Here is a 56,638-nt window from a genome sequence, read left to right as displayed (position 1 = left end):
GCCTTGAGGATCACGCCGTGGCTGCCGCGAATCCGGCCCAGGGTGTCGACCATCTGCGCCGTGGAGCCGGCCTCCCAGAGATGGAAGCGGGCCCGCAGCATCGCGGGGGCGAAGGCCGGCAATTCGGCTTCGACGGCGGCGCGGAAGGCGTCGGAGAACCGCCGCGGGGTCTGCATGACGACGTCGACGAGGTAGCGGCGACCGTTCAACCGCAGCTGGGCGCGCTGCTTGTCCAGGTCCGCGATCGCCTGCTGGACCTCGGCGATGGTGGTTTCCCGGACCCCGGGCCGGCGGTTGAGCACGCGGTCGACGGTCGCTTCACTCAGACCGCTCTGCTGGGCGATCTCCCGGATCTTGTACCGATGCGCCATCGACGTGCCCCTGTTTCTCCCGGCGAACAGACGCGAACTCGAGTGATTCTCCCGGCGTGTCACTCGAGTTCATGTCTGTTCGCGGGCTGTGGTGAGGTGTTTTTGATGGGTTTTTGCCGTTGATTGCGGTGTCGATCACAGCAAGACTAACCGGCATGGTCACGTCCCTGCACCCCGCGGCATGGCTCGGCGACGCCGACTGCGATCTCGACGAGTTCCGGGCGCAGGTCGAGCAGCAGACCGATCCCGCCGACTACCCACACGCCCGCGAGGTGCGCAGCAATGTCCTCGTGTACTCGACGGATGTCACCTCCGACGATCGGCGCGCACTGCAGGCCGAAGTGATCCGCGCTCTGACCGACGGTCCGGGGGTGGTGGTGTTCGCCGGGGCTTTCACTCATGAGGTGGTGACACGGGCCAACGACGCGTTCTTCGCCATCGTCGAGCAGGAGCGCCGCGGCGACCGCACCGCAGGGGATCACTTCGGTGTGCCCGGCGCCAACGACCGCATCTGGAATGCGGCGCAGAAGCTGGCGCTGCGCGATCCGCGGACATATGCCGAGTACTACGCCAATGACACGCTGGCGCTGGTGTGCCAGGCGTGGCTGGGCCCCCGCTACCAGGTCACCTCACAGGTCAACATCGTCAATCCCGGTGGTGCAGCCCAGGTTCCGCACCGGGACTATCACCTCGGCTTCGTTCCCGTCGAGCACCTGGAGCAGTACCCGGCCCACCTGCACCGCATGTCGCCGGTGCTGACCCTGCAAGGCGCCGTCGCGCACTGCGACATGCCTGTGGCCAGCGGCCCGACGATGCTGCTGCCGTTCTCGCAGCGCTTCGCCGGCGGCTACCTCGCGTTCCATCGCCCCGAGTTCATCGACTACTTCGCCCAGCACCACGTGCAGATTCCGCTACAGACCGGCGACGCGGTGTTCTTCAACCCCGCCCTCTATCACGGTGCGGGAGCGAACATCTCGGACGACATCCGCCGCATCGCCAACCTGCTGCAAATCAGCTCGCCGTTCGGGCGCGCCATGGAGGCGGTCGACCGCGCCGCGATGGTGCGCGCCGTGTACCCGCAACTCCGCCAGATGCGCGCCGCCGGCCGATCCGCACACGAGGTGCGCAACGTCGTGATCGCCACGGCCGAGGGCTACGCCTTCCCGACCAACCTCGACCGCGATCCCCCGGTCGGGGCACTGGCGCCCCGCAGCCAGGTCGACATCGTCCTCGACGCCCTGCACGACGACCTCACCGACGAACAGCTCGAGACCGCGCTGAACGACTACCACGATCGGAGAATGCCATGACCACCCTGGGTCTGATCGGCCTCGGCCGCATCGGCGCCTTCCACGCCGAGACCTTGACGAACCTGCCGACTGTCGACCGTCTCGTCGTCACCGACGAGCGGCCGCATGTCGTCGCCGAAGTCGCCACCAAATACGGTGCCACACCCGCGGATTCGGTCGCCGACCTGCTGGCGTCAGGGGTGGACGGCGTCGTCGTCGCGGCGGCGACTCCGGCGCACGCCGAGCTGGCGCTGGCCGCCGTCGAGAAGGGCCTGCCGACGTTCTGCGAAAAGCCGATCGCATCGACGGCGACCGAGAGCGCCCGCGTGGCCGACATCATCGCGCGCTCCGGGGTACCGGTCCAGGTGGGCTACCAACGGCGCTTCGACGCCGCGTTCGCCGCGGTCAAGCACTCTGTCGACACCGGTTCCCTGGGACTGCTGCACACGGTTCGCAGCACCACGATGGACCCCGCTCCCCCGCCCATGGACTACATCCGCGGATCCGGCGGCATCTTCCGGGACTGTGCCGTCCACGATTTCGACGCGATCCGCTGGGTCACCGGCCAGGAGGTCGTCGAGGTCTACGCCACCGGAAGCGTCCAGGGCGATCCACTGTTCGCGGAGTGCGGCGACGTCGACACCGCGGTGATCACCGTGCGTTTCGACGGTGGCGCCCTCGGCGTGGTCTCCGCAGCCCGCTACAACGGTCGTGGATATGACTGCCGTCTCGAGGTGCACGGTTTCGAGGACACGATGGTCGCCGGCTGGGATGACGGCGTCCCGGTCGTCAACGGCGACCCCGGCACCGCGTTCCCGACCGGTCAGCCACACCACTTCTTCATGGACCGATTCACCCAGGCGTTCCGGGCCGAGCTCGGCGCGTTCGTCGACGTCGTCGGTGGCGCCCCGATCCGAGGCGCAACCGTCGCGGACGCGGTCGAGGTCGCATGGATCGCCGAGGCCGCCACCGAATCCCTGAGGCGAGGCGCCCCGGTCACCATCGACTCGATCAAAAAGGAGGCACGGCAATGAAACTCGCGGGAGCTCCGATTTCGTGGGGAGTGTGTGAGGTACCCGGTTGGGGGTATCAGCTCCCCCCGGACCGGGTGCTGGCGGAGATGGCCGGTGTCGGGCTCACCGCGACCGAACTCGGCCCTGAGGGCTTCCTCCCTTCGGACACCGCGGGGCTGGTTGCGACGCTCGAACGTTTCGGGCTGCAGTGCGTGGGCGGGTTCGTGCCCGTGGTGCTGTTCGACGAGACCCACGATCCGGTGGACGATCTCTGCGGACCCCTCGAGTCCCTGGTGGCCGGCGGGGCGGGCGTGGTCGTTCTCGCCGCAGCCACGGGTGCCGACGGCTACGACAGCCGTCCGGAGTTGACGCAGCGGCAGTGGGAGACACTGCTGACCAACCTGGACCGGCTCGCCGAGGTGGTCGCCGAACGCGGATTGACCGCGGTGCTGCATCCTCACGTCGGCACCATGGTGGAGAACCGCGCCGAAGTCGATCGCGTGCTCGCCGGCTCGCGGATCCCGTTGTGTCTGGACACCGGACATCTGCTCATCGGCGGTACGGATCCGCTACAGCTGGCGCGGGAGGTGCCCGAGCGCATCCAGCACACCCATTTGAAGGACGTGAACGCCGCGTTGGCGGCGCGGGTGCAGTCCGGCGAGCTGACCTACACCGACGCAGTCGCCGCCGGCATGTACGTGCCGCTGGGTCAGGGCGACGTCGACATCGCCGGGATCGTGACGGCGTTGCAGGACAGCGGGTTCGACGGGTGGTACGTGATGGAACAAGACACCATCCTGACCGGGGCACCCGAGGGCGACGGACCATTGGCCGACGTCCGTGCGAGCGTGGCCTTCGTGACGGAAGTCGTCGCGGGCGTCACGGCGTGAGCCTGCGGATCGGCGTTCTCGGCGCATCGCGCATCGCCGAGAACGCGATCGTCGGACCGGCCCGCGAACTGGGCCACCGTCTGGTCGCGGTCGCGGCCCGAGACCCGTTGCGCGCGCGCATCTTCGCCGAGAAGTACGGCGTCGAGCGGGTGCTCACGTCCTATCAGGAAGTGGTCGACGACCCCGAAGTGGACGTCATCTACAACCCGTTGGCGAATGCCCTGCACGCGCCGTGGAACCTGGCCGCAGTGGATGCGGGCAAGCCGGTGCTCACCGAGAAGCCGTTCGCCCGGGACCGTGCCGAGGCGGCCCGCGTCGCGGCGGCCGCAGAGGCGGCGGGCGTCACGGTCATGGAGGGCTTCCACTACCTGTTCCACCCGGTGATGCGCCGTGCACTCGAGCTGGCCCACGACGGGACCCTCGGTGAGCTCAGGCGCATCGAGGTCGCCATGGGGATGCCCGAGCCGGCGGCGAACGATCCGCGGTGGTCACTGGACATGGCCGGCGGAGCACTGATGGACCTGGGGTGCTACGCGCTGCACATCATGCGCCGCTTCGGATCACCGCAGGTGGTGTCCGCGACCGCGGTGCAGCGCACTCCCGGCGTCGATGAACGATTCGACGCCGAGTTCGTGTTCGATTCGGGCACAACGGGATTCACGCGGAACTCGATGGTCGACGACGAGTACTCGTTCACCCTGCGGGTGATCGGGTCACGCGGAGACGTGCTGGTGCACGATTTCATCAACCCGCGCCGCGACGACCGCCTCACGATCACCACCGAGCGCGGAGAAACCGTGGAGCACCTGGGCACTCGAGCGTCGTACACCTACCAACTGGAGGCGTTCGCGGCCCATGTCGAACGGGGAGACGCCCTGCCGGTGGATCTCGCCGACGCGGTGGCGAACATGGCCCTGATCGACGAGGCCTACCGCGCCGCGGGTATGTCTCCGCGCTGAGCAGCGTTCGTCAGTCGCGGGCGGGCTGACCTGCGCCCGCTGCGCGCCTTTCATGCCAGCGCAGCCGCAACATCAGCAGGCCGCGGTGCGCGCGCCATCCCGCCGACAGCGGATCACGCCACGCCGGAGTACCCACCGGTGCCTCGAGTTCCCTGTCCATGAGCTCCATTGTGCCGTGACGAGGCGGCTCGGGCTCGCCGCGGCGAGCAGCGAAACGGTGTCGATCGTGTGAATGTTGATAAAGCGCTAGGTGGCTCAGTGCCCGTCGTAGAACCGCTCCGCCAGCCCGGTCAGGGTGGATTCGATGCCTTGGGCGTTCTTGTTGTGGTAGCCCATCAACTCGATGGCGATCGGCAGCTTGGCGGTGGAGTAGTCGAACGTCTCGGTCACCTTGGTCATTCCCGGCCCGACGGCGGCGAGTTCCCAGCGCCAGCGGTGACCGAGCGGGTGCTGCCATTCGACGAGCTGGTCGTCCTCGACGGCGGTGGCCCGGGACGTGATCGCATAGGGCACGCCGAACTGCTTCATCCCGACGGTGAACTTGTCGCCCTCCTGCAGCCGGTGCGGCCCCTTCACCTGGGTGTCGCGCACGGTGCCCGATCCGTCGATCTCGTGATGGCGGTGCGGGTCGACCAGCAACGCGAAGATCTCTGCCGCGGGCGCGCTGACCTGCACACTGCGGCTCACGGTGTGGCGGCCGGCATCTTCTTTCTTGACCGGTGTCGTGGTAGCCATGAGCCGTTCATACCCGTCAGCTCCGCCGGTCAATCGACCGGCGGAGCATCGGGTCGCCCGCGTCAGCCCTTCGCGCCGCGCAGCTCGTGGGACAACGCCTCGAGTTCGTCGCCGCCCGCCATCTCCTGGGTCAGGTGCTCGAGCGTGATGTCCTGGTAGGTGCAGTCGAGCTTCTGACGACCGCGGTTGAGAAGGACGAAATGGTCCCCCACCATGTGGGCGTGGTGCGGGTTGTGCGTGATGAACACCACGCCGAACCCGGCCTCCTTGGCGGCGGTGATGTATTTGAGCACCACCCCGGACTGCTTGACCCCCAGCGCCGCGGTGGGCTCGTCGAGGATCAGCACCCGCGCGCCGAAGAACACGGCCCGGGCGATCGCCACGCACTGGCGCTGGCCGCCCGACAGCGAGCCGATGGGTACGTCGACGTCCGGCAGGTCGATACCCATCTTCGACAGCTCGGTCAGTGTGGTGGCCCGCATCGCGTTGGCGTCCAAGGTGAACGGAAACGACGTGCGCCGCAGTTCCTGGCCGAGGAAGAAGTTGCGCCACACCGGCATCAGCGGCACGACGGCCAGGTTCTGGTACACCGTGGCGATGCCCTTGCCCAGCGCCTCGGCCGGCGAGCTGAACTTCGTCGGCTCACCGTCGACGAGCAGCTCACCCTCGGTCTGCTGGTGCAGCCCGGCGATGATCTTGATCAAGGTCGATTTGCCTGCGCCGTTGTCGCCGAGGATTCCGGTCACCTCGCCGGCGTGCACCCGCAGACAGATGTCTTTGAGCGCGGTGATGTTGCCGTAGGACTTGCCGACGTTGCGCAGCTCGACCAGCGGCACCTTGCCGCCGGACGGGGTGTCACTGCTGGGCTTTTCCATCGAGATCGTCATCTGGTCACTTCTTTGCGGCGTAGTTGCGGAAGGCGTTGTTGGCGATCACCGCGAACAGCAGCATCGCGCCCAGGAAGAACTTGAACCAGTCCGGATCCCAACCGGCGTACACGATGCCCTGGTTCGTCATGCCGAAGATGAACGCGCCGATCGCGGCGCCGACGGCCGTGCCGTAGCCGCCGGTGAGCAGGCAGCCACCGATGACCGCGGCGATGATGTAGAAGAACTCGTTGCCGATGCCCTGGCCGGACTGCACGGTGTTGAACGCGAACAGCAGGTGCATGCCGACGAACCAGGCGCAGAAGCCGACGAACATGAACAGGCCGATCTTGACTTTGGTGACCGGAACGCCCACGGCGCGCGCGCTGTCGGCGTCACCGCCGACGGCGAAGATCCAGTTGCCGATCCGCGTCTTGAACAGGACCCAGGTCGCGATCGCGGTGAAGACGAGCCACCACACCACGGTGATGCGGATGCTGACACCGAACAGCGTGAACGACGAGGCGAACACTTTCTGCGCCGAGTCGAAGCCGGCCATGTCGCTGACGCTCTGCGTGGCCACCTGTCCGGCGACCAGCTTCGTGACGGCCAGGTTGATGCCGGCCAACATGAAGAAGGTGCTCAGGGTGATCAGGAAGCTGGGGATCTTCGTCCGCATCACCAGCCAGCCGTTGAAGAAGCCGACGACCAGCGCGAGGATCAGAGCCAGAGCCGCACCCACCCACAGATTGAGGTGCAGGTTGTAGGCCAGCATCGACGCGGCAAGCGAGCTGAACGTGACCGCGACACCCGACGACAGGTCGAACTCACCGCCGATCATCAGCAGCGCGACACCGCAGGCCATGATGCCGATGGTCGAGCTGGCGTAGAGCACGGTGGCCAGGGACGCCGCCTCGCGGAACGGTCCGGCGACGACCAGGAAGAAGACGAAGATCCCGATCGCGCCGATGCCGGCGCCCATCTCTGGCCGAATCAGGATGCGCTGCATCCGATTTCGTTCCTTGACGCGTTCGTCGCGCACCACCGTGTGGCCGCCGACGTCGAGCGCCTCCTTCGTGGTCATCGGGTCCCGCCCTTCGCATAATCGGCCACCGCGTCGATGTTCGACTTGTCGATGAACGCGGGCCCGGTCAGCGTCGGCTGCCCGCCGCCGATCACGTTGCCGTTGGTCAGGTACAGCCACAGCGAGTCGACGGCGAGGTAGCCCTGCAGGTAGGGCTGCTGGTCGATGGCCCACTGGACGGTGCCGTCCTGAATCGCCCCGACGAGGGCGGCGTTGGTGTCGAAGGTGCCGATCTTGGCCTTGCTGCCGGCGTTTCCTGCCGACTGCACCGCGGTCAGCGCGAACGGGGCGCCCAGGGTGACGACGTAGTCGACGGCCGGGTCCTGCTGCAGCTTGGCGGTGATGGTCGACTCGACCGACGGCATGTCCTTGCCGTTGACGTTGAGTGTCTCGGTGGCAGGGAACTTGTCCTTGACGCCGGCGCAGCGGGATTCCAGCCCGACGTGACCCTGCTCCTGGATCACGCAGATCGCCTTCGTGGCACCGTCGGCCGTCAGGCGCTCACCCACGGCCTGGCCAGCGATGAACTCGTCCTGGCCGAAGAACTCCTTGACGCCCATGCCCTTCCAGGCGTCCGCGCCGGCGTTGAAGGCCACCACCGGAATGCCCTTGCCCTCAGCGGCCTTGACCGCGGCCTGCATGGCGTCGGGTTTGGCCAGCGTCACCGCGATGCCGTCGACGCCACTGTCCACCGCGTTCTGCACGAGGTTGGCCTGGCCCGGCGCTTCCGGATCATTGGAGTAGCGCAGCTCGATGTTGTCCTTCTTGGCAGCGGTTTCCGCGCCCTTGCGGATCAGATCCCAGAACGAGTCGCCCGGCACCTCATGGGTGATCATCGCGATGGTCTTGCGCGGGGTGTCGACGGTGCCCCCGCCGCCACCGCCCTCGCCCGAGCTGGCGGGCTTTCCGCCCGTCGACGAGCACGCCACGAGTCCGATCGCCAGAACGCCGGTCCCGGCGAGCGTCGCGAGCCGCTTGAACGTCATCACATCTCCTTGTCATCCAGGTCTCCCGGCGCCGGGCGTCTCGAAGTGCCGCGCGCCACGCCACTGGATTGATGTAATACGGCTCACAGCCGAAAGTCAACACTTTGTCCTGACATTAGGACTGCATGTCATAGTGTGGGCACTCCTGCCCCACGACGAAAGGCCGCCGCGATGGGTTTCCAGCTGTCGGTATGTGCGGAGATGGTGTTCCGCGATCACCCGATCATCGAGCGCGTCAAGCGGATTCACGAGCGCGGCTTCGCCGTGGAGATCTGGAGCTGGCACGACAAGGACCTCGCCGCGCTGGCTCGCACCGGGGCGACGTTCACCTCGATGACCGGCTATCTGCAGGGCGATCTCATCGACCCGGCGAGCTGCGACGACGTCGTGCGCACGGCACGGCAGAGCATCGATGCCGCGGCGACTCTCGGCGTCACGCGGCTGAACGTGCACACCGCCGAACTGGTCGACGGGCAGGCGGCACGTCCTCGCGGACGGGCCACGGGACAGATGTGGCTGACCGCTGCGCGCACTCTGCAGCGCCTCGGCGAGCTCGGCGCCGCTGCGGGCGTGACGTTCGTGGTGGAGAACCTGAACACCATCGTCGACCACCCTGGCGTGCCCCTGGCGCGCGCCAAAGACGTTCTCGCGCTGGTCGACGACGTGGCCCACCCCAACGTGAAGATGATGCTCGACCTGTATCACGCCCAGATCGGCGAGGGGAATCTGATCGAATTGCTGCGCCGCTGTGGTGACGCGATCGGCGAGATCCAGGTGGCCGACGTGCCGGGACGCCGCGAGCCGGGCACCGGCGAGATCAACTACCCGGCCGTGGCCCGGACGCTACGGGACATGGGGTACACCGGAACCATCGGCATGGAAGCGTGGGCGTCAGGCGCCGGCGACGCGGGCAGCGAGGCGGCCCTCGAGGCCTTCCGTACCGCGTTCGCCTGACGGCTCAGCGGTCGACGACGGTGGTGTCGAAGTAGTAGCGCGACGCCCGATAGCCGTGATTGCCGAACTCGACCGCGGCGCCGGAATCGTCGAATGCGGTGCGCGCCATCGTCAACAGCGGCGCATTCGGTTTCTCGTCCAGCAAGTGCGCCTCGGCGCGGGTGGCACCGCGGGCGCCGATTCGCTGGCGCGCCAACCGGATGTGCACGCCGCGCGCCCGCAACGACTGATACAGCCCGCTCTTCTCCAGTTCCTCGGCGTCGGGGGCGATGTCGACGGGCAGGTAGTTGGTCATCACGGCCAGCGGCTCGCCGTTCGCGCACCGCAGCCGGTGGATCGAGACGACCTCGCGGTCATGCGTGAGGTTCAGTTCGCGTGCGACGTCCTCGTCCGGGGGCCCGACGCGGTAGTCCAACAACGTGGTGCTCGGCTCCTGTCCGGCGCGCGCGAGATCGTCGAACAGACTGGTCAATTCGACGCGGCGATGAACGGGATTCTGAACCACCTGGGTGCCGACGCCGCGTTTGCGGACGAGCAGACCCTTGTCGACGAGTTCCTGGATGGCCCGCCGCGTCGTCGGCCGCGACAGCGCCAGCCGCTTGGCCAACGCGAGCTCGTTCTCGAAGCGGTCCCCCGGAGCGAGTTCGCCGTCGCGGATCGCAGCCTCGATTGCCTGCGCGAGCTGGTAGTAGAGGGGCACAGGACTCGACCTGTCGAGCTCCACGGTCAGCGGCACGTCGACTCCGATCTCGAGTTTGCCGGATGCCGGAAGCCTAACATCGAATGCCACAAAGATAGAATGTCAGGACAAAGTATTGACTTTCTGTAGTGAGCCGGGGCACAGTCGAAGCCAGCCACCCACACCCTCGTCGGAGTGACTTGATGACTTCTTCCTACGACGTCCTCGCCATCGGGCGCAGCGGCGTCGACGTGTACCCACTGCAGACCGGCGTCGGCCTCGAGGACGTCGAGACCTTCGGCAAGTTCCTCGGTGGTAGCGCGGCCAACGTCGCCGTCGCCGCGGCCCGGCTCGGCAACCGCACCGCGCTGATCTCCGGAGCGGGCGATGATCCGTTCGGCCGGTTCGTGCGCGCCGAACTCGAACGCCTGGGTGTCGACAACCGCTTCGTCGCCACCCACGACCGATTCCCGACCCCGGTCACCTTCTGTGAGATCTTCCCGCCCGACGATTTCCCGCTGTACTTCTACCGAAAGCCGAGCGCACCCGATCTGCAGATCACCGTCGACGACATCGACGTCGACGCCGTGCGCGCAGCCCGCCTGTTCTGGGCGACCGTGACCGGCCTGTCCGAAGAGCCGAGCAGGAGTGCACATTTCGCTGCCCTCGCGGCACGCGACCGCAAACCGCTGACGGTGCTCGACCTCGACTACCGGCCGATGTTCTGGGACTCCCCCGCCGCTGCCTCCGAGCAGGTCCGAGCGGCGCTGAGGCACGTCACCGTCGCCGTCGGCAACCGCGAGGAATGCGAGATCGCCGTCGGCGAATCCAATCCCCACAAAGCGGCCGACGCCCTGCTCGATCTGGGGGTGGAACTCGCGATCGTCAAGCAGGGCCCCCGCGGTGTCCTCGGGAAGAGCCGCCGGACATCGGTGACCGTGCCGCCCAACGAAGTCGACGTCGTCAACGGCCTCGGTGCCGGCGACGCCTTCGGCGGAAGTCTGTGCCACGGGTTGCTGCACGACTGGCCGTTGGAGAAGACGTTGCGCTACGCGAACGCGGCCGGCGCCATCGTCGCCGGCCGGCTCGAGTGCTCGACCGCGATGCCGACGGCCGCCGAGGTCGCCGACCTGGCCGAACAGACAGCTACGGAGGCCGTCAATGTCTGACACCGCGGTGTGCGCCGACTATTCGGCGATCACAGAAGTGCGTGCCACCGACCCGGGTGCGGTCGCACGGGCCTGGCAGAGCCGGGCCACCCGGCCCACGGTGCGCGGCAACGGCCGCCTGATGATCGTGGCGGCCGACCATCCGGCCCGCGGCGCGCTGGCTGTCGGGTCCCGCCCGACCGCGATGAACAGCCGCACCGATCTGCTCGACCGCCTGCGCGCGGCGCTGGCCGACCCGGGCGTGGACGGGGTGCTGGCCACGGCCGACATCCTCGATGACCTCCTGCTGCTGGGCGCGCTCGAGGACAAGGTCGTGTTCAGCTCGTTCAACCGCGGCGGACTGGCCGGCTCGTCGTTCGAACTCGACGACCGGATGACCGGCGCCACTGCGGCGTCCACCGCGGCCGCGCGGATGAACGGCGGAAAGATGCTGTGCCGCATCGATCTCGACGATCCGGGCACCGTCGCGACATTGGCCGCCTGCGCGCAGGCGGTCGACGAGCTCGCCGCCCACGGCCTGATCGCGATGCTCGAGCCGTTCATGTCGTCGCGGGTCGACGGCAAGGTCCGCAACGACCTGTCGCCGGACGCGGTGATCAAATCGGTGCACATCGGCCAGGGGCTGGGCTCGACGTCGGCCTACACGTGGATGAAGCTGCCCGTCGTCGACGAGATGGACCGGGTGATGGAGTCGACCACCATGCCCACCCTGCTGCTGGGCGGGGACCCGACGGATCCCGACGAAGCATTCGCGAGTTGGGAGAAGGCGCTGGCCCTACCCTCGGTGCGCGGCCTGATCGTCGGGCGCACCCTGCTCTACCCGCCCGACGACGATGTCAGCTCGGCCGTCGCGACCGCGGTGGCGATGGTCCGATGAACTCCACGCTCTACATCCCCGCGGGCAGCGCCGAGGCACCGTTCACCGTCGCGATCACGCCCGAGGACGCCGGCTGGGCCGAATCCTCCCTGCACGTGGTCGATCTCGGCGACGGCACCGAGGTGTCACTGACCACCGACGGCACCGAGGTGATGATCCTGCCGCTCGCCGGCGCCGCGACCGTCGACTGCGACGGTGAGGTGTTCCCACTGTCGCCGCGGGTCTCGGTGTTCGACGGCCCCGCCGACATGGTCTACCTCGGTGTCGGGCGGCAGTACACGCTCGCGGGCCGCGGCCGCATCGCGATCTGCGGGGCGCGGGCATCGACGTCGTTCCCCAACCGGCGGGTGGCCGCCGCCGACGTGCCGGTCGAGCTGCGGGGCGCGGGCAACTGCAGCCGGCAGGTGCACAATTTCGGCACCGCAACGGCATTCGAGGCCGATTCGCTGATCGCGTGCGAGGTGATCACCCCCGGCGGCAACTGGTCGAGCTACCCGGCACACAAACACGACGAGAACACCGATGTCGAGACCCAGCTCGAGGAGATCTACTACTTCGAGATCGACGACAGTCCCGCCGGCACAACGGGTTTCGGATACCACCGGGTGTACGGAACCCCGCAGCGCCCCATCGAGGTGCTCGAGGAGGTCCGCACCGGTGACGTCGTTCTGGTTCCGCACGGTTACCACGGGCCGTCGATCGCCGCGCCGGGCCACCACATGTACTACCTCAACGTGATGGCCGGCTCCGGCCCGAACCGGGCCTGGCTGATCTGCGATGACCCCGCCCACACCTGGCTGCGTGCCAGTTGGGAGCACCAGCAGATCGATCCCCGTCTTCCGTTCACCCCGAGCAGAGGAGAGTGACCGTGGTCTCCACCGCGCCCAAGTCGGCAGACAAACTCGCCGACACCGAGCCGACCGTGCGCCTGACCGTCGCCCAGGCGACGGTGCGCTTCCTGGCCAACCAGTACGTCGAGCGAGATGGGCAGCGGCACAAGTTCTTCGCCGGGTGCCTGGGAATCTTCGGCCACGGCAACGTCGCCGGTGTCGGTCAGGCGCTGCTGCAGGACGAGATCGACGCCCACGAGCGCGGGGCCGAACCCGGGCTGAAGTACGTGCTCGGCCGCAACGAACAGGCCATGGTCCACACCGCTGTCGCCTACGCCCGTCAGCAGGACCGGTTGCAGACTTGGGCCGTCACGGCCAGCATCGGCCCGGGATCGACGAACATGCTGACCGGCGCCGCCCTGGCCACCATCAACCGGCTGCCCGTCCTGCTGCTGCCGTCCGACACGTTCGCCACCCGCGTGAGTTCGCCTGTGCTGCAGGAGTTGGAGCTGCCCGCCAGCGGCGACGTGACGGTCAACGACGCGTTCAAGCCGCTCTCCCGCTACTTCGACCGGGTGTGGCGCCCCGAACAACTGCCTTCGGCGCTGCTCGGCGCGATGCGGGTGCTCACCGATCCCGCCGAGACGGGCGCCGCGACGGTGTCGCTGCCGCAGGACGTACAGGCCGAGGCTCACGACTGGCCGGAATCGCTGTTCGCCGAGCGCACCTGGCACATCGCCCGCCCACTGCCCGAACGTTCGGTGATCGCCCGGGCCGCCGATGTGATCCGCTCGGCACGCACGCCTCTGATCGTGGCCGGCGGCGGGGTCATCTACTCGGGCGCAAACGATGCGCTGGCTGCGTTCGCCGCGCAGACCGGCATCCCGGTGTGTGAAAGCCAGGCGGGTAAGGGATCTCTGCTCCACGAACATCCGCAATCGGTGGGTGCCGTCGGCTCCACCGGCACGACCGCGGCCAACGCACTGGCCGCCGACGCGGATGTCGTCATCGGGATCGGCACGCGCTACAGCGATTTCACCTCGGCATCACGCACCGCCTTCAACAACCCCGATGTGCGGTTCGTCAACATCAACGTCACGTCTTTCGACGCCGTCAAGCAGGGTGGCATCAGCGTGGTCGCTGACGCGCGAGAGGCGCTCGAGGCGCTGGCCGATGCGGCCGGCACGTACACCGTCGACGACGAGTATCGCTCCCGCACAACCGAATTGATGGCGGAGTGGAACGACACGGTGTCGCAGGCCTATCGCACCTCCGACGACGTCGCGCTGAACCAGAACCAGGTCATCGGGCTGGTGAACACACTGTCGGATGCGCGTGACGTCGTCGTGTGCGCGGCCGGCTCGATGCCCGGGGACCTGCACAAGCTGTGGCGGATGCGCGACCGCAAGGGCTACCACGTCGAGTACGGCTACTCCTGCATGGGATACGAGATCGCCGGCGGTATCGGGGTACGGATGGCCGCACCTGATCGCGACGTGTTCGTCATGGTCGGCGACGGCTCCTATCTGATGATGGCCACCGAGATCGTCACCGCCGTCCAAGAGGGCGTGAAGATCATCCCCGTCCTCGTGCAGAACCACGGTTTCGCCTCCATCGGCGGGCTCTCCGAGTCATTGGGTTCGCAACGCTTCGGCACGGCCTACCGCTACCGCGGACAGGACGGCCGGCTCGACGGCGACACCCTGCCCGTCGATCTCGCCGCGAACGCGGCGAGCCTGGGCGCCGACGTCATCAGGGTGGCGACCGCCGCCGAGTTCACCGATGCCGTCAAGGTGGCCAAGGCCGCCGATCGCATCACCGTGATCCACGTCGAGACCGACCCGCGGGTCTACGCTCCCGACAGCCACTCCTGGTGGGACGTGCCGGTCAGCGAGGTGTCGTCGCTGGAGTCCACGCAGCAGGCCTACCAGCGTTACGCGGAGTGGAAGAAGGTCCAGCGGCCGCTGATCACCCCCTCCTGATCCCCGCCACCGGAACGTCACGGAGTCGATCGTCGGGAGTGGGTACCCGGGCGCCATGAGACGTCTGTGGTGTGTGCTCGCGCTGATCTGTGTCGTGACGGCCTGTGAGAGCAGACCGGTCGATCAGGCCGCGCCGTCCACCACGCCATCGGCGCCGAGCAGCACGCCCACCACGACCGGATTGATTCCTCCCGGTGCACCCACCGAGGGCACCCGGCCCCCCACGGGCAGCCTGCCGCCCGCGGCCGAACCTCAGCGCGCCCCCGCACCCCGGCAACCTCCCCCGGGCCGGCAGATCCGTGTCGGATCAGCACCGGAGGGCGTCGTCGTCGACGCCGTCACCCGGACCGTGGCCGTCGCCGCGCGCGAGCCCAACGAGCTGGTGCTGATGAATGCCGACACCGGCGAGATCACGGGGCGCACTCCACTGCCGGGTGTGGTCAGACACCTGCAGCTGGCGAAACCGGGCGGTCCCGTTCTGGTTCCGGTGGAGAGCGCGAACGCGCTGGTGCGCGTCGAGCTCCCCGGCGGCCGCGCCGAGACGCAGATCGTCACCGGGACCGTGCCGCACGACGCGTCGGAGGCGCCCGACGGCACGGTGTTCGTCGCCAACGAACTGGGCGGTACCGTGACCGCGCTGCGCGGCGACGACATCGTGAAGGTGTTCACCGACAGCGTTCAGCCGGCCGGCTTGGCTCCCGTGGGCGATCGGATGGGTTTGCTCGATGTCCGCAAGAACGACCTGACGATCTACGACACCGCGAACCTGACCATCGTGGGCTCGACACCCGCCGGGGACGGTCCCACCCACCTCGTCGCCGACAAGCACGGCCGGATGATCGCCGCGGACACCCGCGGTGATGCGGTTCGCGTCTTCGACACCTCGCCCAGACAGCTCGCCGAGATCGCCCAACCCGGCGGCCCCTACGGCATCACCTACGACCCGACGCGCGACCTGCTGTGGGTCGCCTCGTCGGGCACCAACGAAGTCGTCGGCTATGACATGACCGACCCCATGCCGCGCGAAGTGAAACGCATTGCCACGGTGCAGAACCCGTACACCGTCGGCGTGGACGCGACCACCGGCCGGTTGTTCGTGGCCGGGGTGACCGCCGGGGTCGTGCAGATCATCGACCCCGGCTGAGCCACCCGTGCCGAGTGCGCGATTTCATCCGCGGCACGCCGCGGAGGGCGGATGAGACCACACACTCGCGAAGCCCGTCAGAGGATGTAGAGCATCTCCTGATAGGTCGGCAGGGGCCACAGGTCGTCGGCCACCACACCTTCGAGCGTGTCTGCGGCCGCGCGCACGGCATCCATCGCGGGCAGCAGCACCTTCTGGGCGTGCGTGGCCTCGTCGAGCGCCGACTCCGCCGAGTGATCCGCCAGCCCTGCCTTCAGCGAGGCCAACGCCGCCGTCAGCTCGGCGATCGGAGCCGACACCGCCTCCAGCAGCGTGGTGTCGGCAGCCACGCCGGCCGCCTTGAGCGTGGCGACGTTCTGCGCCAACTCCGTCTGGTAGCGCACCGCGGCGGGGAGAATGACCGTCGTGCCGAGCTCGAGCGCGAGCTTGGCCTCGACCCCCACCGTCAGCGCGTACTGCTCGAGGCGAACCTCGTAGCGGCTGTGCAACTCTCGTTCGTTGAACACCCCGTAGCGCTCGAACACCTCGACGGCCTCGGGCTTGATCAACTCCGGGATCGCGTCGAGCGTCGTCTTCAGATTCGGCAGCCCGCGCTCGGCGGCCTCGATCTGCCAGTTCTCCGAGTAGCCGTCACCGTTGAACACCACCGCGCCGTGCTCGGTGATGATCTCGGTCAGCAGTTTCTGCACCGCCTGGTCGAAGTCCTCGCCCGCCCCCACGGCGGTCTCCAACACCGTCGCCATGTAATCCAACGAGTCAGCCATGATCGTGTTCAGGATGATCATCGGCACGTTGATGGTCTGCCCCGATCCCGGCGCACGGAACTCGAACCTGTTGCCGGTGAACGCAAATGGGCTCGTGCGGTTGCGGTCACCCGGATCGGTGGGCAGCTCGGGGAGGGTGTCGACACCGATGATCATCGACCCCTTGCCCTTCGACGACGTCGCCGCGCCCTTGGCGATCTGCTCGAACACGTCGGCCAGCTGCGCGCCTAGGAAGATCGAGATGATCGCCGGCGGAGCCTCGTTGGCGCCGAGCCGATGGTCGTTGGTCGCCGAGGCCACCGAGACGCGCAACAGTCCGGCGAACTTGTGCACGGCGCGGATCACCGCGGCACAGAACACCAGGAACTGCGCGTTCTCGTGCGGGGTGTCGCCGGGCACCAGCAGGCTGCCGAACTGCGCGTTGCCCATCGAGAAGTTGACGTGCTTCCCCGAGCCGTTGACGCCGGCGAAGGGCTTCTCATGGAAGAGGCACTCCATGCCGTGCTTCTTGGCGACGTTGCGGAAGATCGTCATCAGCAGCTGCTGATGGTCGGCCGCGATGTTGGCGCGCTCGAACATCGGCGCGATCTCGAACTGGCCCGGCGCGACCTCGTTGTGCCGGGTCTTGGCCGGGATACCGAGCTTGAACAGCTCGCGTTCGGTGTCCATCATGAAGCCGAGCACCCGCTCGGGCACCGAGCCGAAGTAGTGGTCGTCGAACTCCTGGCCCTTGGGCGGCTTGGCGCCGAACAGTGTGCGGCCGGCGTTGATCAGGTCGGGGCGGGCCAGGAAGAAGTGCCTGTCGACGAGGAAGTACTCCTGTTCGGGACCGCAGAACGAGACGATGTTGTCGAAGTTCTTGTGGCCGAACAGCTTCAGGATGCGCTCGGCTTGCGTTCCCATCGCCTGCTGGCTCCGCAGCAGCGGGGTCTTGTAGTCCAGCGCCTCCCCGGTCATCGACACGAACACCGTCGGAATGCACAGCGTGTTGCCGTTGGGGTTCTCGAGGATGTAGGCCGGGCTGGTCACGTCCCATCCGGTGTAGCCGCGCGCCTCGAACGTGCTGCGCAACCCACCCGACGGGAAGCTCGATGCGTCGGGCTCACCCTGGATCAGCGTCTTGCCCGCGAACTCGGCCAGCGTCTGGCCGTCGGAGACGGGTTCGAGGAAGCTGTCGTGCTTCTCGGCGGTCAGCCCGGTCATCGGATAGAAGACGTGCGCATAGTGGGTCGCGCCCTTCGACAGCGCCCAGTCCTTCATCGCCGAGGCCACCGAGTCGGCCACGGCCGGGTCGAGTTTGGCGCCCTTCTCGATGGTGGCGACGACGGACTTGTACACCGACTTGGGCAACCGCAGCTGCATCTCGGCCTTGGTGAACACGTTGGACCCGAACACCTCGCCGGGCGCCTCGGCGGGGTCGAAGCTGATGGCCGGCGGGACGTAGGCTTCGACGTTGTTGATGGCCTGCAGGCGTACCGAGTTACCGCTCAATGGACTTCCTTATCCGCTGCGTCGTCCGCTTCTTTTTCACAGACGATTGACCGGCCAACAGTAGGAACATCCGATGCCGATCCTGTTACGCGAACGTCAAGGTCGCAAGACGCGGGTTACAGGCGGCCGTCGTGGCCGTCGTCGCGCGAACAGACCACAATGGGACAGATGTCGCGACGAGAGGTGAATCCGTGGGCCGAGTGACCTCCCGTCGGCGAGCCCACCATGTGACTGCCGAGGGCGCCACGGCTCGACCCGAGACGTTGGCCGTCGAGGAACCGCTGGAGATCCGCGTCGACGGGCGGCCCCTCACGGTCACGATGCGTACGCCCGGCTCCGACGTCGAGCTGGCGCAGGGTTTCCTGCTCACCGAGGGTGTGGTGTCGGGTCGGGAAGACATCGCCGCCGTGCGCTACTGCCGCGGCGCCGACGAGGACGGTGTGAACACCTACAACGTCTTGGACGTGACGCTGGCGCCCGGGGTCGCGCCGCCGGAGGTGGACCCGACGCGGAACTTCTACACGACGTCGTCGTGCGGCGTGTGCGGCAAGGCGTCCCTCGACGCGGTGCGTTTGGTCAGCAAGCACGCCCCGGGCGACGACCCGGTGGCCGTCGAGACCGACGTCCTGGCGGACATGCCCGCGGAGTTGCGCCGTCGGCAGAAGGTGTTCGCCGCCACCGGCGGACTCCACGGCGCCGGCCTGTTCGACCCTGACGGGCAGCCGCTGGTCGTGCGGGAGGACATCGGCAGGCACAACGCGGTCGACAAGGTGATCGGCTGGGCCCTGGAACAGCACCGCATACCGCTGGGCGGCACGGTGCTGCTGGTGAGTGGCCGGGCGTCGTTCGAGCTCACGCAGAAGGCGGTGATGGCCGGGATCCCGATGCTCGCCGCCGTCTCCGCGCCGTCGTCACTGGCGGTGGACCTGGCCGCACAGTCAGGGGTGACCCTGGTGGCCTTCCTGCGGGGCGAATCGATGAACGTCTACACCCGCCCGGACCGCGTCCTCAACTGACCTCGAGTGTGCATCGCGATCCGCCCTGACCGGCGAGTCGCGGATGAATCGGCACACTCGGCGGCCAGCGCAAAGCGGCTAGGCGGTCTTGTCGCGGCGCTCGTTGCGCTGCGGCTTGCGGGGCACGATCGTCGGCAGGACGTTGTCCTCGACGGTCTCCTTGGTGACGACCACCTTGGCGACGTCGTCGCGGCTGGGGATGTCGTACATCACCGGCAGCAGGACCTCCTCCATGATGGCGCGCAGGCCGCGGGCTCCGGTGCCCCGGTGGATGGCCTGGTCGGCGATCGCCTCGAGGGCGTCCTCGGCGAACTCCAGCTCCACACCGTCCATCTCGAACAACCGGGTGTACTGCTTGACCAGGGCGTTCTTCGGCTGCGACAGGATCGACACGAGCGATTCCTTGTCCAGATTGGTCACCGAGGCGACCACCGGCAGACGGCCGATGAACTCCGGGATCAAGCCGAACTTGATCAGGTCCTCGGGCATGACCTCGGCGAAGTGATCCTGGGTGTCGATCTCGGCCTTCGAATGCACCTCGGCGCCGAAGCCCAGACCACGCTTGCCGACGCGATCGGAGACGATCTTCTCCAGCCCGGCGAAGGCACCGGCGACGATGAAGAGCACGTTCGTCGTGTCGATCTGGATGAACTCCTGGTGCGGGTGCTTGCGCCCGCCCTGCGGCGGCACCGACGCCTGCGTTCCCTCGAGGATCTTCAGCAACGCCTGCTGCACGCCCTCACCGGAGACGTCGCGGGTGATCGACGGGTTCTCGCTCTTGCGGGCGATCTTGTCGACCTCGTCGATGTAGATGATGCCGGTCTCGGCGCGCTTGACGTCGTAGTCGGCGGCCTGGATCAGCTTGAGCAGGATGTTCTCGACGTCCTCGCCGACATAGCCGGCTTCGGTCAGCGCTGTGGCGTCGGCGATCGCGAACGGCACGTTGAGCATCTTGGCCAGCGTCTGCGCGAGGTAGGTCTTGCCACAGCCGGTCGGGCCCAGCATGAGGATGTTGGACTTCGCGAGCTCGACGGGCTCGGAGCGCGAATCGCGGCTCTTCTCCCCCGCCTGGATGCGCTTGTAGTGGTTGTAGACCGCGACGGCGAGGGTGCGCTTCGCGGTGTCCTGACCGATGACGTAGCTCTCCAGGAAGTCCCGGATCTCCGCAGGTTTGGGCAGCTCGTCGAGCTTGACGTCGTCAGCGTCGGCCAGCTCTTCCTCGATGATCTCGTTGCACAGATCGATGCACTCGTCGCAGATGTAGACGCCCGGTCCTGCAATGAGCTTCTTCACCTGCTTCTGGCTCTTGCCGCAGAACGAGCACTTCAGCAAGTCACCGCCGTCTCCAATGCGTGCCATGGTGCAGGGGTCCTACTTCCTCTTGCTGTTGCACATCGATCGATTCGGTGGGTCGCACCGCAACGTTTCCGACGCTACCCGCATCTTCCGGCCCAGTGCGACCGATGAGCCCGAATAGCGCCGCTGATATTCACGTGTAGTTGCGACAACATATCGCCTGACCGTCCGGCGATGGCCGTGGAACGCACCACCGTGTCTCTGGCGTGTCGCCGCTGTTACTGGACCGAGAGTACCTACCCGCGCAGAGCAGGTTCGGTGCACCGCCTGAGACGTCGGCGTCGGCGTCAGCGACCGGGTCCCAGCGGGCCCGGTCCGACGGGTCCGGGGCCGACCGGGCCGGGCCCGACGGGCCCCACCACGCCGCCCACCCCGACGGGGCCGACGGGCCCCACGACGGGGTTCGGCGGGTTGACGTAGACGTTGACAGCGACGCACTGGGCGATCGCGGCGTCCCAGTACGTCCCTGCCGGACACACCGGATCCTGCGCGTGCGCGACGGCCGGAGCGAGGGCGGCGGCCGCGCCCGCAGCCGCCACAGCCAGCAGCAGAGTCTTCCCCATGACCAACCCCCTCGATATTGACGGACACGTAGATCACAGCCTGGCACGGCCGAGGTCACCGCGTGGTCTTTTGCTCGCCGTAGCCTTCTGCAGATGACCAGCCTCACGGACGCGGTCGCGCTGGCCCGAGAAGAGAACGGCCTCGCTGTCGTCTCGACGCTGCGCGCCGATCTCACGATCCAGGCGTCGCTGATCAACGCCGGCGCGCTGCCCCACCCGGCTTCAGGCGACCTGGTCCTGGCCTATGTCACCTACGGACGGGTCAAGCTGGCCAACCTGCGGGCCCGACCGCAGACCGCGGTCACCTTCCGGAAGGGTTGGCAGTGGGCGACCGTCGAAGGCAGGGCCGAACTGGCGGGTCCCGACGACGCGCAGCCGTGGCTGGACTCCGAGCAGCTGCTCACGCAACTGCTCCGCGACATCTTCACCGCCGCCGGCGGCACCCACGATGACTGGGACGCCTACGACGCGACGATGCGCGAGCAGCGGCGCACTGCCGTGCTGGTGACCCCGACGCGGGTCTACAGCAACGGCTGACCGTCAGGCGTTCTGCGCCGACAGCTTGCGGTACTGCAGCACCGTGTCGATGATGCCGTAATCCTTGGCCGCCTCGGCGGTGAGGATCTTGTCGCGGTCGGTGTCCTTGCGGATCACGTCAGCCGGCTTGCCCGTGTGCCGCGACAGCGTCTCCTCCATCAGCGTGCGCATCCGCTCGATCTCCGCGGCCTGGATCTCCAGATCGGAGAACTGACCCTGGATGACACCGCCGAGCGCGGGCTGATGGATCAGCACGCGCGCGTTCGGCAGCGCCAGACGCTTGCCGGGAGTACCCGCGGCCAACAGCACCGCCGCCGCCGAGGCGGCCTGCCCCAGGCACACCGTCTGGATGTCGGCGCGCACGTACTGCATGGTGTCGTAGATCGCCATCAGGCTGGTGAACGAACCACCGGGCGAGTTGATGTACATCGTGATGTCGCGATCCGGGTCGAGCGACTCGAGCACCAGGAGCTGGGCCATGATGTCGTTCGCCGACGCGTCGTCGACCTGTACGCCGAGGAAGATGATGCGTTCCTCGAACAGTTTGTTGTACGGGTTGGACTCCTTGACGCCGAAGCTGGAGTGCTCGATGAACGACGGCAGGATGTAGCGGGCCTGCGGCTGCACTCGGGGGTCCAGGGACGGGTGAACGGCCGCCGGGTGACGAGAAGTGTTGTCGGTCATTTGTCGAGTCCTGCTCCTGGTCCGTCGCCGTTGAGGGTGACGCTGGTGATGATGTGGTCGACGAAGCCGTATTCGAGTGCTTCCTGCGCGGTGAACCACCGGTCACGGTCCGAATCGGCCTCGATGCGCTCGATGCTCTGCCCGGTGAACTCGGCGTTCAGGCGGAACATCTCCTTCTTGATGCTGGCGAACTGCTCGGCCTGGATCGCGATGTCCGCGGCGCCGCCGGTGATGCCGCCGAGCGGCTGGTGCATCAGGATGCGGGCGTGCGGCAGGGCGTACCGCTTGCCCTTGGTGCCTGCGGCGAGCAAGAACTCGCCCATGGAGGCGGCCATGCCCATCGCGTAGGTCGCGACGTCGCAGGGGGCCAGCACCATCGTGTCGTAGATCGCCATCCCGGCGCTGATCGAGCCGCCGGGTGAGTTGATGTAGAGGTGGATGTCCTTGGTGGGATCCTCGGCCGACAGCAGCAGGATCTGGGCGCACAGCCGGTTGGCGATGTCATCGTCGACCTGGGAGCCCAGGAAGATGATGCGCTCGGCCAGCAGCCGCTCATACACCGAGTCGACAAGGTTGAGGCCCGAGGAGGCGCCACGCATGTCAGTCACGACTGGATACCTGCTTTCTTCTGTGTACTTCCGACGCGGTGACCGGTCTTACGGATGACACTAACCAACCCGCGCCGCTGGGGAGTCCCCAGACGCCGCGCGTTCGCTCAGAGCATCACTTGGTGTCGTCGTCCCCGGACGCTTCAGTGGCGCCGGTCTCGTCAGCGGTCTCGGTCTCGTCAGCGGCCTCGGTCTCGTCAGTGGTCTCGGTTTCGCCGTCCGCGACGGCCGCGTCACCGGAGGGCCCGAAGAACTCGGTGGTGTCGATCTCGGTGCCGTCGGTGTCGGTCACGGTCGCGCCGTGCACGACGGCCGCGACGGTCAGCCCACGACGCACATCGGCGAACATCGCCGGCAGCTGGTTGTTCTGCTGCAGCATCTGGATCAGCTGCTGCGGCTCGATGCCGTACTGACGCGACATCAGCACCAGCCGCTCGGTGATGTCGTTCTGCCCCACCTGGATGTCGAGCTTGTCGGCGATCGCATCCATCAGCAGCTGGGTCTTGATGGCCTTCTCCGCGTTGGTGCGGTTCTCGGTGTCGAACTCCTCGCGGCTGCTGCCCTGTTCGGCGAGCGTCTCGGCGAACTTCGACTCATCGTGGTCGAGGCCATGGATGGCGTTGTGCAGGGTGTCGTCGACCTGGGCCTGCACGACGGCCTCGGGCAGCGGCACCTCGACCTGGGTGAGCAGCTCCTCGATGGTCTTGTCGCGGATGGCCTCGGCCTGCTGCACACGCTTGACGCGGGCGACCTTCTCGCGCAGGTCGGCCTTCAGCTCGTCGATGGTGTCGAATTCACTTGCCAGCTGGGCGAATTCGTCGTCCAGCTCGGGCAGCTCGCGCACCTTGACCGATTTCACGGTGACGGTGACCTCGGCCTCCTTGTCGGCGTGCTCACCGGCGACCAGGGTCGTGGTGAACGTCTTCGACTCGCCCTCCTTGAGCCCGACGATCGCCTCATCGAGGCCGTCGATGAGCTGGCCGGAGCCGACCTCGTGCGACAACCCCTCGGTGGCGGCCTCCGGCACGTCCTCACCGTCGACGGTGGCCGACAGGTCGATGGAGACGAAGTCGCCGTTTTTAGCGGCACGCTCGACGCCGGTCAGGGTGCCGAAGCGCTTCTGCAGCGAATCGAGCTCGGCCTCGACGTCGGAGTCCTCGACGCTGATCGGGTCGACGGTGACCTTGAGCGTGCTCAGGTCGGGCAGCTCGATCTCGGGACGGATGTCCACCTCGGCGGTGAACACCAGCTCGTCGTTGTCCTCGAGCTTGGTGACCTCGATCTCGGGCTGGCCGATGGGCTGCAACGACTCGGACGTGATGGCCTCGCTGTAGCGGGTGGGCAGCGCGTCGTTGACGACCTGCTCGAGCACCGCGCCGCGGCCGACGCGCGCCTCGAGCAGCTTGCGGGGCGCCTTGCCCGGGCGGAAACCGGGCAGCCGGACCTGCTTGGCCAGCTGCTTGAAGGCGTTGTCGATCTCTGGCTCGAGTTCGGTGAAGGGCACCTCCACGTTGATGCGCACCCGGGTCGGGCTCAGCTTCTCGACGGTGCTCTTCACTTCGGTACTCCTCTATTGCTTTTCGTCTGATGGGTCGAACTGGTCGGGGTGACAGGATTTGAACCTGCGGCCTTCCGCTCCCAAAGCGGATGCGCTACCAAGCTGCGCTACACCCCGGTCGTCGCTGCCGCCTCACGCTCACGCGCAGCGTCAGACCACCGGCGATCCTACGTCCTGACCTGAGCAAAGCCACATCCAGATGGCGATTGGATTCTCGGGGGGCGGGGCCGGTATCCTCTGGCGGTACTGCAGCGGCGCTGCAGTGACACGCGGGCGTAGCTCAATGGTAGAGCCTCAGTCTTCCAAACTGATTACGCGGGTTCGATTCCCGTCGCCCGCTCCAGGCAGCTCAGAACCAGCTCAGAATCCGAAATACACCGCGGCCATGTCGTCGTCGCCGTGTCCGGCGGTGCTCGCGCCGTCGAACACCGCGCGGACGCCGTCGATGAGCGCCGTCGACACCCCGGACTCGGCGAGCGCGGAACGGATCAGCCCGGTGTCCTTGCGCACCCCGTCGACGCTGAACTGCGGTGCATAGGAGTCCTCGATGATGGCGGAGCCCTTCATCTGCAGGTAGGCGGAGTTCGCCGCCGACCCGTCGAGCGCCTCCAGCACCTGCCGCTGATCCACGCCGAGGCCCTTCGCCAACGCCATCGACTGCGCGGTCGCCGCCGCGATCGAGGCGATCCACGCGTTACACGCCAGCTTCAGCTTGGACCCCGCGCCCGGTTCCTCGCCGACCCAGATCGTCTTGGACCCGACCGCGTCGAAGGCCGGCTGCACCCGCTCGCGCAGGGCGGGGTCACCGGAGGCCAGCATGACGAGCTTGCCCTGCTCGGCGGGCGCCTTCGTGCCCAGCACCGGGCAGTCGAGGAACGCCACACCATGCGTGGCGGCCAGCGACGCGGTCTGCGCCGCACCCTCCACGCCCACCGTCGCGCACTGCACGAACACGGCGCCGTCGCCGAGGTGCGGCAGAACGGTCGCCATCACCGACACCGTCGACTCCGTGTCGAACAGCATCGAGAACACGACGTCGGCGTCGGCGACGGCCGCCACCGGGTCCAACGCGACCACCGCGCCGTCGTCGGCCAGCGGCTCCGATCGCGCCGGCGTGCGATTCCACACCGTCACGTCGAAGCCCTCGCGCAGCAGTGACTGCGCCATTCCGGCACCCATGGCACCTGTTCCCAACACCGCGATCCGCATGGTCGCCATTGTGCGTCATACGAATTGCGGACCGCTGCGGGTCACGATCTGCTCGACGTCCTGACGAGCTGGCACGCTGGGAAGAGGTAGCACCACCCGACACCACGAGGTCCTTCTATGGCAACCACTATCGGCAGGATCGGCGACCAGTCATCGATACGACGCCTGACCGACGGCGAGGTGACCTTCACCTACGTGGTGGACGGTTCCCTGTGGCTGGCGGCCGACGTGTTCCTGCCCGCGATTCCGCGGTCCTACTGGGAGGAGCACCCAGCGGAGATCGGTCCTGACGGTCGCATCGCCATGTCCGCGGGCGGACTGCTGGTCGAGTTCGCCGACACCACACTGCTGATCGATGCGGGCATGGGTGACGTCCGGACCGAGAACGAAACCGGACGCACCGACTGCGGCGCATTCCTGGCCACCTTGGCGTCAGTGGGCGTCCGCCCGGAGGACATCGACGTGTTCGCCCTGACCCACCTTCACGTCGACCATGCCGGATGGGCCTTCGTCGACGGCGAGGACGGCCGCAGGGTTCCCACGTTCCCCAACGCGCACTACGTGGTCGCCGACCTCGAACTCCAGCCGTTCCAGCGCGGCGAGCGCCCTATGGGAGCATGCGATCACGACTCGATCGTCGCGCCGATGGAACGTCTTTCGACACTGCGGCGCGTGACCGACGGCGAGGAGATCCTGCCGGGCGTCACCGCGCTGATCACCCCAGGCCACAGCGCCGGACACACGTCCTACGTCATCACCTCACCGTCGGGTCGGCGGATGGTCGCCTTCGGCGATGCCTTTCACACTCCGGCGCAACTGCGCCACCCCGCATGGGGCTCTGCTCCCGACACTGAACCCGATCGGGTACCGGAGGCACGCGCTCGCCTTCTCGAGGAACTCTGCCGACCCGAAACCGCAACGTTCGCAATCCATTTCGGAGATCAACCGTTCGGCCGTGTAGTCCGCGACGGCAGTGGCGCCGCGGCCTGGGAGCCCATCGACACCGAGGCGATCGGCGCACCACCGCGGTGAGGGCGAGAGGCCGATAGCGGCTTCGCCTGCGGGTGAGGCGGCGCGTGTCGGGAAGAATGGGTCCATGGAGCAGGCCCAGTTCGCCGATTTCCTGCGCCTTCGGCGTCAGGCACTCACCCCGGAAGACGTCGGGTTGCCGACAGGATTGCGCCGACGCACCACCGGTCTGCGCCGCGAAGAAGTCGCGGCACTGGCGATGATCTCGACCGACTACTACAGCAGGATGGAGCAGCGGCGCGGTTCTGCGCCCTCCGCGGAGGTGGTGTCCGCCCTGGCCGAAGCGCTCAGACTCTCGCCCGATGAACGAGACCACCTGTTCCGGCTGGCCGGTCACAACGCGCCGGCCCGCACGCCGGTCACCGACGATGTCAGTCCTGCGATGATGCGCATACTCGACCGCCTGCAGGACACCCCGGCACAGGTGATGTCTACTCTCGGCGAAACGTTGGTGCAGACCCCGGCCGCGCGCGCCCTGCTCGGTGACGAGACCCGGCACCAGGGAATGGCGCGAAGCGTGCTGTACCGCTGGTTCACCGACGAGCAGAGCCGTCGGATCTATCCGGACGGAGACCACTCGGCGATCGGTCGATCGTATGTCGCCGCCGCGCGGTTGGGTTATGTGCGAGACGGACCCGGCTCACGCGCTGCCCGCATCGTCGAGCATCTGCTCGGCTGCAGCCCGGAATTCGCCGCCCGCTGGGAGCAGCACGATGTCCAGCTGCCCCACGAGCTGTCCAAGCGGGTGGTGCACCCGCTGCTGGGAGTGCTCGACCTCCACTGCCAAGTGCTGCATGACGTCGAGCGGCTGCACACGTTGCTGGTGTTCACTGCAGAGCCGGGAACCGCCAGCCACGCCAAACTCGCCGCGCTGGGGGCCGACCCGGTGGCGCACTCGCGTGCCGACGAACTGGATGCGTGAACCCGCTTTGACGAATTCCCACGGGGGGACGGATCGTCCCTGGACAGCTTCGCCCTGAACGCTCCGCCGCGTCCGTGACACCGTCGACGGAGCAACCAACACGAGGAGTACGAGATGGCGGCAGAGTCAGGGCGCACGGTGGTTCCCGACATGGCGGGCCGGCTGGTCGTGATCACCGGGGGCAGCGACGGTATCGGTTTCGCGCTGGCTGATCGGCTGGCAGCCGCGGGCGCCGAGCTGATCCTGCCGGTGCGCAATGCCGACAAGGGTCGGCGCGCCCTCGAGCGGATCCGCATCAACACTCCGACCGCGCGCGTCAGTCTGAAGTCGCTGGACCTCTCGTCATTGCAGTCGATCGCCGACCTGGCCGGTGAACTGACCACCGAGGGACGGCCCGTTCACGTGCTGATCAACAATGCCGGTGTCATGAGCCCGCCCAGCCGGCAGACCACCACCGATGGCTTCGAATTGCAATGGGGCAGCAACCATCTCGGACACTTTGCCCTCACCGCGCGGATCCTCCCCCTGTTGATCGCCGGGAAGGCCCGGGTCACCACGCAGACCAGCATCTCCGCGAGATTCAATGCGATCAACTGGGCGGACCCCAATTTCGATCGGACCTACTCGGAGTCGAAGGCGTACAGCCAGTCAAAGATCGCCAACTTGATGTTCGCGCTGGAGCTGCACCGTCGCAGCCGGGCGAATGGGTGGAACATCACCAGCAACGCGTCACACCCGGGCGTCACACCGACCAATCTCCTTGCGGCTCAACCGGGCCTCGGCCGGGAACGGGACACGACCGGTCTGCGCATGGTGAGGCTGTTCGCCCGCCTGGGACTGGTCAACCGATCTGCCGAAGACGGGATGCTCCCGGCCTTGTACGCGGCCACACACCCGGCATCTCGTGGTGGAAAGCTATACGGACCCAGCGGTTTTCAACATCTCTCCGGCCCTCCCGCCGAGCAGCAGGTGTACAAGCCCGCGCGCGACATCGCCGATGCCGCCACATTGTGGAGCCTTTCCGAAAAACTGGTCGGGGTGCGGTTCGACGAGTCGCAGAACCCCTCCCCACCGCAGAACCTGACGCCTTCGTGACGATACTGGCAAATCCTCGCGACAGAACAGCGGAATCAGCACAGTGAAGAAGTGCGCGCCTCGGCTGACGTTCGCATAACATTGCGGACGACGAATGGGGGGACCATATGTCGCCAGCTAGGTGTGTGAACTCAGGCCGCGATGTCTGTGTGCCACCGCTTGCCACCTCCCCGCTTGCCGCCCAGGCGGGCGTCAGTCAGCGTGTCGATCAGCGATTAAAACAGCGCGCATTGGGCAAACCTCCACCTCGAGCGGTCGGGGCCGCTTCCTCACAGTCGACAAGGACGGCAACCATGAAGAAGATCATCGCCAGCGTTCCGTTGATCGCATCCGCGGCGCTCCTGTCCGCGACGCCTGCAATGGCAGACGTCGCCTACATGACCGGCCTGTTCGGCGCCAACGTCGACTACGCCAGCATCAAGGCGCCCGCCGGGCAGGGCTGCGATCCGGGCGCAGGCTGTGACCTCATTCCCTATGCCAACTTCAGCGTCAACGCGGCGAGTTTGAGGCGGGGCGTCCAAGCGATCGAGGACTACGTCGCCGCACACCCCGGCGAGAACACGATCTGGACCTACTCCGACTCCACCGACGCCGCCATCGAGTATCTGAACACTCATCCCGAGGACACCACCACGAAGTTCTACCTCCTCGGTGCGCCCAGCACGCCCGGCAACTTCAACGCCTTCAGCTTCTTCAGTCGCCATCCGACGCTGGCCGACGGCGTCGGCTCCAACGCGACCTTCGTCCTGCGTCAGTACGACATCGTCGCCGACGTTCCGGCGGGGACCAGGAACTTCGCCCGGTACAACCTCAGTCAGCGGGTACACCGCGACGGGTACAACGGACTCGATCTCTCCGATCCGGCGGTCTCCTACACCGACCCGCGAACCGGGTCCACCACCCAGTACTTCCTCACCTATCCGCTGCCGTTGATCTACCCGGGGTGGAAGACGCCCGAGCAGATCGCCGCCATCGACCAGGCGAAGCGACCGGGCATCGAAAGTCAGTACTACCTGCCGGGCCAGGTCCAGCGTCCGGTCGTGTTGCCTGCCCCGACCTACCCCGCCACCCCGACGGCCACCCAGGCCACGGTGACGCCAGTGGCGGACACCGTGGCGACGGAGACCGCAAGTCAGAGCGAATCACCGCGTCCGCTGCGCAAGCTGTTCTCGCGGCTGGCGGAGCGTCGGCAGTCGACCCAGGTCGACACGGCGGCTGCCGACGAGGCGGTTGCCGACAAAGCAACCTCCACCGAGGTGACCTCCGACAAGGCGACCTCCACCAAAGCAACTTCCACCGAAGCGACCTCAACCAAGGCGACCACCAAGACCAAGAAGGAGCGCCCGCGTCTGCGCGATCGCATCGCACAACGGCAGGCCGAGCGCAGCGCGTCCTGATCGCTGCGCGGCGAACACATCGCAGCGAGAACGCGCGAACTTCCTCGATCACGCGTAGACGCTCTCCGACCGGGTAGCAGGCAGGACCTTGCCGGCACTTTGGGAGGACACCATGATCGACGCGTCGACCGCGGTACTCGATGCAACGATTTCTGGACCGCAGAGCGGACCTCCCGACGGCCGGACGAGATGGCGTGCGGGTGAGGTGATCTTCGCCGAAGGCGACGAGGACACCTGCCTGTTCGTGATCGACTCCGGCACGGTGCGCGTCGGGGTGAACAGGGACACCGATCACGAGTGCCTGTTCCAGGTGCTGGGGCCGGGCGAGATGTTCGGCGAGGACTCCGTCTTCGATCCCGGCCCGCGCGGCACCTGTGCCGTCGCCATCACCGATGTGCTGGCCACCAGGCTCGAGCGCCGCCAACTGATCGCGATGATGGCGGCTCAGCCGGAGATGGCCCAGCGGTTCCTGCGCATCCTCGCCCGCCGGATACGCGCCACGTCCAGCACGATCACCGACACGGTCTACGCCAGCGTCTCGGCCCGCGTAGCCAAACACCTGCTCGGGTTGGCGCAACGCTTCGGTGTTCAGGAGCACGGCGCGATGCGTGTGCCCATGGACTTGACGCAGGAGCAGTTCGCACACCTGGTCGGGACGTCGCGCGAGTCGGTGAACAAAGCGCTGTGCGACTTCGCAACGCGCGGCTGGATCGTCATCGAGAGGGGCAGCATCGTGATCCGGGAATCGGAACCGCTTGCGGCTCGAATGCACGGTGCCCGTCGCGCGCACCTGGCCCGGAAGTGACGGTCGGCTGATCCCGGCGTCACTGATCGGCGACGCTCGAAAGCTCCGAAATCTGCTGACTCTGCGTGTATCACGCGCCGGCCCGGGTAGTCGGTCCCGCAGACGTACCGGCGACCGAGGGTGCCGGCGGGGCACCTCAGGAGGGACCATCATGACGCGAATCGAATTGCGCTACGGACTGATCACGGCCACGGCGATCGCGGCCGGCGCTGTGGCCACCGCTCCCGCGGCGATCGCGCGACCCGACGACAACAGGGTGCAGTGCCAGTCCGCCGCCCCCATCAGCAGCATCGTGCGATGCACGAAAGACGGGCATGCCCGCATCTTCGCGACGCCCCCGGATGTCTCCCCGCCCTTCGCCAACATGCCCTTCGAAGGCGCGTGATCGACTCCGCCGGCGCGAGCACACCGTCAGCACGAGAGAGAGGCAACGACATGGACGAGGCAGTCGGTACGGGGGGTGCGCAACCCGCACGCTCCGGCAACACGGGCATGGATCTGCGCATCACGTTCATCGGCAATGCCACGACCCTCATCCAGTGCGGTGACATCACGGTGCTGACCGACCCGAATTTCCTGCATCAGGGGCAGCGGGCTTATCTCGGCTACGGATTGTGGTCCAAGCGACGTCAGCCGCCCGCGCTGACGGTGGAGCAGCTGCCCCCGCTGCACGCCGTCATCCTCTCCCACATGCACGGCGACCACTGGGACCGCGTCGCCGAACGCGGCCTCGACCGCGATGTACCGATCGTCACGACACAGGCAGCTGCACAACGTTTGCACAGCAAGGGTTTTCACGCAGCCCACGGGTTGGATACCTGGCGCACGTCTCTCATCGAGCAGGGACGCTACCGCTTGACGGTGACCGCGCTACCGGGTCGGCACGCCCCCATGCCGCTGCGGCGCCTGCTTCCCCCTGTGATGGGTTCGATGTTGGAGTTCGACGACGGCACCGAACAGTGCCGGCTCTACATCTCGGGCGACACCTTGCTCATCGACGAACTCGCCGAGATTCCCACCCATTTCGACGCCATCGACGCCGGGATTCTCCATCTCGGCGGAACCCGGCTGCCGGCGGGCGGCAAGTTGCCGTTCGGCGTGACGGTCACGCTGGACGGCGTCGCCGGCGCCGAAGTCGCGCATCGGCTGGATCTGCCGCGGGTGATTCCCGTGCACTTCGATGACTACGGCGTCTTCGCGTCGCCGCTCGGCGACTTCACCGCCGCCATGCACCACCGCGGCCTCGGTGACCGTCTGATCCACATCGAACGGGGCCAGACGGTCACCGTCTGAGGTTCAGTGTCGCCCGGCGTCCTTCACCCGGCGGCCGAGCAGCACGCCCAGCGCGATCATGCCCACGGCCAAGACGAGGTGCAACCAGTTGTCGGCGTTGTTCAACGGCACGAAGTTCATGCTGCTGTCCCGGTCGATGATCAGCCCGTACAGCCACAGCACCGCATAGACGATCCCACCCACGATCAGGTACGACCGTGCGGCGGTGACACTGCGCGCGAACAGGATTCCCGCGATCCCGAACAGGAGGTGGACGATGTTGTGCAGCACCGACACCGCGAAGATCCCCAGCAGCATGGCGCCGGAATGATGGCCCGCGAACGTCAACTCGCCGTAGTCGGTGGTCACACCGGGGATGAACCCGGCGATGCCGACGATCAGGAACACGACTCCGACGATCAGCGAGGCCCACTGGGCCTGGGATCGGGGTGTCGAGGTGCGAGTCGTGGGAGAGCTCATCGGTGTGTCACGTCCTTTCGTGTCGTGCGGCGCCGACGGCGCCAACGGTCGACGGCTCTGCTACCCGGGGGCGAGGGCCTGAAACGACACCGGCTTCCTGGCTGACCTGTCGGTACGCTGTGAGCCATGGAAGGCGTTCTCCTGCTCCTCATCGTGCTGGTGGTCGCGGCGATCGGAATCGCCGTCTACGCATCGTCGAAGGCATCCGGTCAGCGCAGCGCGGCTTCACTGGCCGACGCCAAGGCCGACGCCCGTCGTGTCATCGAGCGCCTCGGCGGTCAGGTGTTCGCACTCAGCGGAACCGACGACGCCTCCAAGCAGGCGTTGGCCGACGCCTCCGAGCGGTACACCGCGGCCTCCTCGCAGATCGACCAGGCCACCACTGTGAAGCAGGCCGCACTGGCCAAGGAGAGCGCCGTCGAAGGGCTCTACTACGTGCGAGCGGCACGGACCGCGATGGGAATGGATCCGGGGCCGGACCTCGAGGCACTGTCCGGTCAGCGCTCGGCCGGTGTCGTCACCGAGGACCGCCGTGTCGACTTCGACGGCCGACAGATCGAGGCGTCGCCGACACCGTCGCAGCGCACGCCCAACTACTACCCGGGCGGCCGGGTCGCCGGACGCCCGGTGCCCGCCGGCTGGTATTCCGAGCCGTGGTGGAAGCCCGCCCTGGTGGCCGGTGCGTGGGGCATCGGCTCGGCGCTGCTCTTCAGCTCGCTGTTCTCCGGCATGGCCGGGGTCGGCTATGACGCGAACGCTTTCGAGAACGGCTACGGCGACGGGTTCGCCGACGGGATGGAACAGGGTCAGCTCGACGGCGCAGGCTCGGACGGCGGGTTCGACGGTGCCGACACCGGCGGCGGCTGGGACGGTGGCGGCGGAGACTGGGGCAGTGGCGATTTCGGCGGGGGCGACTTCGGCGGGGGCGACTTCGGCGGCGGGTTCGACTTCTAGAACCGGCTCTCCAGCCGGGCCGACACACCGGCCTCCTGGAGGTCCAACCGCTCCAGCATCGCCCGCACCGCCTCGTCGTCGATACGCCCCTCGTCGCGCTCGGTGATCAAGGCGTGCCGTTGAGCGGACAGCACGTCGCGGTAGAGCTGGGCGAACACCTCGGCGCGCGGTGTGTGAGCATCCGGGTCGGGCATCTCGTCGGCGTCGTGGGAGTGCCGGGCGACGACCGCCCGGATCTCTGCGAGGACCCGGGGGTCCAGACCGGCGGGCGGATTGGCCCGGAAGTCGGCGAGCACGGACGCCGCCGCGGTGTGCACCACCTGCTCGGCCTTCTGTGTCTCGGCCGCCGTGTAGGCCTGGTCGGCGTCGGCGGACAGCTCGAGGCGGCGGATCAGCAGCGGCAGCGTCGCGCCCTGCAGCAGAAGCGTTCCGACACTGACGACGAACGCGATGGCCTGGATCGTGGCGCGCTCCGGGAACGGGTCACCCGTCACCGTGGTCACCGGGATCGCCGCCGCGGCAGCGAGAGTCACCACCCCCCGCATGCCGGTCCACGACACCACGACGTTCTCCGGCCAGCTCAACGCACGGTTGTCGATGCGTGAGCGCCACCGCGGCGGGACGGCCGCACGGCGGCGGGTGCCCAGTGCACCCCGGCCGCCCTGCTCGGGAACGGGCACGCTGAGCCGCTTTTCGACCTGTCGGGACAGAACTCCCCTGCTGAACATCGCGAAGACCGACAGCGGCCGGATCACGAGCACGATCAGCAAGACGAGCGCCGACGCGACGGCCACCTCCATCAGCGACTCGTGGGCCTCGCGCAGATCCTCGAGCACGAACCGCAGATGCAGGCCGATGTAGGCGAACACGAACGCCTCGAGCAGCACGTCCACCGAGTTCCACACGTACCGCTCCTGCAGCCGGGTCTGGTAGCCGGCGTCCACGGTGCCGCTGCCGACCACGAATCCGGCGACCACCACGGCGAGTACCCCCGACGCGTGCAGCTCCTCGGCGACGATGAAGGCCGCGAACGGCACCATCAGCCCCTGCACCGTCTCCAGCGCCGGGTTGGCGAGGCGACGCCGAATCCACAGGGTCACGTAGCCGAGCGCCGCCCCGACCAGCGGCCCGAGCACGGCGCTGTAGCCGAACAGCAACACCGGGTTCTCGATGAACGTGCGGCTGCCCGCCACCTGCGCGACTGCCACGGAGAACAGCGCCAGCGCCGCCGCGTCGTTGATCAGGCTCTCCCCGGTGAGGATGGACATGACCCGCTTGGGCAGCCCCAGTTTGCGGCCGACGGCCACGGCGGTCACGGCATCGGGCGGGGCCACGACGGCGCCGAGCACCAGCGCGGTGCCGAACGTCAACGGCACGACCACCAACCACGACGACACGAGGGCGACGGTGAACGCGGTGACGACGACGAGCCCCACACCGAGTCCGAGGATCGGCTTGATGTTGCGCAGGAACGTCGGGAAGGAGAAGTCCAGGGCGGCCGAGTACAGCAGCGGCGGCAACACCACCGACAGCAGGATGTGTGAATCGAGTTCAGGCGCTTCGAAACCGGGCAGGAACGACACCGCGATGCCGACGACGACGATGATCAGGGCGGGTTCGAGCCCGCGGCGGTGCGCCACCGCGGTGACGACGATGGCTCCGACGACGACCAGGATCAGTTCCACCCGGCGATTCTCCCGGGTCGGCCGGCCAGGCGCCCGCCGGAGTCAGGTTTGGCAGGTCGGGCACCAGAACAGGTTGCGCCCTTCGAGCACCTCGGTCCGGATCGACGTCCCGCAGATGCGGCACGGGTCACCGGCCCGGCGGTACACGTAGGTGCGCGGCCGACGCGGCCGGTAAGGAGGAAGGCCGTGGTCGTCCTCGGGTCGGATGGTGATGATGCGGCCCTTGCGCACACCCACGTTCATCAACTCGACGAGGTCGGTCCACGCGTCGTCGAACTCGTTCTCCCCCAGCTTGGTTCCGGGTCGGTGCGGGTCGATGCGGTGGCGGTAGAGCAGCTCGTTGCGGTACACGTTGCCGACTCCGGCGAGCACCGACTGGTCCATCAGCAGCGCGCCGATCACTCTGCGCGACTTGTGGATTCGTGTCCATGCCGTGCTGGGGTCGGCATCCTTGCGCAACGGGTCGGGGCCCAGCCGGGCCAGGATCTCCGAGACCTCTGCTTCGGTCACCACCTCGCAGGCCGTGGGCCCGCGCAGATCGGTGCCTTTTTGGGTGCCGACGATGCGCATCCGCACCTCGCCCACCGGATCGGGGACACCGTCGGTGACGTCGAAGACGTTGAACTTGCCGTACAGGCCGAGGTGAACGTGGACGATGCGGCCGCCGTCGTAGTGGTGGAACAGATGCTTGCCGTAGGCGCTGGCCCTGGTGAAGACCTTGCCGTTGACCGCGTCGGCGCCGTCTATGAAGCGGCCCTGCGGGCTGCTGACCGCGACATGCTGCCCCTTGAACATGCGCTGATGCTGTCGCGCGAGGCGATGAATGGTGTGACCTTCGGGCATCGGACAAGTCTGCGGCACCGTACCCGCGACCACGGCAACCGGCCGGGCGCCGTAATGACTGACGTCGATGCTTGCGCCCGATTCGTCACTTCTTCGGGGGGCTCAGGCTCCCGGCACGGGCGGTGAGACGTGTGTGTTCTCGTACTCGGCGAGGATGTCGATCCGGCGCTGGTGACGCGGCGCTTCCGACCACTTCGCCGCGAGAAACGCGTCGATGATCGCGAGCGCGTCCTCGGTGCTGTGCATACGACCGCCGATGCCCATCACCTGCGCGTTGTTGTGTTCGCGGGCCAGCTGCGCCGTCTCGGTGCTCCACGCGAGCGCACACCGGACGCCCGGCACCTTGTTGGCGGCGATCTGTTCGCCGTTGCCGGAGCCGCCGATCACGATGCCCAGACTGCCGGGGTCGGCGACGGTCTTCTCGGCTGCGGCGATGCAGAACGCCGGGTAGTCGTCCTCGGCGTCGTAGGTGAAGGCGCCACAGTCGACCGGCTCGTGACCGGCCGCCCTCAGGTGCTCGATGACGGCCTGCTTGAGCTCGTATCCGGCATGGTCGGCGCCGAGGTAGACACGCATGGCCGATACCCTACTTCCTCCGGACTTCACCCCGCCCAAACGTCGGGTTGGGCGCGAAAAGCCCCTGATATCGCGCCCGAATGTCGGGTTGGGCGGGTTTCGAGGCGCGGTGTGGAACCTCAGCCGATGGTGATCGCGTCGAGCCGTTCTTTGATGAAGTCCGACGTCGTGACCGGCGTCAGTCCCGCAACCCGGCCGACGGGCGGCGCGAGCGGGCTCACCACCGCGTCGTGATTGGCCTCGTAGAAGTAGATCAGCGACACGAGATCCTCTTCCGGAGCGTGCGGCTGCGGCGGCAGCACGCGGTGCCGGCCCGACGGCCATCGCCGGCCGCTCCAGTACTCGAGCAAATCCCCGATGTTGACGGTCAGCGCCGCCGGATCATAGGGCGCGTCCTCCCAGCCGGCCTCCTCGCTGAACACCTGCAGCCCGCCGGCGCCCGGCTCGCGATCGAGGATCGTCACGGTGCCGAAGTCGGTGTGCGGGCCGATGCGGAACTGGCCCGGCTCAGGGTCGCCGACCACGCTGACGGGCGGATAGTGGTTGATGTTCATGGTCCACGTCGGCATGCTCGCCAGCTCGGCAAAAGGGTTGACCGGCAACTGAAGTGCATGGGCGAACAACGCCAGCAGATCGTCGGCGACGCGGCGCATCTGCCCGGTGTACTCGTCGACCAACCGATGCAGTTCTGGGGTCTCCGACGGCCAGACGTTGGGCGCGAACCAGATTCGATCGACGTCCGGGTCGCCGGTGGCGGTCTCGGCGCCCAGACTGAAACTCTCCTTCAGATCCGGCGGGGTTTCGGTGCCCTCGGCGTAACCGTTGGCCTCCGCTCCCGGGCCGATCCACCCGTGCCCGCCGACCGGTACCGCGTAGCGGCCCTTCACCGGCGCAGGCAACGCGAAGAACTCGCGGGCCGCAGCGCGCACACCGGCGGCCAGCTGCGCGTCGACGCCATGCCCGGTCACCAGGATGAAACCCGCCCGCTGCAGACCCTCGTCCACCTCCGCGGCCACCGCGTCGGCGTCCGCGCCACCCTGGCGCCACCGCGAAAGATCAACGCTTGCAATCACACTCACTCTCCGATGTCCTCCGCCCACAGTTCGGGGTGCGCCGCGATGAAGTCCGTCATCATCGTCTTGCACCGCTCGTCATCGAGCACGGTGACCTGCACGCCGTGCTCGGCCAGCCAGTCGTGCCCACCGGTGAACGTCGCGCTCTCCCCGACCACCACGGCACCGATGTTGAACTGCCGCACCAGCCCGCTGCAGTACCAGCACGGCGACAGCGTGGTCACCATGGTCGTCGTGGCGTAACCGCGCTGACGGCCCGCGTTGCGGAACGCGTCTGTCTCGGCGTGAATCGACGGATCGTCGCGCTGCACCCGTTGGTTGTGTCCGCGGCCGAGCACCGTGCCGTCGGCGGCGAACAACGCCGCCCCGATGGGTATCCCGCCTTCCGCCAACCCTTTTCGTGCTTCCTCGACCGCCACGTCGAGCATGGCGTCCAGCATGTCCTGCGGTGGTGTCACGGCGTGGGGGTGGCGATCGTTTTCCGGCACAGCACCCAGTATGCGGCCCAGGCGAGGACGAAACCGACGAAGAAGGTGATGTCGCCGAGCTGCGGGACCGCGGCCGCCACCACGCCGACGAGCTTCTCCTGGTTGGCGAAGAGCACCACCGAAGCCACCAGGCCGATCAGGAACGCCGCCAGCCCACCCCAGTTCGTGTAGGAGCGGTCATAGAGCAGATGCGCGACGGGCCGACCGCGGCGCAGGTACTGATCGGCGAAGACGACCCCGAGCCACGGACCCACCCAGTACGCGATGATCAGCAGGAACGCCTCGTAGCTGTGCGCGGCGTCGGGCAGCGCCCACCACGCCACCAGGAAGCCGGCCACGCCGAAGAACACCGTCACCAACGCGCGGGCGACATGCGCGGGCAGGGTGATACCGGTCGAGACGAATGCCATCGCGCCGGAGTACACGTTGATGGCGTTGGCCGCGATCGCACCGACCGCGATCGCCAACAGTGTTGCTTTGGCCAGCGGCGAGGCCAGCTCGGCGGTGAACGAGCCGGTGGGGTCGGCCAGCGAGGCCTCGCCCGTCGTCACCGACGCGGCGCCCACCACCTCCAGAACCACGCAGGCGGTGAAAAGCCCAGCGGCGGCGAAGAATCCGGTGCGCGGACCGGACACCGTCGCCGGCAGGTACCTGGTGAAGTCCGCGGCATACGGCGTCCACCCGGCCGCATAGCCGAACGACGTTCCCACCGTGAGCAGGAAGCCGCCCAGGCCGCCCACCCCCTCGGCGGCCGGTGCGGCGTTCCCGATGTCGGCGTGGGCGAAGATCGCCACCGAGGCCGCGAGGAACACCACCGCGAGCACCGGGAACGAGTACCGCTCGAACGCCTGCACCAGGTTGTGGCCGAAGAACGCCAGCGCGGTCTGCGCCGCCACGATGATCACCAGGCCCAGCAGCGGCCCGATACCGAACAGCGTGGACAGCGCGAACGCACCGCTGACGCTGTTGGTGGCGAACCAGCCCACCCCCGCGGTGACCGACATCAGCACCGAGGGCACCGCGTTGCCCTTGAAGCCGAACGCCAACCGCCCCAACACCATCTGCGGCACACCGTGCAGCGGACCGCGGGCCGACAGGAAGTAGTGCGCCAGCGCGCCCAGGCCGGTACCCACCACGATGCCGGCGACCGCCTGCCAGAACGTCATCCCGAACGCGAGCACCGCGAGCATGCCGACGAAGATCGTCGCGAACTCCAGGTTCGGCGACGTCCACGTCCAGAACAGTTGGCTCGGCTTCCCGTGCCGGTCGGCCTCGGCGATGTACTCCGTGCCGCCCGGTTCGACGGCGACCACGCGATCCCGGTAGGAGCCGTCGGTGCTGCGTTCGGTGACTGTCACCGATCTACGGTGAGGGCGGCGTCCTCACTGCGCAACCGGAGGCAACCTGTTGGTAACACACGGCACTCAGTCGAAGGAGGGCGCCTCGGTGCGGGAACGCTTGAGCTCCCAGAAGTGCGGGTAGGAGGCGAACGTCACCGAGGCGTCCCACAGCTTTCCGGCCTCTTCACCGCGCGGGATCTTCGACAGCACCGGCCCGAAGAACGCCACCCCGTTGACGTGAATGGTCGGCGTGCCGACGTCGTCACCGACGGCGTCCATGCCCTCGTGGTGGCTCTTGCGCAGCGCCTCGTCATGGGCGTCCGAGTCGGCCGCCTCCGCGAGTTCGGCGGGCAACCCCACCTCGGCGAGCGATTCCGCGATCACCTGGGTGAAGTCCTTGTTGTCCTGGTTGTGGATGCGGGTGCCCATCGCGGTGTACAGCGGTGCGAGCACGTCGGCGCCGTGGGCCTGCTCGGCGGCGATCGCGACACGCACCGGTCCCCAGGCTTTCTTCATCATCTCCTGGTACTCCTCGGGCAGGTCCCTGCCCTCGTTGAGCACGGCGAGGCTCATCACGTGGAAGTTGACGTCGATGTCGCGGACCTTCTCCACCTCGAGAATCCAGCGGGAGGTGATCCAGCACCAGGGGCACAGCGGGTCGAACCAGAAATCGGCGCGGGACTTCTCGGCCATGAGGTCTCCTCTTCGAGTCGGTGTTGACCGGGTCAACCATCTGGACCCGTCCTGTCTTCCCGGGTTGAGACTAGTGTTGACGACCGTGGCCCTTCCTAATCTGACGCGCGACCAAGCTGCCGAACGCGCTGCCCTGATCACCGTCGACAGCTATCGCGTCGCCCTCGATCTGACCGACGGCGGGGGCTCGCCGAGCGAGAAGACATTCCGTTCGGTGACGACCGTGGAATTCGACGCACTCGCCGGTGCCGACACCTACCTCGACCTCGCCGCTGACTCGATCCGCAGCGCGACGCTCAACGGCGAAGAGATCGACGTGTCCGGCTACGACGAGTCGACGGGCATCCCGCTCGTCGGGCTCGCCGCGCACAACGTCGTCGTCGTCGACGCGGACTGCCGCTACTCCAACACCGGCGAGGGGCTGCACCGTTTCGTCGATCCCGTCGATGACGAGGTGTACCTCTATTCGCAGTTCGAGACCGCCGACGCCAAGCGGATGTTCGCCTGCTTCGACCAGCCCGACCTCAAGGCCGACTTCGACATCACCGTCACCGCGCCCGCGCACTGGGAGGTGATCTCCAACGGGGCGACGATCGAGACCACCGACGAGGACGGCGCCAAGAAGCACACGTTCAAGGCCACCCCGCGGATGAGCACCTATCTGGTCGCCTTGATCGCCGGACCCTACGCCCGCTGGGACGACGTGTACACCGACGACCACGGCGACATCCCGCTCGGCATCTTCTGCCGCAAGTCACTCGCCGAGTACATGGACGCCGACCGCCTGTTCACCGAGACCAAACAGGGATTCGGCTTCTACCACAACAACTTCGGCACCCCGTACGCGTTCGGCAAGTACGACCAGCTGTTCGTGCCGGAGTTCAACGCCGGCGCGATGGAGAACGCCGGCGCGGTGACGTTCCTCGAGGACTACGTGTTCCGGTCCAAGGTGACCCGCTACTCCTACGAGCGCCGCGCCGAGACCGTGCTGCACGAGATGGCGCACATGTGGTTCGGCGACCTCGTCACCATGCGGTGGTGGGACGACCTGTGGCTCAACGAGTCCTTCGCGACGTTCGCGTCGGTGCTGTGCCAGGCCGAGGCCACCGAGTACGACCAGGCCTGGACGACGTTCGCCAACGTCGAGAAATCATGGGCGTACCGGCAGGACCAGCTGCCGTCGACGCACCCGGTGGCCGCCGACATCCCCGACCTGCACGCCGTCGAGGTGAACTTCGACGGCATCACCTACGCCAAGGGCGCCAGCGTGCTCAAGCAGCTGGTGGCCTACGTCGGGCTCGACGCGTTCCTCGCAGGCCTGCGGGACTACTTCCGCGACCACGCCTACGGCAATGCGACGTTCAGCGATCTGCTGGGCGCGCTGGAGAAGTCGTCGGGCCGCGATCTGTCCGGTTGGGGACAGCAGTGGCTCAAGACGACCGGATTGAACACGCTGCGGCCCGATTTCGACGTCGACGGCGACGGGACGTTCACCCGTTTCGCGATCGAGCAGGGCGGCGCCAAGCCCGGCGCCGGGGAGACGCGCGTGCACCGGCTCGCGGTGGGGATCTACGACGACGACGCCTCTGGCAAGTTGGTGCGCGTGCACCGCGAGGAGCTCGACGTGGAGGGCTCGACGACCGAGGTACCCGGCCTCACCGGGGTGAAGCGCGGCAAGCTCATCCTCGTCAACGACGACGACTTCACCTACTGCTCGCTGAGGTTGGACCCCGACTCCTTGCAGACGGTGCTGGCCCGCATCGCCGACATCGCCGAACCGCTCCCCCGCACGCTCGCGTGGTCCGCGGCGTGGGAGATGACCCGCGACGCCGAGCTGCGCGCCCGCGACTTCGTCGCCCTGGTGATGAGCGGTCTGCACGCCGAGTCGGAAGTCGGTGTGGCGCAACGTCTCCTGCTGCAGGCGCAGACCGCGCTGGGGTCTTACGCGAATCCGCAGTGGGCCGCGGAGAACGGCTGGCCCGCCTTCGGCGACACCCTGCTGGACCTGGCCCGCGAGTCTGCGCCGGGCTCGGATCACCAGTTGGCGTTCGTCAACGCGCTGTGCTCGTCGGTGCTCGCGCCCAATCACGTCGCGGTGCTCGAGACGCTGCTCGACAACGAGCCCGCCGCGGTGAACCTCGAAGGGCTCGTGGTGGACACCGATCTGCGTTGGCGGGTGGTGACGGCGCTGGCGCGCGCCGGCGTGCTCGACGCCGACGGACCGGATACCCCGAAGATCGACGCCGAAGCCGCGAACGATCCGACCGCAGCGGGCCGGCGTCAGGCCGCTGCCGCCGCGGCGGCGCGTCCGCAGGCGGCGGTCAAGGAGTCGGCGTGGCAGCAGGTGGTCGAGGACGACACGCTGGCCAACATCACCGCACGGGCGATCATCGGCGGCTTCGCCGGCCTCGGGCAGGGTGAGGTGCTGGCACCGTTCCGGGACCGCTACTTCGAGGCGATCTCCGGCGTCTGGGAGCGGCGGTCCAGCGAGGTCGCCCAGACCGTCGTGGTCGGGCTGTACCCGTCATGGGACATCAGCGCCGACGCGCTCGAGGCCGCCGACCGGTTCCTGTCCGATCCCGAGGTGCCGCCCGCGCTGCGCCGGCTGGTGCTGGAAGGTCGGGCCGGGGTCGAGCGGTCGCTGCGCGCCCGCGAGTTCGACGCCCAGTAGCCGCTAGCCCGGCCCCGTACCGCGAGCGCGCGTGTCTGCCCGCGACACGCCGCTCGCGGTCGACAGTCTGCGCGCGCTCGCGGCGCCCGAGCGCGCTTAAGCTCACGCGGTGGCGGTCAGTAACAGTCGCAGGGCCAGAGCGGCGCGCCGGCGCAAGCGGCGCGTCGCGGCCGTCGTCAACGACCTCACCGCCACGCAGTGGACGGCGATCAAGGCGGCCTGGAACGGCTGCGCCTACTGCGGGTCGACGACGGGCACGATGCAGCGGGACTGCGTAATGGCGATCTCGCGCGGCGGCCGCTACACCGTCGACAACGTGGTGCCGGCGTGCGGGCCGTGCAACGCCAGCAAATGCAACGACGAGGTCACCGGCTGGCTGCGCCGCAAGCGCCTGGACGAGCGGTTGTTTCTGGAGCGCTACGTGCGCATCCGGGCCCACCTCCAGGCCCTGAACGCCGAAAGTGCACCCACGGTAGTCGCCGACGCCGGCCTGCTACCGTGAGTGCACTCTCGTGAGAATCAGCGCGGGGACACACCTGCCGACAGCACGCGGATGCCGCTGATCAAGCCGTCGATCAGGTTGCCTTCGCGGAACGACGCGGCAGCCGCGGACACCCCCAGCGGTGCGGCCTCCTCGATGCCCCGGCCCTTGACCTTCGCTCCGTAGACCACCTCGATGGCCCGCTGATTGGGCGAGACGGCCAGCAGAACGGCGTTGTCCGGTGTCGGCACCCGACCCAGGATCGCCCGCGCCGACGCTGCGGTGTCCTCGCCGAGATCGCCGATGTACACCGCGAAGCGCGCCTTGGCCGCGCGCGATCCGAACTTCAGCGCGTTGTCCAGCACCACCAGGTCGCGCGTCGGGAAGGGGTAGTGCACCGACAGCTCGCCGGGCTCGGTGACCCCGGAGATCCGTCCGCTGGCCGTGACGACCGAGCCGTACGGCAGTTCGGCCAGGTCGAGTGCTCCGGCCCGGGTGACCTCACCAGTTGCCACTTGCGCCGCCTCCGATCGTGACGTGCGAACCGTGGCCACCATGTCCTTGGTGGCCGTGATCCGCGGGTTCGTCCGCCGCCCACAGGATGGGCTCGTGGGTCCAGGTCTCCGCGAGGTTGTACGTCGCGGGGTGCGGCCCCTTCTTGCGGTAGATCAACAACGCCAGGATGCCGGCGAGTGCGAGCGGAATCAGCAAGAAGCTCGCGTGCAACAGAGCAGTGTTGTTCACGGCCAAACCGTAACGCACGTGCCGGTCAGGCCGCGCCCTCACCCAGGTATCTGACCCACGCCGGGTCGAGTTCCTTCACGCTGGACAGCAACCGCCAGTGCTGACCCTTCGGCGGCATCGGCGCCGAACGCAGCGTCCAGCCCAGCTCGCTGAGGAGCCGGTCGGCCTTGCGGTGATTGCACGGCGAGCACGCCGCGACACAGTTCTCCCACGAGTGCCCTCCACCGCGGCTGCGTGGGATGACGTGATCGACCGTGTCCGCCTTGGCGCCGCAGTAGGCGCACCGGAACCGGTCGCGGTGCATCAGCGCGGCCCGGGTCATCGGCACCCGCGCCCGATAGGGCACCCGCACGTAGGTGCGCAGCCGGATCACCGACGGGACGACGATCGTGCGACTCGCCGAGTGGATGACCGGCCCCATCGGATCGTCGTGCACCACGTCGGCCTTGCCGCACATCAGCATGACGACCGCCCGCCGCATCGGCAGCGCCGTCAACGGTTCGAACGTCGAGTTGAGCAACAGCACCCGGCGCCGCCCCCAGATCGACGGCTCGGGCATCACAGGGGTCAGAGCGTCGTTACCCGCGGTGAGGCTGTGCAGAGCGCGCGCAGGGGCAGTCGCTGTCGACCCGGTCGAACTCGTCGCGCTCCGGTGGTGCCGGTGGCCGCGACCATTTCTGCGCTGCGCCATACGTCCTCCGCTCGACAGTCCACCACGGATTCTCAGAGATCGCACGACAATTCTGGTCGTGTTCGCTGGTCAGTCCGGTGAACATCTCGTGACCGCGCGCGGAGTGCAGGTAGCGCATTACTCATGCCGGCCGGACCCGATGCCCTCAGACTGGGCCCATGAGCGACGGGGGAACACCCACTTTTCTGCGCTATGGGCCCAGCCTGGCCGCGTTCCCGCCCGGCGAGGACGCCCTGATCTCCCAACTGGTGGCCGACCTGCACCGCAACAACCAGTTCCAGTATCTGAAGAGCCGGTGGTTCGCGAAGTACCGCCGCCACGGCCGCCCGCACGCCATCCGCGATGCGCACGCCAAGAGCTGCGCGGTGTTGTCCGGCGAGCTCACCGTGCACCAGGACCTCGACTCCACCCTGCGGCAGGGCATGTTCGCCGAGCCGGGCGCGACATTCGGTGTGATCGCCCGGATCTCACAGACGTCGGGGGCCATCCGCTCGGATCAGGTGCGCGGCGTGCGCGGCCTCGGATTGAAGATCCTCGGCGTGACGGGACCGAGCGGGGAGCGCGCCGACGCCCGCTTCCCCGACACCAACCAGGACTTCGTGTTCGTCACCGAACCGGCGTTCCTGTTCCGTGACGCCGCCGACTACGCGAAAGCGGGCATGCGCACCGCCCGAGTCCTGACCGCGCTGCCCGATCCCGGGATGTTGGCGATCAACCGCGCCTTGCGGGCGCTGCGCTACGTCCGGAAACAGACCGGGCGTGACCTGCCGCCCAAGTTGCGGGTGTTCGCCGAGGAAAACCATCACCCACTGCGGCAAACGTTCTACACCGCCGCGCCGGTGCGGTTCGGTGACTTCGTGGCAAAGCTGCGAGTGGCACCGACCCCGGCCACCGTTGCCGCCGCCGTCCCGGCGACGATCAGCGACGGTCACTACGACGCCGCGTCACGGGCGGTCGCATCGTATTTCGCGAGCAAATCCGCCGAGTACGAACTGGCGGTGCAGCTGTGCACCGACGAGGTTCGGATGCCCCTCGAAGATGCCACGGTGGAATGGCCGGAGGACGTGTCGCCCTATCGGCCGGTAGCGACGATCCGGTTCCCCGAGCAAACGGGATATGACGAGGTCCTGCGGGATTTCGCCGACGACGCGCTGGCTTTCAACTCCTGGCGCGGGATCGCAGAACACCGTCCCCTGGGGTCGATCAACCGCCTGAAGTTGCGCGTGTACGAGGCGTCGAGCGAATACCGGCATTCGAAGAACGGGGTTGCCCACGTCGAGCCGCGCGACCTCTCGGCATTCCCTCGCACCGCGTCGCCCCCGCTAACCGGCGGTCATTAGCGAGAACTGGCAGTCTCTGCGCACTACACTCCCGAAACATGCCGCATGGTTGGCAGCTGCTCGACCGCCCTGCGGAGTTCGACGCGGTACGGTCCGCGCTGACGGGTGCCGGGTCCTTCGGGGCCGTGCTCGTCGGTGATGCCGGCGTCGGCAAGACGACGCTCGCCCGTCTGGTCACCGAATCGGTGCGCTCCCAAGTGCATTGGGTGGCGTCGACGAAATCGTCGCGCAGCATCCCCCTCGGCGTCTTCGCCCATCTGGTGGGTTCCAGCCCGTCCCGCGACGCGACGGCGCTCCTCGCGTGCGCGCGCGAATCGCTGGTCGCTGCGGGCAACGCCATCGTCGGGGTGGACGACGCGCATCTGCTCGACGAGCTGTCGGCCACGCTGCTGCACCAGCTCGCCGTCGACCAGACCGGCCGGATCCTGGCCACCGTCCGCAGCGGAGAGCCGGTGCCCGACGCCGTGACCTCATTGTGGAAGGACGGTTATCTGCGTCGCATCGAGCTGCAGCCGTTCAGCAAGGCCCAGAGCATCACTCTCGTCGAATCGGTGATCGGCGGGCGGCTCGAGGGGTTGTCGGCCGACCTGATGTGGCGGTCCTCAGGCGGCAACCCGCTGTTCTTGCGCCATCTGGTGGAGGGATCCATCGACGCCGGAACGCTTCGCAGAGTCGACGACGTGTGGCAGCTGCGCGGCCCGACGGCCGTGCCGTCGGGTCTGGTCGCGCTGTTGGAGACACGGCTCGAACACGCCGGTGATGCCGTCATGACGGCGCTGAAGCTGCTCGCGCTGTGCGAACCGCTCGACGCCGATGCGCTCACCGAGCTCGTCGGTGACGTCGCGGTCGACGAGGCCGAGATGCGTGGCCTGATCCGGTTCACCGAGGACGGCGCCACTCTGAACGCCCGGTTCAGCCACCCCCTCGTCGGCGACGTCGTGCGCACCAAGATCGGCCGGGCCGCCGAGCGTCGGCTCAAAGGGCAAGTGGTGCAGATACTGCGGCGCCGCGAGCTCTCCACTGCGGCGAGCCGGATTCGGATGGCCAATCTGTCGATCGACAGCGATCAGGCTGTCGACGTCGACCTGCTCACCGCGGCCGCCAAGGACGCGATCTTCCTCTCCAACCTGCCACTCGGAGAACGCTTGGCGCGCAGCGCATTCGAGCGCACCGGCAGTCTCGCCTCGGGCGCGTTGCTGTCCCGCGCGCTGCTGTGGCAGGGCATGCCCGCAGACGCCGAGGCGATTCTCGCCCAGTTCGCGCCCGACGATCTCGACGAGGTGCAGCTGGTGCAGTGGGGTGTGCCCAGGGTGTCGACGCTGTTCTGGTCCATGGGTGAGGTGGCCAAGGCGCACGAGGTGCTCGCGCTGGTGCGCGAGCGCGTGCACATCCCGATCCTGGCGCTGATCCTGCGCGCCACCGCAGCCGCGATGGCGGTGCACGAGAACAAGATCGCCGACGGCATCGAGGAGGCGCTGGCCGTGCTGGCGGACCCGCAGGCACCCGAGCAGGCCGTCGAGTTCGCCGCGTTCGCCGCCGGATTGGCCATGCCCGTCGCAGGCCGCGGCGACGAGTTCGAGCCGATCGCTGCGCGCTGCCGCGCGGACCAAAAGCCCACCGACGGCATGATCCGCGTGATGGTCCGCTACTGCGACGTGCTCGCCCTGACTCACATGGGCGATCTCGAGACAGCCGCCGAGCGTGCCCTGCGGTACGCCGATTTCTCCTCCGTGGGCCAGTTCCTCGCGTGGGCGATCGCCAAGATCATGGCCGGTGTCGTGGCCACCGCGCGCGGCGATTTCCCCGAGGTGGTGTCCTCCATCGAGCAGGCCCTGGCCGCCTTGTCCGCGGAGAGCCCACTGCCCTGGCAGCTGCCGGGACGGTTGCTGCTGGCCCGCGCCTATGCCGTCCTCGGACGGATCGGCGAGGCCGAGCGCGTCCTCACCGACGCCGCGGAGCATTCCGGTCCGTCGATGGCGCTGCACGAACCGCAGCGGCTGATCTCGCGGTCCTGGTACGCCGCCGCCAAGGGTATGGAGCGCAACGCCGTCGAGCTGGCCCGGGCAGCGGCGGACAACGCCCAACGATCCGGCCAGTTCGCGCTCGAGGCCGAGGCGCTGCACCACGCCACCCGGTTCGGGGATCGCACCACGGCCGGCCGGCTCGCCGAACTCGCCCACGTCGTGCACGGGACCGTGGTCCCGTTGTTCGCCCGCCACGCCGCGGCCGTCGCCGCCGGGGACGCCGCGGAGCTGGACGCGGTCAGCGCCGCATTCGAGCGGGCGGGCCTCATGCTCTCGGCCGCAGACGCCGCCGCGCAGGCCGCGCCGCTGCACGACGCCGCAGGAGATCGCCGGCGCACCACCGAGTCGGGGGCCGCCGCGCTGCGGCTCGCCGAGGCATGTGGCGGCGCGTCCACCCCCGCCATCAAGACCGCGGCCCGCCCGCTGCCGTTGACTCCTCGGGAGCGGGAGATCGCCGAGCTGTTGTCGGCGGGGCTGTCCAACCGCGAGGTGGCGGAGGCGCTGACGCTGTCGGTGCGCACGGTGGAGGGACACGTCTACCGCGCGTGCTTCAAGCTCGACGTCGCCGACCGCGACGAGCTGGCGCGGCTGATCCGGAAGAAGTCCTGACCGACGGCCGTAGGAGGGCATGGCCCACAATGGGCGGTGATGGATCAACAATCGTTCTACGACGCGGTCGGCGGTCACGAGACGTTCCACCGGATCGTGTCACGGTTCTACGAGCAGGTGCGCGACGACGAGATCCTGCGCCCGCTCTATCCCGACGACGAGCTCGAGGCGGCCGAGGAGCGGCTGCTGCTGTTCCTCGAGCAGTACTGGGGTGGTCCGCGCACCTACTCCGATCGGCGGGGCCATCCCCGGCTGCGGATGCGGCATGCGCCGTTCCGGATCGGCTACCTCGAGCGTGATGCCTGGTTGCGCTGCATGCACACCGCCGTCGGCGAGATCGACGCGCAGACCCTCGACGACGAGCATCGCGGCGAACTGCTCGCCTACCTCGAGATGGCCGCCCAGTCGATGGTCAACTCCCCGTTCTGACCCCTTTTTTCCCGGCGAACAGACACGAACTCGAGTGACTCGCCCGGGATTTGCTCGAGTTTGCGTCTCCTCGCCGGCTTCCTGGGGCCCCACGCCGGGGAGACGTCAGTGCAGGACCACGGCCGGGTCGCCGCGACGGCGGTACACCGTGCCGAAGCGGGCGTCGACGCGCAGCCACGTCGCAGTCGCGCGCACCCGCACCACCTCGTCGTCGTTCGCCCGGTCGGGGAGGAAACCCATCGCGGTCAACGCGAACACACACCGCATCGGCACGCCGACCCGGTGATCCCCCGCCGCGACCTCGACGACGTCCTGGTCGAGCAGCGACGTCGGCGGGCCGTGCGCACCGGTGTGCTCGCGGGCCAGCGCCGTACCGCGCTGAGCCAGCGCGAGCACCTCGCCGGCGGGCACGTCGTCCAAGTGCACGAACCCGGTGTCCGGGGGCAGACCACCCCGCCACGCGGAATCCATCGCGAACCCCGGTTCGACGTAGCCGTCGGGTGTCATCGCCGCGAGGCCGCTCAGCAGCGCATCCGCTGCGACGGACAGGTCGGCCGGGCGCACCCGACCCCCGACCGTCCGGCTGGCCAGCACGTCGAACCCAGTGGCCACCCAGGCGGCCACGAGCCCACCGGGACGCTCCCGCAGTCGGACCACCGCGGCCTCGTCGACGCCGCGGGCACGCTCGGTGAACGCCGCGAGGTCGTCCCGATGCGTGGGGTCGAGCCAGAGGCCGCGTTCGCTCATCGGGCCCAGCGGTGCAGATATTCCCGCTGGGTGGCGGAGAGTCGTTGCAGCCGTTGCTCTTCGATGTGCACCGCGGCCAGCTGCGTCTCGGCGATGACGGCGGGTTTGGAATCGGGTGCGGCTCCGACGGAGCGCACCTCGTAGGCGACCGTGAAATCGACCGATCGCACCCGGGTGGTCCACATCGTCACCTGAAGCGGCGAGTCGATCAGCCGCAGCTGCGCCTTGTACGCGATCTTCACGTCGGCGATGAGGAGGCCGATCGTCGTGATGTCCGCCTCGAACGGCTCGCGCAGGAACGGGATTCGCGCCTCCTCGAGGATCGTCACCATCGTCGCGTGGTTGATGTGCTGATACATGTCGATGTCGGACCATCGCACGTGCACCGGCGCCGTGAAGCCCTGCTGCGTCACCTCTCCCGTCATCCCTGAGTCACCCCGACGTTCCCGTTCCGCTCGTCCTGGTCATGCTGCGGATCTGGCGCGCCGCCACCGACAGTGTTGCCAGGTCGTGCTCACCGCTTTCGTACAGCTCGGTCAACGTACGGCGGGCGCGAGTGACCCTGTTGTTGTTGGTCATCTCCCACTCCGCGATCTTCTCCTCGCCGTTCTCCTCGGGCTCGCCGACGGCCAGCACATCGAAGCTCAGCGCGCGCAACGAGCCGTAGATGTCGTCGCGAATCGCCAACCGCGCCAACGAATGCCATCGATCATCGCGCGAGAGCCGGGAGACCGCGGTGAGCAGGCCGTCGGTGCCGAGGTGATCCATCAGCGCGAAGTAGGTGTCCGCCACCTCCGCCGGGTCACGATCGTTGATGTCGGCGATGTCGATGACGTCGAGCAGGCTGAACTGGTAGAGCCCGGTGGCCACCTGGAAGGCCAGCTCCTCGGGCACCCCCTGCGCACTGAACTCCCCCGCCTCTTTCATCACGATCGCCCTGTCGTCGCCGCGCAACCACTCCGACATCCGCGGTGTCAGCGCGGCCACCTTGTCGGCGAACCGATTGATCTCGGCGCCCACCGCCAGCGGCTGCGGCCGGTAGTTCAGCAGCCAGCGTGCCGCGCGGTCGATCAACCGGCGCAGATCGAGTGTCATCCGGTCGGTCACGGCCACCGAGGCGCCGTCCACCCCGGCGGCGCGGATACGCCGCCACACCTCGCCGACATCGAAGATCGCATCGACGGCCACGAAGCTTCGCACCGCGTCGACCGCCGACACCCCGACGTCCTCGGCGACCCGGTAGGCGAACGAGATGCCCGCGGTGTCGACCACGTCGTTGACCAGCATGGTCGTCACGATCTCGCGGCGCAGCTGATGGCTTCGGATCTCGGTGGCGAAGCGATCCCGCAGCGTCGTCGGGAAGTACGACGGCAACCGCGACGCGAACACCTCCTGATCGGGCAGGTCACCGGCGAGCAGATCGTCTTTGAGCGCCAACTTGACGTGGGCCATCAACGTCGCCAATTCCGGTGAGGTGAGCCCGATTCCGGCTTCGGTACGACGCCGGATCTCCTTCTCCGACGGCAGCGCCTCCAACTCGCGATTCAAGCCTCGCTCATCGACGAAGTCCTTGATCATCCGCGCGTGCACCGACAGCATGCTGGCGGCGTTGGCGCGGCTGGTGCCCATCAGATCGTTCTGACTCTCGTTGTCCGCGAGCACGAGTCGGCCCACCTCATCGGTCATCGACAGCAGCAGGTCGGTGCGGTCCTCCGAGGTCACCTTGCCGGCCGTGACCAGCGAATCGATCAAGATCTTGATGTTGACTTCGTGATCGGAGCAATCGACGCCCGCCGAGTTGTCGAGTGCATCGGTGTTGATCCGACCGCCGACCAGATCGAATTCGATACGGCCGAGCGACGTCACACCCAGATTGCCGCCCTCGCCGATCACCTTGGCGCGCACCTGGTTTCCGTTCACGCGCACCGCGTCATTGGCGCGGTCGCCCACGTCGGATTCCGTCTCGGCCTTGACATAGGTACCGATTCCGCCGTTGAACAGCAGATCGGCCGGCGCCTTGAGGATCGCCCGCATCAGGGCCGGCGGCGTCAGCTCGGTGACGCCGTCGTCGATGCCCAGCGCGGCGCGGGCCTCGGCGCTGACCGGTATCGACTTCTGCTCGCGGCTGTAGACGCCGCCACCGGCGCTGATCAGCGAGGCGTCGTAGTCCTCCCACGACGAGCGCGGCAGGTCGAACAGGCGTTTGCGCTCCTGCCACGACCGAGCGGAATCGGGGTCGGGATCGATGAAGATGTGCCGGTGGTCGAACGCGGCGAGCAGCCGGATGTGCTGCGACAGCAGCATTCCGTTGCCGAACACGTCGCCGCTCATGTCCCCCACCCCTACGACGGTGAAGTCCTCGCTCTGGGTGTCGATTCCCATCTCGCGGAAGTGTCGTTTGACCGACTCCCAGGCACCTTTGGCGGTGATGCCCATGGCCTTGTGGTCGTAGCCGACCGAGCCGCCCGAGGCGAATGCGTCGCCCAACCAGAATCCGTAGGACTTCGCGACGTCGTTGGCGATGTCGGAGAACGTGGCGGTCCCCTTGTCGGCGGCGACGACGAGGTAGGCGTCGTCGCCGTCGCGGCGCACCACGCCTTCGGGGGTGATGATCGCGCCCGATGACTTGTCGACGTTGTCGGTCAGATCGAGCAGACCGGCGATGAACAGCCGGTAGCAGGCCACACCCTCCTCGCGGGTGGCGTCACGGTCGACGGCGACATCCCCGGTGGGCGCCGGTGGCCGCTTGACCACGAACCCCCCCTTCGCGCCGACCGGCACGATCACCGCGTTCTTCACCGCCTGCGCCTTCACCAGGCCGAGGATCTCGGTGCGGAAGTCCTCTCGACGATCGGACCAGCGCAACCCACCCCGGGCGACGAACCCGAACCGCAGGTGCACACCTTCGACCCGCGGCGAGTACACGAAGATCTCGAATTTCGGCCGCGGCAGCGGCAATTCGTCGATCAACTCCGGATTCATCTTCAGCGACAACACATTGCGTTCACGCGCCGACCCCGCACGGGTCACGAAGTAGTTCGTGCGCAGCGTCGCCTGGATCATCGAGGCGAACGCCCGTAGCACTCGGTCGGTGTCGAGGCTGACCAGCGCATCGATGTCCGCAGCCACCGCGGCGGCGGCGGCCTGGGCGTCTCGGCGACCCCCGGTTGGGCCTTCGTCGGACGGGCCGGACGGGCCGGACGGGCCGGACGCCGCGGGATTGAACAGCGCCTCGAACAGCTCGACCAGCGAGCGCGCGGTACCGGCGTTGTTGTTCAGCACGTCCTCGATGTGGGACTGGCTGTACGAGAAGCCGGCCTGCTTGAGGTATTTCGCGTAGGCGCGCAGCACCGTGACCTGCTGCCACGTCAGACCGGCCCGCAGCACCAACTCGTTGAACCGGTCGATCTCGCAGTTGCCGTGCCAGATCGCGGTGACGGCGTCGGCGAACCGCTCGGCCGTCGCATCCCGTTCCTCACCCGGCCCCGACATCGGGATGCCGCGATGCGGGGAGACCTTGAACTGATAGATCCACACCGGCAGGCCGTCGGGCCGGGTGACGGTGAAAGGTCGCTCCTCGAGCACCGTCACGCCCATCGACTGCAGCATCGGAAGCAACCGGCTGAGCGAGGCCGACTGGCCGCCGAGGTACCAGATCAGAGTCGAGATGCCGTCGTTGGCGGTGCTCTCGGTCTCGTCGAGCACGAGCTTGACGGAGTTGTCCTCGAGGTCCTCGATGATCTCGATGTCGGCCAGGGCGTGCAGCGGGGCGACCGCCTGCTTGTACACCTCGGGGAACGCCCCGGCGTAATGCTCGGCGATGGTCTGGTCGATCGACGCGGTGCGCACCGCACCGAGCATGCGGTCGGCCCAGGTGCGCGCGGCCTCGGTGAGCAGATCCTGGATGCGCGATTCGTTCTCGTCGGAGACGTCGACGTCCTGGAATCGCGACCCCTCGGGCAGGCGGACGGTGAAATGCACCAACGCCCAGGGTGATTCGCTGACGCGCGCGGCGTAGTCGATGCTGATCCCGCCGAGTTCGCGGACCAGGATGTCCTGCATCTCCAGGCGCACGGCGGTGGTGTAGCGATCACGCGGCAGATACACCAGGCACGACACGAAGTGGGCGAGCGGATCGGCTCGCATGAACAGCAGGGTGCGCCGTCGCGAGCCGAGATCGACGACGGCCATCGCCATGTCGAGCAGGGCACGCGCGGACAGCGCGAACAGTTCCGAACGAGGGATGGTCTGGATGATGTCGAGCAGCAACTGGCCCGGGTGGCCGGGATCGCGGTGGGCCATCGCGAGCGCATCGTTGACGCGGCGCGAGACCAACGGGATCTCGAGCACATTGGCGTTCATCGCAGCGACGGTGAACAGCCCGACGAACCGATGCTCGATGGCAGAGCCGTCACCGCCGTCACCGGGTTGCTCACGCACGACCACGATCTGCGGGTAGGCGCCGTAGCGCAGGAAGCTCGGGATCGTCGCCTGCGCCAACGCGAGCAGTTCGTCTTTGTTCGTCAGCTGGGGCAGCACGTCCTGGCGCAGCCGCAGCACGCCGAGGCGGCTGGCGGCGTCGACGGTGGCCTGGCCGTCGTTCACGGGGCAGCGCTGATAGCCGAGCAGCACGAAGTGACCGTCGGCGAGCCAGCGCAGCAGCGCCGCCACATCTCTGCGGTCGGCGCTGGGAAAGCGCCGACCGCCATCGCTGTCGAGTTCGGCGGCCAGCCCGCGCAGCGCCGCACCCATGCTCTGTGAATCGAGCGCCACCTGGCGCGCGTCGGCGACCACACGGGGCAGCAACCGTTCTGCCTCGGCCAGCGCCCGCCGGTCCACGGCACTGGAGAGCTGCACGTGAACCCACGTTTCGTCGACGCCGTCACCGAACGTCGCCTCCGAGGACGGCACGATGTCGAGGAGTTCACCGCCGGCCCCGCGACGCACCCGGAAGACCGGATTCATGATCGCCTTGTAGGCGACCCCGACGCGGTGCAGCAGCACGGTCACCGAATCCATCAGCATGGGCGCGTTGTCGGTGATGACCTGCAGCGCGGGACCCACCCCGCCGGGATCGTCGGCACCGTGGACGGCGACCAGCGTGGCTCCGGCGGACCGCTGGCGTCCCAGTCGGTACTGGGCCTCCACCATGGCGGCCCAGCCGTCCGACGGGCGACGCAGCGGACCGGTGACCGCGCCCTCCGAGCCGGGGGCACCGCCGTGGGGCCCGCGATAGGTCTGCAGGTACGCAGGGATCAGACGATCAATCACCTCAGGGGTCAGGTCCTTCTCCGTCGCCCCGATCGCACCGGGATTCAACGACATCCGCCGCTCCTCCAGTCACACGCCGCGCACCGGCCGCCGTTGGCTGCAACCGGCCGCAGGCGCGATCGGTCACGTGGTCCGCACGACGAGACTATCCCCGTGTCAGCTTGCGGTGGGTGACCCTGTGCGGACGGGCTGCCTCGGCGCCGAGCCGCTCGACCTTGTTCTCCTCGTAGCCACCGAAGTTGCCCTCGAACCAGAACCATTTGGCCTCGTTGTCGGTGTCCCCCTCCCACGCCAGGATGTGCGTGCAGGTGCGGTCCAGGAACCAGCGGTCGTGGGAGATGACCACGGCGCACCCGGGGAACTGCTGCAGCGCGTTCTCCAGCGAGCTCAGCGTTTCCACGTCGAGGTCGTTGGTGGGCTCGTCGAGCAGGATCAGGTTGCCGCCCTCTTTCAGGGTCAGCGCCAGATTGAGCCGGTTGCGCTCACCGCCGGAGAGTACGCCTGCCGGCTTCTGCTGGTCGGGGCCCTTGAAGCCGAACGCCGACACATACGCGCGCGACGGGATCTCGTTCTGCCCGACCTCGATGTAGTCCAGGCCGTCGGAGACCACTTCCCACACCGTCTTCTTCGGGTCGATGCCGGCGCGGCTCTGGTCGACGTAGCTCAGCTTGACGGTCTCACCGATCTTGACGGTCCCGCTGTCGGGCTGCTCGAGTCCGACGATCGTTTTGAACAGCGTGGTCTTGCCGACGCCGTTGGGGCCGATCACTCCGACGATGCCGTTGCGCGGCAATGTGAACGACAGGTCCTTGATCAGCTGCCTGCCCTCGAAGCCCTTGTCGAGGTGCTCCACCTCGACCACGACGTTGCCCAGCCGCGGGCCGGTGGGGATCTGGATCTCCTCGAAGTCGAGCTTGCGGGTCTTCTCGGCCTCGGCCACCATCTCCTCGTAGCGGGTCAGACGGGCCTTGCTCTTGGCCTGCCGGGCCTTGGCACCCGAGCGCACCCACTCGAGTTCGTCCTTGAGCCGCTTCTGCAGCTTGGCGTCCTTGCGGCCCTGCACGGCGATGCGCTCGGCCTTCTTCTCCAGGTACGTGGAGTAGTTGCCCTCGTACGGGTAGGCGCGGCCACGGTCGAGCTCGAGGATCCACTCGGCGACGTTGTCGAGGAAGTACCGGTCGTGTGTGACGGCCAGGATCGCGCCCTTGTATTCGGCGAGGTGCTGTTCGAGCCACAGCACGCTCTCCGCGTCGAGGTGGTTGGTCGGCTCGTCGAGCAGCAGCAGGTCGGGCTTGGACAGCAGCAGCTTGCACAGCGCGACGCGGCGCTTCTCACCACCGGACAGGTGGGTCACGGGCTCGTCGG

General features: G+C 67.9%; 54 protein-coding genes and 2 tRNA genes (2 of these 56 only partly in view). 26 read left to right on the top strand and 30 right to left on the bottom strand.

Going from position 1 to position 56,638, the window contains the following annotated elements; translation table 11 throughout:
- Positions 1-371: the 5' end (the start) of a LacI family DNA-binding transcriptional regulator gene (locus MHN84_RS18795; RefSeq protein ID WP_241206015.1), read on the bottom strand. The gene continues 640 nt to the left of window position 1, outside the view; 371 of the gene's 1,011 nt are visible here — the first part of the coding sequence; its start codon is at positions 369-371; its stop codon lies off the left edge, out of view.
- Positions 372-526: 155 nt separating this feature from the next.
- On the opposite strand from MHN84_RS18795, the gene MHN84_RS18790 reads away from it, so the two are divergent.
- From MHN84_RS18790 to MHN84_RS18775, 4 genes are read left to right on the top strand one after another with little or no spacing between them, the layout of a single operon-like run.
- Positions 527-1,681 carry a phytanoyl-CoA dioxygenase family protein gene (locus MHN84_RS18790; protein ID WP_241206014.1) on the top strand — a complete coding sequence of 385 codons (1,155 nt, stop codon included), beginning with the start codon at positions 527-529 and terminating at the stop codon, positions 1,679-1,681.
- Complete coding sequence (locus MHN84_RS18785) at positions 1,678-2,694, top strand: Gfo/Idh/MocA family oxidoreductase (protein WP_241206013.1); 1,017 nt, start codon at positions 1,678-1,680, stop codon at positions 2,692-2,694. Before MHN84_RS18790 ends, MHN84_RS18785 begins: the two co-directional genes overlap by 4 nt.
- Positions 2,691-3,563, top strand: coding sequence for a sugar phosphate isomerase/epimerase (locus tag MHN84_RS18780; RefSeq protein WP_241206012.1), 873 nt, complete (start codon positions 2,691-2,693; stop codon positions 3,561-3,563). The genes MHN84_RS18785 and MHN84_RS18780 overlap by 4 nt, the downstream gene beginning before the upstream one ends.
- Positions 3,560-4,522 (top strand): Gfo/Idh/MocA family protein, encoded by a 963-nt coding sequence (locus MHN84_RS18775; protein WP_241206011.1) that lies wholly within the window; start codon positions 3,560-3,562, stop codon positions 4,520-4,522. The genes MHN84_RS18780 and MHN84_RS18775 overlap by 4 nt, the downstream gene beginning before the upstream one ends.
- Positions 4,523-4,532: 10 nt before the next feature.
- On the opposite strand, the gene MHN84_RS18770 is transcribed toward MHN84_RS18775, so the two are convergent.
- The 5 genes from MHN84_RS18770 to MHN84_RS18750 form a co-directional block, all read right to left on the bottom strand.
- Positions 4,533-4,682 (bottom strand): hypothetical protein, encoded by a 150-nt coding sequence (locus MHN84_RS18770; protein ID WP_241206010.1) that lies wholly within the window; start codon positions 4,680-4,682, stop codon positions 4,533-4,535.
- A gap of 95 nt (positions 4,683-4,777) precedes the next feature.
- Positions 4,778-5,257: an SRPBCC family protein gene (locus MHN84_RS18765; RefSeq protein WP_241206009.1), complete on the bottom strand. Its 480-nt coding sequence runs from the start codon at positions 5,255-5,257 to the stop codon at positions 4,778-4,780.
- A gap of 62 nt (positions 5,258-5,319) precedes the next feature.
- Positions 5,320-6,144, bottom strand: a complete 825-nt coding sequence (locus MHN84_RS18760; protein ID WP_241206008.1) for an ATP-binding cassette domain-containing protein — start codon at positions 6,142-6,144, stop codon at positions 5,320-5,322.
- Between the two features lie 4 nt (positions 6,145-6,148).
- Positions 6,149-7,207: an ABC transporter permease gene (locus MHN84_RS18755; RefSeq protein WP_241206007.1), complete on the bottom strand. Its 1,059-nt coding sequence runs from the start codon at positions 7,205-7,207 to the stop codon at positions 6,149-6,151.
- Positions 7,204-8,193 carry a substrate-binding domain-containing protein gene (locus MHN84_RS18750; protein ID WP_241206006.1) on the bottom strand — a complete coding sequence of 330 codons (990 nt, stop codon included), beginning with the start codon at positions 8,191-8,193 and terminating at the stop codon, positions 7,204-7,206. Before MHN84_RS18750 ends, MHN84_RS18755 begins: the two co-directional genes overlap by 4 nt.
- Before the next feature lie 171 nt (positions 8,194-8,364).
- Here MHN84_RS18750 and MHN84_RS18745 point away from each other — a divergent pair, with 171 nt between their 5' ends.
- Entirely contained in the window at positions 8,365-9,147 is a 783-nt protein-coding gene (locus MHN84_RS18745; RefSeq protein WP_241206005.1) for a TIM barrel protein, read from the top strand.
- A gap of 4 nt (positions 9,148-9,151) precedes the next feature.
- On the opposite strand, the gene MHN84_RS18740 is transcribed toward MHN84_RS18745, so the two are convergent.
- The gene (locus MHN84_RS18740) at positions 9,152-9,883 is read right to left on the bottom strand and encodes a GntR family transcriptional regulator (RefSeq protein WP_241206043.1); all 732 of its coding nucleotides are present in this window, start codon (positions 9,881-9,883) and stop codon (positions 9,152-9,154) included.
- A 146-nt stretch (positions 9,884-10,029) separates the two neighbouring features.
- Between MHN84_RS18740 and iolC the strand changes: the two genes are divergently transcribed.
- Genes iolC through MHN84_RS18715 form a run of 5 tightly spaced genes read left to right on the top strand, consistent with a single transcriptional unit; the run spans position 10,030 to position 15,828 of the window.
- Positions 10,030-10,995, top strand: coding sequence for a 5-dehydro-2-deoxygluconokinase (iolC, locus tag MHN84_RS18735; RefSeq protein ID WP_241206004.1), 966 nt, complete (start codon positions 10,030-10,032; stop codon positions 10,993-10,995).
- Positions 10,988-11,872, top strand: a complete 885-nt coding sequence (locus MHN84_RS18730; protein WP_241206003.1) for an aldolase — start codon at positions 10,988-10,990, stop codon at positions 11,870-11,872. Before iolC ends, MHN84_RS18730 begins: the two co-directional genes overlap by 8 nt.
- On the top strand, positions 11,869-12,738 hold the full coding sequence (gene iolB, locus MHN84_RS18725; protein WP_241206002.1) for a 5-deoxy-glucuronate isomerase: 870 nt from the start codon (positions 11,869-11,871) through the stop codon (positions 12,736-12,738). Before MHN84_RS18730 ends, iolB begins: the two co-directional genes overlap by 4 nt.
- 2 nt (positions 12,739-12,740) lie before the next feature.
- Positions 12,741-14,684 carry a 3D-(3,5/4)-trihydroxycyclohexane-1,2-dione acylhydrolase (decyclizing) gene (gene iolD, locus MHN84_RS18720; RefSeq protein WP_241206042.1) on the top strand — a complete coding sequence of 648 codons (1,944 nt, stop codon included), beginning with the start codon at positions 12,741-12,743 and terminating at the stop codon, positions 14,682-14,684.
- Between the two features lie 55 nt (positions 14,685-14,739).
- Complete coding sequence (locus tag MHN84_RS18715; protein ID WP_241206001.1) at positions 14,740-15,828, top strand: YncE family protein; 1,089 nt, start codon at positions 14,740-14,742, stop codon at positions 15,826-15,828.
- 77 nt (positions 15,829-15,905) lie between these two features.
- Here the strand turns inward: MHN84_RS18715 and MHN84_RS18710 are convergent, their stop codons facing one another.
- Positions 15,906-18,083 carry a glutamine synthetase III gene (locus MHN84_RS18710; RefSeq protein WP_241206000.1) on the bottom strand — a complete coding sequence of 726 codons (2,178 nt, stop codon included), beginning with the start codon at positions 18,081-18,083 and terminating at the stop codon, positions 15,906-15,908.
- A gap of 191 nt (positions 18,084-18,274) precedes the next feature.
- On the opposite strand from MHN84_RS18710, the gene fdhD reads away from it, so the two are divergent.
- Positions 18,275-19,099, top strand: a complete 825-nt coding sequence (fdhD, locus tag MHN84_RS18705; RefSeq protein ID WP_241205999.1) for a formate dehydrogenase accessory sulfurtransferase FdhD — start codon at positions 18,275-18,277, stop codon at positions 19,097-19,099.
- Positions 19,100-19,177: 78 nt separating this feature from the next.
- On the opposite strand, the gene clpX is transcribed toward fdhD, so the two are convergent.
- Positions 19,178-20,458, bottom strand: coding sequence for an ATP-dependent Clp protease ATP-binding subunit ClpX (clpX, locus tag MHN84_RS18700; protein WP_241205998.1), 1,281 nt, complete (start codon positions 20,456-20,458; stop codon positions 19,178-19,180).
- Positions 20,459-20,742: 284 nt separating this feature from the next.
- Positions 20,743-21,018 (bottom strand): hypothetical protein, encoded by a 276-nt coding sequence (locus tag MHN84_RS18695; RefSeq protein ID WP_241205997.1) that lies wholly within the window; start codon positions 21,016-21,018, stop codon positions 20,743-20,745.
- Positions 21,019-21,111: 93 nt separating this feature from the next.
- Between MHN84_RS18695 and MHN84_RS18690 the strand changes: the two genes are divergently transcribed.
- A complete protein-coding gene (locus MHN84_RS18690; RefSeq protein WP_241205996.1) occupies positions 21,112-21,555 on the top strand; it encodes a TIGR03618 family F420-dependent PPOX class oxidoreductase in 444 nt (147 codons plus the stop codon).
- Positions 21,556-21,558: 3 nt separating this feature from the next.
- On the opposite strand, the gene MHN84_RS18685 is transcribed toward MHN84_RS18690, so the two are convergent.
- From MHN84_RS18685 to MHN84_RS18670, 4 genes are all read right to left on the bottom strand, one after another.
- Entirely contained in the window at positions 21,559-22,239 is a 681-nt protein-coding gene (locus MHN84_RS18685; RefSeq protein WP_241205995.1) for an ATP-dependent Clp protease proteolytic subunit, read from the bottom strand.
- Entirely contained in the window at positions 22,236-22,847 is a 612-nt protein-coding gene (locus tag MHN84_RS18680) for an ATP-dependent Clp protease proteolytic subunit (protein ID WP_308192960.1), read from the bottom strand. The genes MHN84_RS18685 and MHN84_RS18680 overlap by 4 nt, the downstream gene beginning before the upstream one ends.
- A 115-nt stretch (positions 22,848-22,962) precedes the next feature.
- Entirely contained in the window at positions 22,963-24,405 is a 1,443-nt protein-coding gene (gene tig / locus MHN84_RS18675; RefSeq protein ID WP_241205994.1) for a trigger factor, read from the bottom strand.
- A gap of 40 nt (positions 24,406-24,445) precedes the next feature.
- Positions 24,446-24,522, bottom strand: a tRNA-Pro gene (locus MHN84_RS18670).
- A gap of 152 nt (positions 24,523-24,674) precedes the next feature.
- Between MHN84_RS18670 and MHN84_RS18665 the strand changes: the two genes are divergently transcribed.
- Positions 24,675-24,748: transfer RNA gene (locus MHN84_RS18665), tRNA-Gly, on the top strand.
- 17 nt (positions 24,749-24,765) lie between these two features.
- Here MHN84_RS18665 and MHN84_RS18660 read toward each other — a convergent pair.
- Positions 24,766-25,614, bottom strand: a complete 849-nt coding sequence (locus MHN84_RS18660) for an NAD(P)-dependent oxidoreductase (protein WP_241205993.1) — start codon at positions 25,612-25,614, stop codon at positions 24,766-24,768.
- A 117-nt stretch (positions 25,615-25,731) separates the two neighbouring features.
- On the opposite strand from MHN84_RS18660, the gene MHN84_RS18655 reads away from it, so the two are divergent.
- From MHN84_RS18655 to MHN84_RS18625, 7 genes are all read left to right on the top strand, one after another.
- A complete protein-coding gene (locus tag MHN84_RS18655) occupies positions 25,732-26,646 on the top strand; it encodes an MBL fold metallo-hydrolase (protein WP_241205992.1) in 915 nt (304 codons plus the stop codon).
- A gap of 64 nt (positions 26,647-26,710) precedes the next feature.
- A complete protein-coding gene (locus MHN84_RS18650; RefSeq protein WP_241205991.1) occupies positions 26,711-27,565 on the top strand; it encodes a helix-turn-helix transcriptional regulator in 855 nt (284 codons plus the stop codon).
- 114 nt (positions 27,566-27,679) lie between these two features.
- Positions 27,680-28,660 carry an SDR family oxidoreductase gene (locus tag MHN84_RS18645; RefSeq protein WP_241205990.1) on the top strand — a complete coding sequence of 327 codons (981 nt, stop codon included), beginning with the start codon at positions 27,680-27,682 and terminating at the stop codon, positions 28,658-28,660.
- 293 nt (positions 28,661-28,953) lie between these two features.
- Complete coding sequence (locus MHN84_RS18640) at positions 28,954-30,057, top strand: hypothetical protein (protein ID WP_241205989.1); 1,104 nt, start codon at positions 28,954-28,956, stop codon at positions 30,055-30,057.
- Between the two features lie 112 nt (positions 30,058-30,169).
- Positions 30,170-30,862, top strand: coding sequence for a Crp/Fnr family transcriptional regulator (locus MHN84_RS18635; protein WP_241205988.1), 693 nt, complete (start codon positions 30,170-30,172; stop codon positions 30,860-30,862).
- Positions 30,863-31,013: 151 nt separating this feature from the next.
- Positions 31,014-31,247 carry a hypothetical protein gene (locus tag MHN84_RS18630; RefSeq protein ID WP_241205987.1) on the top strand — a complete coding sequence of 78 codons (234 nt, stop codon included), beginning with the start codon at positions 31,014-31,016 and terminating at the stop codon, positions 31,245-31,247.
- A 107-nt stretch (positions 31,248-31,354) separates the two neighbouring features.
- Complete coding sequence (locus tag MHN84_RS18625) at positions 31,355-32,155, top strand: MBL fold metallo-hydrolase (RefSeq protein ID WP_241206040.1); 801 nt, start codon at positions 31,355-31,357, stop codon at positions 32,153-32,155.
- A gap of 3 nt (positions 32,156-32,158) precedes the next feature.
- Here MHN84_RS18625 and MHN84_RS18620 read toward each other — a convergent pair whose 3' ends face one another.
- On the bottom strand, positions 32,159-32,614 hold the full coding sequence (locus tag MHN84_RS18620; RefSeq protein ID WP_241205986.1) for a DUF4383 domain-containing protein: 456 nt from the start codon (positions 32,612-32,614) through the stop codon (positions 32,159-32,161).
- Between the two features lie 126 nt (positions 32,615-32,740).
- Here MHN84_RS18620 and MHN84_RS18615 point away from each other — a divergent pair, with 126 nt between their 5' ends.
- Positions 32,741-33,568 (top strand): DUF1542 domain-containing protein, encoded by an 828-nt coding sequence (locus MHN84_RS18615; RefSeq protein WP_241205985.1) that lies wholly within the window; start codon positions 32,741-32,743, stop codon positions 33,566-33,568.
- On the opposite strand, the gene MHN84_RS18610 is transcribed toward MHN84_RS18615, so the two are convergent.
- The 7 genes from MHN84_RS18610 to MHN84_RS18580 form a co-directional block, all read right to left on the bottom strand.
- Positions 33,565-35,253, bottom strand: a complete 1,689-nt coding sequence (locus MHN84_RS18610) for a sodium:proton antiporter (RefSeq protein ID WP_241205984.1) — start codon at positions 35,251-35,253, stop codon at positions 33,565-33,567. The genes MHN84_RS18615 and MHN84_RS18610 overlap by 4 nt on opposite strands.
- Before the next feature lie 42 nt (positions 35,254-35,295).
- Entirely contained in the window at positions 35,296-36,096 is an 801-nt protein-coding gene (locus MHN84_RS18605; RefSeq protein ID WP_241205983.1) for an Fpg/Nei family DNA glycosylase, read from the bottom strand.
- Positions 36,097-36,198: 102 nt separating this feature from the next.
- Entirely contained in the window at positions 36,199-36,672 is a 474-nt protein-coding gene (locus tag MHN84_RS18600; protein ID WP_241205982.1) for a ribose-5-phosphate isomerase, read from the bottom strand.
- Positions 36,673-36,791: 119 nt separating this feature from the next.
- Complete coding sequence (locus MHN84_RS18595) at positions 36,792-37,751, bottom strand: isopenicillin N synthase family oxygenase (protein WP_241205981.1); 960 nt, start codon at positions 37,749-37,751, stop codon at positions 36,792-36,794.
- Positions 37,748-38,185: a nucleoside deaminase gene (locus MHN84_RS18590; RefSeq protein ID WP_241206039.1), complete on the bottom strand. Its 438-nt coding sequence runs from the start codon at positions 38,183-38,185 to the stop codon at positions 37,748-37,750. Before MHN84_RS18590 ends, MHN84_RS18595 begins: the two co-directional genes overlap by 4 nt.
- 14 nt (positions 38,186-38,199) lie before the next feature.
- Positions 38,200-39,591 carry a cytosine permease gene (locus tag MHN84_RS18585; RefSeq protein ID WP_241205980.1) on the bottom strand — a complete coding sequence of 464 codons (1,392 nt, stop codon included), beginning with the start codon at positions 39,589-39,591 and terminating at the stop codon, positions 38,200-38,202.
- Between the two features lie 66 nt (positions 39,592-39,657).
- Complete coding sequence (locus MHN84_RS18580) at positions 39,658-40,266, bottom strand: DsbA family protein (protein ID WP_241205979.1); 609 nt, start codon at positions 40,264-40,266, stop codon at positions 39,658-39,660.
- A gap of 85 nt (positions 40,267-40,351) precedes the next feature.
- On the opposite strand from MHN84_RS18580, the gene pepN reads away from it, so the two are divergent.
- Together pepN and MHN84_RS18570 are read left to right on the top strand one after the other, a co-directional pair.
- Positions 40,352-42,937 carry an aminopeptidase N gene (gene pepN / locus MHN84_RS18575; RefSeq protein WP_241205978.1) on the top strand — a complete coding sequence of 862 codons (2,586 nt, stop codon included), beginning with the start codon at positions 40,352-40,354 and terminating at the stop codon, positions 42,935-42,937.
- 109 nt (positions 42,938-43,046) lie between these two features.
- Positions 43,047-43,439: an HNH endonuclease gene (locus tag MHN84_RS18570; RefSeq protein ID WP_241205977.1), complete on the top strand. Its 393-nt coding sequence runs from the start codon at positions 43,047-43,049 to the stop codon at positions 43,437-43,439.
- Positions 43,440-43,456: 17 nt separating this feature from the next.
- Here MHN84_RS18570 and MHN84_RS18565 read toward each other — a convergent pair whose 3' ends face one another.
- The 3 genes from MHN84_RS18565 to MHN84_RS18555 are packed head-to-tail and all read right to left on the bottom strand — an operon-like array spanning position 43,457 to position 44,721.
- On the bottom strand, positions 43,457-43,933 hold the full coding sequence (locus tag MHN84_RS18565; protein ID WP_241205976.1) for a DUF5130 domain-containing protein: 477 nt from the start codon (positions 43,931-43,933) through the stop codon (positions 43,457-43,459).
- Positions 43,920-44,162: a hypothetical protein gene (locus MHN84_RS18560; protein WP_241205975.1), complete on the bottom strand. Its 243-nt coding sequence runs from the start codon at positions 44,160-44,162 to the stop codon at positions 43,920-43,922. Before MHN84_RS18560 ends, MHN84_RS18565 begins: the two co-directional genes overlap by 14 nt.
- Positions 44,163-44,187: 25 nt before the next feature.
- A complete protein-coding gene (locus MHN84_RS18555; RefSeq protein ID WP_374238387.1) occupies positions 44,188-44,721 on the bottom strand; it encodes an HNH endonuclease in 534 nt (177 codons plus the stop codon).
- 290 nt (positions 44,722-45,011) lie between these two features.
- Here MHN84_RS18555 and MHN84_RS18550 point away from each other — a divergent pair, with 290 nt between their 5' ends.
- The 3 genes from MHN84_RS18550 to MHN84_RS18540 are packed head-to-tail and all read left to right on the top strand — an operon-like array spanning position 45,012 to position 49,255.
- On the top strand, positions 45,012-46,193 hold the full coding sequence (locus tag MHN84_RS18550; RefSeq protein ID WP_241205973.1) for a catalase family protein: 1,182 nt from the start codon (positions 45,012-45,014) through the stop codon (positions 46,191-46,193).
- 38 nt (positions 46,194-46,231) lie between these two features.
- Positions 46,232-48,826 carry a LuxR family transcriptional regulator gene (locus tag MHN84_RS18545; protein ID WP_241205972.1) on the top strand — a complete coding sequence of 865 codons (2,595 nt, stop codon included), beginning with the start codon at positions 46,232-46,234 and terminating at the stop codon, positions 48,824-48,826.
- A 39-nt stretch (positions 48,827-48,865) separates the two neighbouring features.
- Positions 48,866-49,255, top strand: coding sequence for a globin (locus tag MHN84_RS18540; RefSeq protein ID WP_241205971.1), 390 nt, complete (start codon positions 48,866-48,868; stop codon positions 49,253-49,255).
- A 105-nt stretch (positions 49,256-49,360) separates the two neighbouring features.
- Here the strand turns inward: MHN84_RS18540 and MHN84_RS18535 are convergent, their stop codons facing one another.
- The 4 genes from MHN84_RS18535 to ettA form a co-directional block, all read right to left on the bottom strand.
- A complete protein-coding gene (locus MHN84_RS18535) occupies positions 49,361-50,002 on the bottom strand; it encodes a hypothetical protein (protein ID WP_374238386.1) in 642 nt (213 codons plus the stop codon).
- Positions 49,999-50,427 carry a thioesterase family protein gene (locus MHN84_RS18530; RefSeq protein ID WP_241205970.1) on the bottom strand — a complete coding sequence of 143 codons (429 nt, stop codon included), beginning with the start codon at positions 50,425-50,427 and terminating at the stop codon, positions 49,999-50,001. The genes MHN84_RS18535 and MHN84_RS18530 overlap by 4 nt, the downstream gene beginning before the upstream one ends.
- A 7-nt stretch (positions 50,428-50,434) precedes the next feature.
- On the bottom strand, positions 50,435-55,327 hold the full coding sequence (locus MHN84_RS18525) for an NAD-glutamate dehydrogenase (RefSeq protein WP_241205969.1): 4,893 nt from the start codon (positions 55,325-55,327) through the stop codon (positions 50,435-50,437).
- Positions 55,328-55,418: 91 nt separating this feature from the next.
- Positions 55,419-56,638, bottom strand: partial view of an energy-dependent translational throttle protein EttA gene (gene ettA / locus MHN84_RS18520; protein WP_241205968.1) — the 3' portion only. Its footprint extends 454 nt past the window's final position; only the last 1,220 of its 1,674 coding nucleotides appear in the window; its start codon lies beyond the right edge, outside the window; it ends in the stop codon at positions 55,419-55,421.

Source organism: Mycobacterium sp. PSTR-4-N, assembly GCF_022348085.1.
Classification (GTDB): domain Bacteria; phylum Actinomycetota; class Actinomycetes; order Mycobacteriales; family Mycobacteriaceae; genus Mycobacterium.
This window is presented reverse-complemented; position numbering and strand designations above follow the sequence as displayed.

Bases quoted from the DNA above. Each gene is read 5' to 3' on its own strand.
- MHN84_RS18790 (WP_241206014.1), top strand. From the start codon at position 527: ATGGTCACGTCCCTGCACCCCGCGGCATGGCTCGGCGACGCCGACTGC.
- MHN84_RS18785 (WP_241206013.1), top strand. From the start codon at position 1,678: ATGACCACCCTGGGTCTGATCGGCCTCGGCCGCATCGGCGCCTTCCAC.
- MHN84_RS18780 (WP_241206012.1), top strand. From the start codon at position 2,691: ATGAAACTCGCGGGAGCTCCGATTTCGTGGGGAGTGTGTGAGGTACCC.
- MHN84_RS18770 (WP_241206010.1), bottom strand. From the start codon at position 4,682: ATGGACAGGGAACTCGAGGCACCGGTGGGTACTCCGGCGTGGCGTGAT.
- MHN84_RS18765 (WP_241206009.1), bottom strand. From the start codon at position 5,257: ATGGCTACCACGACACCGGTCAAGAAAGAAGATGCCGGCCGCCACACC.
- MHN84_RS18760 (WP_241206008.1), bottom strand. From the start codon at position 6,144: ATGACGATCTCGATGGAAAAGCCCAGCAGTGACACCCCGTCCGGCGGC.
- MHN84_RS18755 (WP_241206007.1), bottom strand. From the start codon at position 7,207: ATGACCACGAAGGAGGCGCTCGACGTCGGCGGCCACACGGTGGTGCGC.
- MHN84_RS18750 (WP_241206006.1), bottom strand. From the start codon at position 8,193: ATGACGTTCAAGCGGCTCGCGACGCTCGCCGGGACCGGCGTTCTGGCG.
- MHN84_RS18745 (WP_241206005.1), top strand. From the start codon at position 8,365: ATGGGTTTCCAGCTGTCGGTATGTGCGGAGATGGTGTTCCGCGATCAC.
- iolC (WP_241206004.1), top strand. From the start codon at position 10,030: ATGACTTCTTCCTACGACGTCCTCGCCATCGGGCGCAGCGGCGTCGAC.
- MHN84_RS18730 (WP_241206003.1), top strand. From the start codon at position 10,988: ATGTCTGACACCGCGGTGTGCGCCGACTATTCGGCGATCACAGAAGTG.
- iolB (WP_241206002.1), top strand. From the start codon at position 11,869: ATGAACTCCACGCTCTACATCCCCGCGGGCAGCGCCGAGGCACCGTTC.
- MHN84_RS18715 (WP_241206001.1), top strand. From the start codon at position 14,740: ATGAGACGTCTGTGGTGTGTGCTCGCGCTGATCTGTGTCGTGACGGCC.
- clpX (WP_241205998.1), bottom strand. From the start codon at position 20,458: ATGGCACGCATTGGAGACGGCGGTGACTTGCTGAAGTGCTCGTTCTGC.
- MHN84_RS18695 (WP_241205997.1), bottom strand. From the start codon at position 21,018: ATGGGGAAGACTCTGCTGCTGGCTGTGGCGGCTGCGGGCGCGGCCGCC.
- MHN84_RS18690 (WP_241205996.1), top strand. From the start codon at position 21,112: ATGACCAGCCTCACGGACGCGGTCGCGCTGGCCCGAGAAGAGAACGGC.
- MHN84_RS18685 (WP_241205995.1), bottom strand. From the start codon at position 22,239: ATGACCGACAACACTTCTCGTCACCCGGCGGCCGTTCACCCGTCCCTG.
- MHN84_RS18660 (WP_241205993.1), bottom strand. From the start codon at position 25,614: ATGCGGATCGCGGTGTTGGGAACAGGTGCCATGGGTGCCGGAATGGCG.
- MHN84_RS18655 (WP_241205992.1), top strand. From the start codon at position 25,732: ATGGCAACCACTATCGGCAGGATCGGCGACCAGTCATCGATACGACGC.
- MHN84_RS18650 (WP_241205991.1), top strand. From the start codon at position 26,711: ATGGAGCAGGCCCAGTTCGCCGATTTCCTGCGCCTTCGGCGTCAGGCA.
- MHN84_RS18645 (WP_241205990.1), top strand. From the start codon at position 27,680: ATGGCGGCAGAGTCAGGGCGCACGGTGGTTCCCGACATGGCGGGCCGG.
- MHN84_RS18640 (WP_241205989.1), top strand. From the start codon at position 28,954: ATGAAGAAGATCATCGCCAGCGTTCCGTTGATCGCATCCGCGGCGCTC.
- MHN84_RS18635 (WP_241205988.1), top strand. From the start codon at position 30,170: ATGATCGACGCGTCGACCGCGGTACTCGATGCAACGATTTCTGGACCG.
- MHN84_RS18630 (WP_241205987.1), top strand. From the start codon at position 31,014: ATGACGCGAATCGAATTGCGCTACGGACTGATCACGGCCACGGCGATC.
- MHN84_RS18625 (WP_241206040.1), top strand. From the start codon at position 31,355: ATGGATCTGCGCATCACGTTCATCGGCAATGCCACGACCCTCATCCAG.
- MHN84_RS18620 (WP_241205986.1), bottom strand. From the start codon at position 32,614: ATGAGCTCTCCCACGACTCGCACCTCGACACCCCGATCCCAGGCCCAG.
- MHN84_RS18615 (WP_241205985.1), top strand. From the start codon at position 32,741: ATGGAAGGCGTTCTCCTGCTCCTCATCGTGCTGGTGGTCGCGGCGATC.
- MHN84_RS18605 (WP_241205983.1), bottom strand. From the start codon at position 36,096: ATGCCCGAAGGTCACACCATTCATCGCCTCGCGCGACAGCATCAGCGC.
- MHN84_RS18600 (WP_241205982.1), bottom strand. From the start codon at position 36,672: ATGCGTGTCTACCTCGGCGCCGACCATGCCGGATACGAGCTCAAGCAG.
- MHN84_RS18590 (WP_241206039.1), bottom strand. From the start codon at position 38,185: ATGCTGGACGCCATGCTCGACGTGGCGGTCGAGGAAGCACGAAAAGGG.
- MHN84_RS18580 (WP_241205979.1), bottom strand. From the start codon at position 40,266: ATGGCCGAGAAGTCCCGCGCCGATTTCTGGTTCGACCCGCTGTGCCCC.
- MHN84_RS18555 (WP_374238387.1), bottom strand. From the start codon at position 44,721: ATGCCCGAGCCGTCGATCTGGGGGCGGCGCCGGGTGCTGTTGCTCAAC.
- MHN84_RS18550 (WP_241205973.1), top strand. From the start codon at position 45,012: ATGAGCGACGGGGGAACACCCACTTTTCTGCGCTATGGGCCCAGCCTG.
- MHN84_RS18545 (WP_241205972.1), top strand. From the start codon at position 46,232: ATGCCGCATGGTTGGCAGCTGCTCGACCGCCCTGCGGAGTTCGACGCG.
- MHN84_RS18540 (WP_241205971.1), top strand. From the start codon at position 48,866: ATGGATCAACAATCGTTCTACGACGCGGTCGGCGGTCACGAGACGTTC.
- MHN84_RS18535 (WP_374238386.1), bottom strand. From the start codon at position 50,002: ATGAGCGAACGCGGCCTCTGGCTCGACCCCACGCATCGGGACGACCTC.
- MHN84_RS18530 (WP_241205970.1), bottom strand. From the start codon at position 50,427: ATGACGGGAGAGGTGACGCAGCAGGGCTTCACGGCGCCGGTGCACGTG.
- MHN84_RS18525 (WP_241205969.1), bottom strand. From the start codon at position 55,327: ATGTCGTTGAATCCCGGTGCGATCGGGGCGACGGAGAAGGACCTGACC.